55 protein-coding genes and 1 pseudogene (1 of these 56 only partly in view) are annotated in these 54,988 nt (G+C 64.6%); 27 read left to right on the top strand and 29 right to left on the bottom strand.

The annotated features are described in order from the left end of the window. Window positions 1–917, bottom strand: the beginning of a protein-coding gene (locus I4X03_RS08310; protein WP_223467755.1) for a bifunctional diguanylate cyclase/phosphodiesterase. The gene continues 2,212 nt to the left of window position 1, outside the view; only the first 917 of its 3,129 coding nucleotides appear in the window; it begins with the start codon at window positions 915–917; its stop codon lies off the left edge, out of view. A gap of 234 nt (window positions 918–1,151) precedes the next feature. Here I4X03_RS08310 and I4X03_RS08305 point away from each other — a divergent pair, with 234 nt between their 5' ends. Then, complete coding sequence (locus tag I4X03_RS08305) at window positions 1,152–1,658, top strand: DUF1993 domain-containing protein (protein WP_223467754.1); 507 nt, start codon at window positions 1,152–1,154, stop codon at window positions 1,656–1,658. Window positions 1,659–1,712: 54 nt separating this feature from the next. Here I4X03_RS08305 and I4X03_RS08300 read toward each other — a convergent pair whose 3' ends face one another. Together I4X03_RS08300 and I4X03_RS08295 are read right to left on the bottom strand one after the other, a co-directional pair. Then, a complete protein-coding gene (locus I4X03_RS08300; RefSeq protein ID WP_223467753.1) occupies window positions 1,713–1,937 on the bottom strand; it encodes a DUF1289 domain-containing protein in 225 nt (74 codons plus the stop codon). After that, complete coding sequence (locus I4X03_RS08295; protein WP_223467752.1) at window positions 1,918–2,487, bottom strand: DUF1415 domain-containing protein; 570 nt, start codon at window positions 2,485–2,487, stop codon at window positions 1,918–1,920. The genes I4X03_RS08300 and I4X03_RS08295 overlap by 20 nt, the downstream gene beginning before the upstream one ends. A 428-nt stretch (window positions 2,488–2,915) precedes the next feature. On the opposite strand from I4X03_RS08295, the gene I4X03_RS08290 reads away from it, so the two are divergent. Beyond that, the gene (locus tag I4X03_RS08290; RefSeq protein WP_223467751.1) at window positions 2,916–4,244 is read left to right on the top strand and encodes a transglycosylase SLT domain-containing protein; all 1,329 of its coding nucleotides are present in this window, start codon (window positions 2,916–2,918) and stop codon (window positions 4,242–4,244) included. Window positions 4,245–4,650: 406 nt separating this feature from the next. After that, a complete protein-coding gene (locus tag I4X03_RS08285; protein ID WP_223467750.1) occupies window positions 4,651–6,030 on the top strand; it encodes a DEAD/DEAH box helicase in 1,380 nt (459 codons plus the stop codon). Between the two features lie 60 nt (window positions 6,031–6,090). Here the strand turns inward: I4X03_RS08285 and senA are convergent, their stop codons facing one another. Further along, on the bottom strand, window positions 6,091–7,287 hold the full coding sequence (gene senA, locus I4X03_RS08280; RefSeq protein WP_223467749.1) for a selenoneine synthase SenA: 1,197 nt from the start codon (window positions 7,285–7,287) through the stop codon (window positions 6,091–6,093). 36 nt (window positions 7,288–7,323) lie between these two features. Here senA and senB point away from each other — a divergent pair, with 36 nt between their 5' ends. Further along, window positions 7,324–8,307, top strand: a complete 984-nt coding sequence (gene senB, locus I4X03_RS08275) for a selenoneine biosynthesis selenosugar synthase SenB (protein WP_223467748.1) — start codon at window positions 7,324–7,326, stop codon at window positions 8,305–8,307. Window positions 8,308–8,320: 13 nt separating this feature from the next. Continuing rightward, the gene (gene selD, locus I4X03_RS08270) at window positions 8,321–9,379 is read left to right on the top strand and encodes a selenide, water dikinase SelD (RefSeq protein WP_223467747.1); all 1,059 of its coding nucleotides are present in this window, start codon (window positions 8,321–8,323) and stop codon (window positions 9,377–9,379) included. A gap of 4 nt (window positions 9,380–9,383) precedes the next feature. Here selD and I4X03_RS08265 read toward each other — a convergent pair whose 3' ends face one another. Beyond that, window positions 9,384–10,034: a DUF1906 domain-containing protein gene (locus I4X03_RS08265; protein WP_223467746.1), complete on the bottom strand. Its 651-nt coding sequence runs from the start codon at window positions 10,032–10,034 to the stop codon at window positions 9,384–9,386. A gap of 315 nt (window positions 10,035–10,349) precedes the next feature. Between I4X03_RS08265 and I4X03_RS08260 the strand changes: the two genes are divergently transcribed. Then, a complete protein-coding gene (locus I4X03_RS08260; protein WP_223467745.1) occupies window positions 10,350–10,709 on the top strand; it encodes a DUF1428 domain-containing protein in 360 nt (119 codons plus the stop codon). Window position 10,710: 1 nt separating this feature from the next. Here I4X03_RS08260 and I4X03_RS08255 read toward each other — a convergent pair whose 3' ends face one another. Genes I4X03_RS08255 through egtD form a run of 3 tightly spaced genes read right to left on the bottom strand, consistent with a single transcriptional unit; the run spans window position 10,711 to window position 13,758 of the window. Next, window positions 10,711–11,640: a YihY/virulence factor BrkB family protein gene (locus tag I4X03_RS08255; protein WP_223467744.1), complete on the bottom strand. Its 930-nt coding sequence runs from the start codon at window positions 11,638–11,640 to the stop codon at window positions 10,711–10,713. Beyond that, window positions 11,637–12,815 carry an ergothioneine biosynthesis protein EgtB gene (gene egtB, locus I4X03_RS08250; RefSeq protein WP_223467743.1) on the bottom strand — a complete coding sequence of 393 codons (1,179 nt, stop codon included), beginning with the start codon at window positions 12,813–12,815 and terminating at the stop codon, window positions 11,637–11,639. The genes I4X03_RS08255 and egtB overlap by 4 nt, the downstream gene beginning before the upstream one ends. After that, a complete protein-coding gene (egtD, locus tag I4X03_RS08245) occupies window positions 12,793–13,758 on the bottom strand; it encodes an L-histidine N(alpha)-methyltransferase (RefSeq protein WP_223467742.1) in 966 nt (321 codons plus the stop codon). Before egtD ends, egtB begins: the two co-directional genes overlap by 23 nt. Window positions 13,759–13,922: 164 nt before the next feature. On the opposite strand from egtD, the gene I4X03_RS08240 reads away from it, so the two are divergent. From I4X03_RS08240 to I4X03_RS08215, 6 genes are all read left to right on the top strand, one after another. Further along, complete coding sequence (locus I4X03_RS08240; protein WP_370660500.1) at window positions 13,923–14,774, top strand: putative selenate ABC transporter substrate-binding protein; 852 nt, start codon at window positions 13,923–13,925, stop codon at window positions 14,772–14,774. A 10-nt stretch (window positions 14,775–14,784) separates the two neighbouring features. Continuing rightward, complete coding sequence (locus I4X03_RS08235; RefSeq protein ID WP_223467740.1) at window positions 14,785–15,597, top strand: phosphonate ABC transporter ATP-binding protein; 813 nt, start codon at window positions 14,785–14,787, stop codon at window positions 15,595–15,597. 5 nt (window positions 15,598–15,602) lie between these two features. After that, window positions 15,603–16,433, top strand: a complete 831-nt coding sequence (locus I4X03_RS08230) for a PhnE/PtxC family ABC transporter permease (RefSeq protein WP_223467739.1) — start codon at window positions 15,603–15,605, stop codon at window positions 16,431–16,433. Next, window positions 16,430–17,221 carry a phosphonate ABC transporter, permease protein PhnE gene (gene phnE, locus I4X03_RS08225; RefSeq protein ID WP_223467738.1) on the top strand — a complete coding sequence of 264 codons (792 nt, stop codon included), beginning with the start codon at window positions 16,430–16,432 and terminating at the stop codon, window positions 17,219–17,221. The genes I4X03_RS08230 and phnE overlap by 4 nt, the downstream gene beginning before the upstream one ends. A gap of 6 nt (window positions 17,222–17,227) precedes the next feature. Beyond that, window positions 17,228–17,884, top strand: coding sequence for an ABC transporter ATP-binding protein (locus tag I4X03_RS08220; RefSeq protein ID WP_223467737.1), 657 nt, complete (start codon window positions 17,228–17,230; stop codon window positions 17,882–17,884). 166 nt (window positions 17,885–18,050) lie between these two features. Next, entirely contained in the window at window positions 18,051–18,338 is a 288-nt protein-coding gene (locus I4X03_RS08215; protein WP_223467736.1) for a hypothetical protein, read from the top strand. Between the two features lie 44 nt (window positions 18,339–18,382). Here the strand turns inward: I4X03_RS08215 and I4X03_RS08210 are convergent, their stop codons facing one another. From I4X03_RS08210 to I4X03_RS08195, 4 genes are all read right to left on the bottom strand, one after another. Next, window positions 18,383–19,084 carry a hypothetical protein gene (locus tag I4X03_RS08210; RefSeq protein ID WP_223467735.1) on the bottom strand — a complete coding sequence of 234 codons (702 nt, stop codon included), beginning with the start codon at window positions 19,082–19,084 and terminating at the stop codon, window positions 18,383–18,385. 226 nt (window positions 19,085–19,310) lie between these two features. Further along, window positions 19,311–20,765 carry a Ppx/GppA phosphatase family protein gene (locus tag I4X03_RS08205; protein ID WP_223467734.1) on the bottom strand — a complete coding sequence of 485 codons (1,455 nt, stop codon included), beginning with the start codon at window positions 20,763–20,765 and terminating at the stop codon, window positions 19,311–19,313. Window positions 20,766–20,857: 92 nt separating this feature from the next. Continuing rightward, a complete protein-coding gene (locus I4X03_RS08200; RefSeq protein WP_223467733.1) occupies window positions 20,858–22,042 on the bottom strand; it encodes a GGDEF domain-containing protein in 1,185 nt (394 codons plus the stop codon). Window positions 22,043–22,056: 14 nt separating this feature from the next. Beyond that, window positions 22,057–22,332: a hypothetical protein gene (locus I4X03_RS08195; RefSeq protein ID WP_223467732.1), complete on the bottom strand. Its 276-nt coding sequence runs from the start codon at window positions 22,330–22,332 to the stop codon at window positions 22,057–22,059. Between the two features lie 501 nt (window positions 22,333–22,833). On the opposite strand from I4X03_RS08195, the pseudogene I4X03_RS08190 reads away from it, so the two are divergent. Together I4X03_RS08190 and I4X03_RS08185 are read left to right on the top strand one after the other, a co-directional pair. Then, window positions 22,834–24,192 (top strand): annotated as a pseudogene (locus I4X03_RS08190) (putative bifunctional diguanylate cyclase/phosphodiesterase); the annotation flags it as partial. A 132-nt stretch (window positions 24,193–24,324) separates the two neighbouring features. Further along, the gene (locus I4X03_RS08185) at window positions 24,325–24,528 is read left to right on the top strand and encodes a hypothetical protein (RefSeq protein ID WP_223467731.1); all 204 of its coding nucleotides are present in this window, start codon (window positions 24,325–24,327) and stop codon (window positions 24,526–24,528) included. Between the two features lie 84 nt (window positions 24,529–24,612). On the opposite strand, the gene I4X03_RS08180 is transcribed toward I4X03_RS08185, so the two are convergent. Both I4X03_RS08180 and I4X03_RS08175 read right to left on the bottom strand, forming a co-directional pair. Further along, window positions 24,613–24,978 (bottom strand): helix-turn-helix domain-containing protein, encoded by a 366-nt coding sequence (locus tag I4X03_RS08180; protein WP_223467730.1) that lies wholly within the window; start codon window positions 24,976–24,978, stop codon window positions 24,613–24,615. 80 nt (window positions 24,979–25,058) lie between these two features. Beyond that, window positions 25,059–25,196 (bottom strand): hypothetical protein, encoded by a 138-nt coding sequence (locus tag I4X03_RS08175; RefSeq protein ID WP_223467729.1) that lies wholly within the window; start codon window positions 25,194–25,196, stop codon window positions 25,059–25,061. A gap of 197 nt (window positions 25,197–25,393) precedes the next feature. On the opposite strand from I4X03_RS08175, the gene I4X03_RS08170 reads away from it, so the two are divergent. After that, the gene (locus I4X03_RS08170) at window positions 25,394–25,591 is read left to right on the top strand and encodes a hypothetical protein (protein ID WP_223467728.1); all 198 of its coding nucleotides are present in this window, start codon (window positions 25,394–25,396) and stop codon (window positions 25,589–25,591) included. Here the strand turns inward: I4X03_RS08170 and I4X03_RS08165 are convergent. Continuing rightward, window positions 25,578–25,730, bottom strand: a complete 153-nt coding sequence (locus I4X03_RS08165; RefSeq protein WP_223467727.1) for a hypothetical protein — start codon at window positions 25,728–25,730, stop codon at window positions 25,578–25,580. The genes I4X03_RS08170 and I4X03_RS08165 overlap by 14 nt on opposite strands. A gap of 147 nt (window positions 25,731–25,877) precedes the next feature. On the opposite strand from I4X03_RS08165, the gene I4X03_RS08160 reads away from it, so the two are divergent. Next, window positions 25,878–26,561, top strand: a complete 684-nt coding sequence (locus I4X03_RS08160; RefSeq protein ID WP_223467726.1) for an SOS response-associated peptidase family protein — start codon at window positions 25,878–25,880, stop codon at window positions 26,559–26,561. Here the strand turns inward: I4X03_RS08160 and I4X03_RS08155 are convergent, their stop codons facing one another. After that, entirely contained in the window at window positions 26,562–26,747 is a 186-nt protein-coding gene (locus tag I4X03_RS08155) for a hypothetical protein (RefSeq protein ID WP_223467725.1), read from the bottom strand. Window positions 26,748–26,885: 138 nt separating this feature from the next. Here I4X03_RS08155 and I4X03_RS08150 point away from each other — a divergent pair, with 138 nt between their 5' ends. From I4X03_RS08150 to I4X03_RS08125, 5 genes are all read left to right on the top strand, one after another. Beyond that, on the top strand, window positions 26,886–27,791 hold the full coding sequence (locus tag I4X03_RS08150) for an alpha/beta hydrolase (RefSeq protein ID WP_223467724.1): 906 nt from the start codon (window positions 26,886–26,888) through the stop codon (window positions 27,789–27,791). Window positions 27,792–28,004: 213 nt separating this feature from the next. After that, window positions 28,005–28,514, top strand: a complete 510-nt coding sequence (locus tag I4X03_RS08145) for a chemotaxis protein CheW (protein WP_223467723.1) — start codon at window positions 28,005–28,007, stop codon at window positions 28,512–28,514. 35 nt (window positions 28,515–28,549) lie between these two features. After that, window positions 28,550–30,301 carry a methyl-accepting chemotaxis protein gene (locus I4X03_RS23190; RefSeq protein ID WP_307735349.1) on the top strand — a complete coding sequence of 584 codons (1,752 nt, stop codon included), beginning with the start codon at window positions 28,550–28,552 and terminating at the stop codon, window positions 30,299–30,301. 97 nt (window positions 30,302–30,398) lie between these two features. Continuing rightward, window positions 30,399–31,382, top strand: a complete 984-nt coding sequence (locus I4X03_RS08130; protein ID WP_223467722.1) for a L,D-transpeptidase family protein — start codon at window positions 30,399–30,401, stop codon at window positions 31,380–31,382. 23 nt (window positions 31,383–31,405) lie between these two features. Further along, window positions 31,406–32,146 (top strand): M23 family metallopeptidase, encoded by a 741-nt coding sequence (locus I4X03_RS08125; protein ID WP_223467721.1) that lies wholly within the window; start codon window positions 31,406–31,408, stop codon window positions 32,144–32,146. Here I4X03_RS08125 and I4X03_RS08120 read toward each other — a convergent pair. The 4 genes from I4X03_RS08120 to I4X03_RS08105 form a co-directional block, all read right to left on the bottom strand. Further along, the gene (locus I4X03_RS08120) at window positions 32,130–33,902 is read right to left on the bottom strand and encodes a M4 family metallopeptidase (RefSeq protein ID WP_223467720.1); all 1,773 of its coding nucleotides are present in this window, start codon (window positions 33,900–33,902) and stop codon (window positions 32,130–32,132) included. The genes I4X03_RS08125 and I4X03_RS08120 overlap by 17 nt on opposite strands. A gap of 170 nt (window positions 33,903–34,072) precedes the next feature. Then, window positions 34,073–35,305 (bottom strand): sensor histidine kinase, encoded by a 1,233-nt coding sequence (locus I4X03_RS23305; protein WP_223467719.1) that lies wholly within the window; start codon window positions 35,303–35,305, stop codon window positions 34,073–34,075. Then, entirely contained in the window at window positions 35,302–36,858 is a 1,557-nt protein-coding gene (locus I4X03_RS08110; RefSeq protein ID WP_223467718.1) for an ATPase domain-containing protein, read from the bottom strand. The genes I4X03_RS23305 and I4X03_RS08110 overlap by 4 nt, the downstream gene beginning before the upstream one ends. A 123-nt stretch (window positions 36,859–36,981) precedes the next feature. After that, window positions 36,982–39,108, bottom strand: coding sequence for a TonB-dependent receptor (locus I4X03_RS08105; protein WP_223467717.1), 2,127 nt, complete (start codon window positions 39,106–39,108; stop codon window positions 36,982–36,984). 149 nt (window positions 39,109–39,257) lie between these two features. Between I4X03_RS08105 and I4X03_RS08100 the strand changes: the two genes are divergently transcribed. After that, window positions 39,258–40,451: a PepSY-associated TM helix domain-containing protein gene (locus tag I4X03_RS08100; protein WP_223467716.1), complete on the top strand. Its 1,194-nt coding sequence runs from the start codon at window positions 39,258–39,260 to the stop codon at window positions 40,449–40,451. Window positions 40,452–40,493: 42 nt separating this feature from the next. On the opposite strand, the gene I4X03_RS08095 is transcribed toward I4X03_RS08100, so the two are convergent. From I4X03_RS08095 to I4X03_RS08080, 4 genes are all read right to left on the bottom strand, one after another. Next, window positions 40,494–42,266 carry a DUF885 domain-containing protein gene (locus I4X03_RS08095; RefSeq protein ID WP_223467715.1) on the bottom strand — a complete coding sequence of 591 codons (1,773 nt, stop codon included), beginning with the start codon at window positions 42,264–42,266 and terminating at the stop codon, window positions 40,494–40,496. A gap of 274 nt (window positions 42,267–42,540) precedes the next feature. Further along, the gene (locus I4X03_RS08090) at window positions 42,541–42,960 is read right to left on the bottom strand and encodes a hypothetical protein (RefSeq protein WP_223467714.1); all 420 of its coding nucleotides are present in this window, start codon (window positions 42,958–42,960) and stop codon (window positions 42,541–42,543) included. A 98-nt stretch (window positions 42,961–43,058) separates the two neighbouring features. Further along, entirely contained in the window at window positions 43,059–44,081 is a 1,023-nt protein-coding gene (locus I4X03_RS08085) for a cytochrome d ubiquinol oxidase subunit II (protein WP_223467713.1), read from the bottom strand. A 9-nt stretch (window positions 44,082–44,090) separates the two neighbouring features. Then, entirely contained in the window at window positions 44,091–45,461 is a 1,371-nt protein-coding gene (locus tag I4X03_RS08080) for a cytochrome ubiquinol oxidase subunit I (protein ID WP_223467712.1), read from the bottom strand. A 129-nt stretch (window positions 45,462–45,590) separates the two neighbouring features. Here I4X03_RS08080 and I4X03_RS08075 point away from each other — a divergent pair, with 129 nt between their 5' ends. From I4X03_RS08075 to I4X03_RS08065, 3 genes are read left to right on the top strand one after another with little or no spacing between them, the layout of a single operon-like run. Continuing rightward, window positions 45,591–46,103 carry a hypothetical protein gene (locus tag I4X03_RS08075; RefSeq protein ID WP_223467711.1) on the top strand — a complete coding sequence of 171 codons (513 nt, stop codon included), beginning with the start codon at window positions 45,591–45,593 and terminating at the stop codon, window positions 46,101–46,103. After that, window positions 46,070–46,852 carry a sensor histidine kinase gene (locus I4X03_RS08070; protein WP_223467710.1) on the top strand — a complete coding sequence of 261 codons (783 nt, stop codon included), beginning with the start codon at window positions 46,070–46,072 and terminating at the stop codon, window positions 46,850–46,852. The genes I4X03_RS08075 and I4X03_RS08070 overlap by 34 nt, the downstream gene beginning before the upstream one ends. Beyond that, window positions 46,849–47,388, top strand: coding sequence for a response regulator transcription factor (locus tag I4X03_RS08065; protein ID WP_223467709.1), 540 nt, complete (start codon window positions 46,849–46,851; stop codon window positions 47,386–47,388). Before I4X03_RS08070 ends, I4X03_RS08065 begins: the two co-directional genes overlap by 4 nt. A gap of 14 nt (window positions 47,389–47,402) precedes the next feature. Here I4X03_RS08065 and I4X03_RS08060 read toward each other — a convergent pair whose 3' ends face one another. Continuing rightward, the gene (locus I4X03_RS08060; RefSeq protein WP_223467708.1) at window positions 47,403–48,320 is read right to left on the bottom strand and encodes a LysR family transcriptional regulator; all 918 of its coding nucleotides are present in this window, start codon (window positions 48,318–48,320) and stop codon (window positions 47,403–47,405) included. Window positions 48,321–48,449: 129 nt separating this feature from the next. Here I4X03_RS08060 and I4X03_RS08055 point away from each other — a divergent pair, with 129 nt between their 5' ends. Further along, window positions 48,450–48,845 (top strand): RidA family protein, encoded by a 396-nt coding sequence (locus tag I4X03_RS08055; RefSeq protein WP_223467707.1) that lies wholly within the window; start codon window positions 48,450–48,452, stop codon window positions 48,843–48,845. 33 nt (window positions 48,846–48,878) lie between these two features. Here the strand turns inward: I4X03_RS08055 and I4X03_RS08050 are convergent, their stop codons facing one another. Continuing rightward, window positions 48,879–49,343, bottom strand: coding sequence for a cache domain-containing protein (locus tag I4X03_RS08050; protein ID WP_223467706.1), 465 nt, complete (start codon window positions 49,341–49,343; stop codon window positions 48,879–48,881). A 203-nt stretch (window positions 49,344–49,546) separates the two neighbouring features. Beyond that, window positions 49,547–51,532, bottom strand: coding sequence for an OPT family oligopeptide transporter (locus I4X03_RS08045; RefSeq protein WP_223467705.1), 1,986 nt, complete (start codon window positions 51,530–51,532; stop codon window positions 49,547–49,549). Between the two features lie 272 nt (window positions 51,533–51,804). On the opposite strand from I4X03_RS08045, the gene I4X03_RS08040 reads away from it, so the two are divergent. Continuing rightward, entirely contained in the window at window positions 51,805–53,541 is a 1,737-nt protein-coding gene (locus I4X03_RS08040; RefSeq protein WP_223467704.1) for a GGDEF domain-containing phosphodiesterase, read from the top strand. A gap of 24 nt (window positions 53,542–53,565) precedes the next feature. Here the strand turns inward: I4X03_RS08040 and I4X03_RS08035 are convergent, their stop codons facing one another. Both I4X03_RS08035 and I4X03_RS08030 read right to left on the bottom strand, forming a co-directional pair. Next, window positions 53,566–54,099: a FlgO family outer membrane protein gene (locus I4X03_RS08035; RefSeq protein ID WP_223467703.1), complete on the bottom strand. Its 534-nt coding sequence runs from the start codon at window positions 54,097–54,099 to the stop codon at window positions 53,566–53,568. A gap of 2 nt (window positions 54,100–54,101) precedes the next feature. Continuing rightward, on the bottom strand, window positions 54,102–54,776 hold the full coding sequence (locus I4X03_RS08030) for a hypothetical protein (protein ID WP_223467702.1): 675 nt from the start codon (window positions 54,774–54,776) through the stop codon (window positions 54,102–54,104). Between the last annotated feature and the right edge of the window lie 212 nt (window positions 54,777–54,988).

The following is a 54,988-nucleotide window of genomic DNA, read 5'->3' as shown; positions in this document are numbered from 1 at the left end:
TCGCGCACCGCGCCGTATTGGAGGCGGCGGTGCTCGGGCGAGACCAGGTCGGTCCAGGCGTCGGTGGTGGCGCGCATGAACTGCGATGCCGGGTAGCCGGAGATATCCTCGATGGCGTCGCTGACGAAGTCGATCGCGCCGCCGCGGCGCGCGCGGAACACCGCGCCGGGAACCTGGGTGACGATGGTGCGGAAACGCTCTTCGCGGCGGCCGATGTCTTCAAACAGGTGCTTGATCGCGATCCGCATCTGCTCCATCTGGCTGCCCAGGCGGCCGAGTTCGTCGTTGCCGTCGAGGTCGAGGCGGGTTTCGAAGTCGCCGCGCGACAAGCGGTCGGAGAACCCCATCAGCTTGCGCATCGGGACAATCAGTCGGCGGTTCAGGAACAGGATAATGAGCAGGAGGGAGATGGCGATCTGGCCGAACAGCACCAGCGCGTATTTCGATTGCTTTGAACGCAGGTCCTGCTGGCTGCGGGCGTCGTCCATCGCGACCAGGATGCGGCCGATGCGCTCGCCGCGCACCATGATGTCGCGTTCGGCCTTGAAGACGTTGCCGACCGGGCGATTGGGCGACGTCACGTCCATGAACTGGGTGTCGGCCTGGCCGATCACCCGCACCTGCAGCACCGATGGGTCGCGCATGACGGAATCGACCAGCGAATGGGCCGACTCGGCGTTCATGTTCCAGAGCGACTCCTGCATGCCGAGCGCAAGAATGTCGGCGTTGCGCTGGAGCGATTCGCTCAGGGCGGTCCCGGCCGACTTCTGTTCCTGCACGCCGATCAGCAGGTAGCTGCCGATAATCGCGGGGAACACCAGTCCGCCGATCACAACCAGTAGCAAGGCGCCGTAGATCGATCGTCCGTACAAAATACCCAGCTTGGCGCGCAGTTGGCGATAGGGCGTGCTATGCATGCAGTGGCAATACCATATGTGCTATCCCCGGAAAGGCCGAGACCTGATCGCTCAATTGATTACAGAAACGAATTACTCTATGGCAAGTCCGATGCCGGCGTCAAGGCATGGCGGGTATTTGCGCGGGCCATGTTCAAAAAGTTGACAAACCGTGATCGGATGACAACAAGCGGCCCCCAGCACGAACGCCGGCAAGTTGTTATTATCGCTGCATCTTTCAACCAGGACCATACCATGAGCTTTTCAATGTACGAGGCCTCCGTGCCAGTTTTCACCCAGATCCTCAACAGCCTGTCCGCCATCATCGACAAGGCCGAAGCCCACGCCAGCGAAAAAAACATCGACCCTGCCGCCCTTCTGCAGGCGCGGCTGTACCCGGACATGTTCCCTTTCCTGCGCCAGGTCCAGGTAGCGACCGACTTCGCCAAGGGCTGTTCGGCCCGTCTGGCCGGCGCCGAAGTGCCGCGTTATGACGACACCGAAACCAGTTTCGCCGACCTGCGCGAGCGCATCGCCCGCACCGTCGCCTTCATCGGCGGCCTGCCGCGCGACGCCATTGAAGCGAGCGCCCAGCGCGACATCGTCACCGGCAGCGGCGCCAAGGTGCGCGAGTTCAAGGGCCAGGACTACCTCGTCCATTACGCGATGGCGCACTTCTACTTCCACGCCACCACCGCCTACGCCCTGCTGCGCCACAACGGCGTTGAAGTCGGCAAGAAGGACTTCATCGGAAGCTATTAATCAGTAGTAATGATCCGGCATCGGGGACAGATCCCGATGCCGGCATGTTTCACGTTATTTGTTGCGCCGCGGGTAGCCCTGCGACAGGATGCGCTTCCAGACCTGTTCTTTCTCTGCAGGCGCCATCGAGACCCAGTGCGCCACTTCGACCACCGAGCGCCCGCAGCCGCGGCAAATCTCGTCGAACGTCGTCGAACAGACCGCCACGCACGGCGTGTCCGGCCGCTCGGGCAGCTTGTCTTCTTCCGTCATCGCGTCCTTATTTTGCTGGGCCGACATTGAGCGCGTCCCAGCCGTCATGACCGAGCTTTTCCATCGTTTCAATGTTCTTGTCGAAGATCTCGCTGGCTTCCGGGAACGCCTCCACCGCGCGCTCGATGCTGTCTTCACGCAGCAAGTGCAAAATCGGGTAAGGCGCGCGGTTGGTGTAGTTGCTGATGTCGTTGATGTCGGTCTCGGCGAACTGATATTCCGGATGGAAACTGGCAACCTGGATTTCGCCGTCAAGCTGCATGTCTTCGACTGCGGCATCGGCCACGTCGAGAAATTCGTTGTAGTCGGCAAAGTCGTTCAGCACGAACGGATGGATCAGCAGCGTCGTGTCGATCTCTTCCGCCGGCGTGTCTGAAAGCAATTGCAGCTCGTTCATCAACGTTTCAAGCAGCACCTCGACGGTGGTGGCATTCGAGACCACGTAACGCACCTGCTTCTTGACGTGGACAGCCTTGGCGAACGGGCACAGGTTCAGGCCGATGACCGCCTGTTCCAGCCAGCGCTCGGTGGCCGCGATGATCTGGTCGTCGTCGGCGTTGATGTTCTGGGTACTCATGGAATGCTTTCAACTAAAAAAGAATGCTCGCGCAAAACCAGATTGTACGCACTCTTTGCGTCTCATCATAGTTTCTGACCCGCGCGGGCGTAGCGTCAAGGCCATGGTTTCACGGGTCGCGCGAAATATCTTTATGGCAACATCGGTGGCAAGCGCGGCGGCGCCCCAAACGACGGATGAGCGATCGCTCCCGCAGCGCGAACTTGAACATACCCCCAGGGGGTACCCATCATGTCGCCGCAATTTGCACGATGATAAATTGATATTTTTTTCGCATACCCCCGTTTATCATTTGATAACTCATCGGAAAAAAATTTGCGGAATATTTGCCTGCGGCAATGCCGATTCGCTTGACGTCGGGGCATTGTCCTACGTACACTCGGCCTTGTTCATGTCAGTCCGATTCTTGGACGCAACAATGGAAAGCTATGAAAACAACTACCCGTCCTACCATCGCACTGGCAGCACTGCTTGTCTTCCTGGCTCCCATCACCCAAGCGGGCGCTGATTTCGCCTCCTCCGCACCGGCGGCGGCAGTGGCCAAGCCCCTCGTTGCGCCTTACGCCCCGCTCAAGGTTGAAGAATTCAAGGAAACGGACGTCTGGGGCCGCATCCGCACCGGCTACGCCATTCCTGACATCGACAATTCCCTCGTCGGCAACCATACCAAGTGGTACAGCACGCGCCCGGATTACCTGGCGCGGGTGTCGACCCGCGCATCGCGCTATATGTTCCACGTCGTCCAGGAACTGGAAAAGCGCGGCATGCCGACCGAACTGGCTTTGCTGCCAATCATCGAATCGGCATTCAACCCGCAAGCCTATTCCAGCGCTGACGCTGCCGGCATGTGGCAGTTCGTGCCTGGCACCGGCCGCGACTACGACCTGAAGCAAAACATGTTCAAGGACGAGCGACGCGGCGTGCTGGCCTCGACCGACGCCGCCCTCTCCTACCTGCAGAAGCTGTACGTGATGTTCGGCGACTGGCAACTCGCCCTTGCCGCCTATAACTGGGGCGAAGGCAACGTCCAGCGCGCCATCAAGAAGAACCAGGCGCTCGGCAAACCAACCGACTTCGAGAGCCTGGCGGCCCACATGCCTGCGGAAACGCGCAACTATGTGCCGAAGCTGCAGGCCGTCAAGAATATCGTCAGCAACCCGGCCCAGTACGGCGTGTCGCTGCCGGTGATCGACAACCAGCCTTACTTTACCGTCATCGACAAGACCAGCGACATCGACCTCGCCGTTGCTGCCCAGCTGGCCGAACTGTCGATGGACGAGTTCAAGGCGCTCAATCCGCAGTTCAACCGCCCGGTCATCACCGGCGGCGAACGGACCAAGATTTTGCTCCCGAAAGAAAACGCCGAGAAATTCCACGTGAACCTGGCGCAATGGGGCGAAGCCTTGTCGAGCTGGACCACGCACCGGATCACCGGCGCCAGGGAAAGCATCAACAGCCTGGCATCGCGCTTTGGCACCACCCCGGAAGTGATTCGCCAAGCCAATAATATCCCGGCGCGTACCGTGTTGAAGGCCGGTTCGACCATCCTGGTGCCGCGCACCTCGGCCACCATCCATACCGACATCGCCGATCACGTTATCGACAACGCGGTCATGGCGTTTGAAGCAGAGCGCAGCGCCAAGAAGCGCGGCGGCAAGAAAATGACCAACTCGCAGAAGGTCAAGGCCAAGGTCGCATCGATCAAGAGCCGCATGAGCCGCACGTCGGCCAAGTCGCGCGCCCCAAAGCGCCGCTAATCGACTCCCGCCACAGGGCGCGGCCCCGCATCGATGGTGCGGGCCGCGCCCTTTGACTTTTCGCCAGCCCCGCGCACGGATCTGCATATTCCGTGCAAACACAGTGAAAGTACTGTATAGTTCGATTTGTGCGCTGCAATACGTTTCTCGCAAATTAGCTTAGCGATGGCAATACGCAGTTACAAAGAAGTAAAACTAGCAGCTTCGCAAGCCTAGGCATGTCCACCGGACAGCCTCAATAAAGCCCTCCCGCCTTGTGTGTCGCACCTGACACCGTCCCGGCGCAAAGCTTTTGTGCCGAAATTTCTTTTCATCTCAGAGTTATTTCGTTTGTTGGTTGGCGTTGCTATTTTGCGCTCGAAGGCATGTGCCCGAGCGCTGATCTATACCGAAAGAAAAGAAAACAATGAGTTTTGAAGCATTAGGCCTCCACGCGTCTATCGTAAAAGCAGCAACCGATGCCGGCTACACCACGCCGACCCCTGTACAAGAGCAAGCGATTCCTGCGGGTATCGCGGGCCGTGACCTGCTGGTGTCCTCGCAGACCGGTTCGGGCAAGACCGCGGCATTCATGCTGCCAGCCCTGCACAAGCTCGCTCTCGCCGAGCAAGCGCCTGTCGCCCCGCGCGGCGCCCCTGGCGAGCGTCCACGTTTCAAGGCAGCACAGCCGAAGATGCTGGTGCTGACCCCAACCCGCGAACTGGCACTGCAAGTGACCAGCGCGACCGAAAAATACGGTACCCAGATCCGCCGCATCCGCGCCGTCTCGATCCTGGGCGGCATGCCTTACCCTAAGCAGATGCAACTGCTGGCCAAGAATCCAGAGATCCTCGTGGCGACCCCAGGCCGCCTGATCGATCACATGGAATCGGGCAAGATCGACTTCTCGCAACTGGAAATCCTGGTGCTGGACGAAGCTGACCGCATGCTGGACATGGGCTTCATCGACGACATCGAGAAGATCATCGCTGCAACGCCAGCTGGCCGCCAGACGATGCTGTTCTCGGCAACCCTGGACGGCATGGTCGGCAATATGGCGCGCCGCATCACCAAAGATCCGATGGTCATCCAGATCACCAGTTCGTCGAGCAAGCACGAGAACATCGTGCAGCGCGTCCACTTCGTCGACGACCTGTCGCACAAAAACCGCCTGCTGGACCACCTGCTGCGCGACGAGACGCTCGACCAGGCAGTTGTCTTCACCGCCACCAAGCGTGACGCCGACACCATCGCCGACCGCCTGAACATCGCCGGTTTCTCGGCCGCCGCGCTGCATGGCGACATGCACCAGGGCGCCCGTAACCGCACGCTCGACGGCCTGCGCCGCGGCAATGTAAAGGTACTGGTCGCGACCGACGTGGCAGCACGCGGCATCGACGTCCCGACCATCACGCACGTGTTCAACTACGACTTGCCGAAGTTCCCTGAGGACTACGTTCACCGCATCGGCCGCACCGGCCGCGCCGGCCGCAACGGCCTGGCGATCTCGCTGGTGAACCACGCCGAAGGCATGAACGTCAAGCGTATCGAGCGCTTCACCAAGCAGCTGATCCCGGTCAACGTCATCGAAGGTTTCGAGCCAAAGCGCACCGCTTCGGCGCCACGTTCGGCGGCACGTCCAGGCACCTGGAAACCGGGCGACAACCGCACCGGCGCCAAGCCAGGCCAGCGCACCTTCAGCAAGCCAGGCGCACCGCGCCGCGAAGGCGCCCCTGCGGGCGGCGGCTACAAGGGTTCGAACCCACGCTCGGCCGACGGCGCACGCCGCACCTACGGCGACCGTTAATCGTTCAGGCGCTTACATGAAAAGCGGCTACCTCGGTAGCCGCTTTTTTTACGCCCTCGTTCAGAATGCGCAGGTGCGGAACCCGGCGAAGATGTCATCGCGCTGCGGCAGATAGAAGTTTCTGAAGCGCGCCGAGCCAAACCGCGACGGCGTCGCAAACGACGCGCCGCGCAGCACCTGGTGCGTCATGAACCACGGCGCCGAATACTCGCGGTACGGGCCCGGTGCGAATCCCGGATACGGCTCGAACGGCGACGCCGTCCATTCCCACAGCTGGCCCCAGGTGAAGCCCGGCTGCCCGGACACCGCTGCGTACTCCCATTCCGCCTCGGTCGGCAGGCGCCGCTCCGCCCACATGCAGTAAGCCTGCGCCTCGAACAGCGTCACATGGCGCACCGCCTCATGCGGATCGAGCGTCTGCAGCCGGCCAAACCGGCTGGCCAGCCAGCGCCCGCCGTCGCGCTGCCAGTAGCGCGGGGCCGACCGCTCCTGCCCCATCAGCCACGCCTGCCCGGCCTGGCTCCAGTAGCCGGCGCGCTGGTAGCCGCCGTCGGCGATGAACTCCGCGTACTGCTCATTGGTGACCAGCGCCGCATCGATCGCAAACGGCGGCACGTAGCACGGGTGCGCCAGCTTCTCGTTGTCGAACACAAAGCCGTTCTCCTGCGCGCCGCCCAGCTGGATCGTGGCGCCGGGATAGGCGATTTCGCGCGGCGCCACGGCCCCGCCGATGTCCTTCATCAGCTCCGGCGGCGCCGCCACGCCGAGCTGCTGCAGCGCGTGCAGCAGCGCTTCGCCGTGCATGTCTTCATGCGCCAGCACCAGCCGGTACGGGTACAGCGCCTGGTCCACGCTGGCTTCGCGCGAAAGCTTGTCGAGCACCCGGTCGAGCACTTCGTTGCAGTAGGTCTTGAGCGAGCCGGTGTTGGGCAGGTCGAGCGTCCAGCGGCTGCGGTGCGCCACCGTGTTGGAGTCGAACCAGTCGTCGCCGCGCGTGAGCAGCGAGTGGCCGGCGGCGTCGGCCGGATGGCTGGACGCGGCCTGGCGCAGCACAAACCACTCGGCGAACCACGCGGTATGGCCGAGCTCCCACAGCGGCGGGTTGATGGTGGCGATGTGCGGCACCCGGGCCGGTACGCCGTAACCGGCATGGGCCAGGCAATCGAACAGGCGCAGCGTATAATTTCTGGCAGACTGCAGCGCTTCTGACAATTGTTGGGGCCTGGCCTGCCTGAACGATGCGGTGATTGGGTTCATGGCAGGATTGTAACGACTTTTGAAGGAGCGGACCCGGTGCAACGCGTAACCATCGTCAGCCCGGCCTTGGCCGAGGCAAATAACGGCAACTGGCAGACCGCCATGCGCTGGGCGCACTTCCTCACGCCCGCCTACGACGTCAACATCAGCGCGTCGTGGTCACCCGTCACCGGCTCGGCCCCCGACCTGCTGATCGCGCTGCACGCGCGCCGCTCGGCCGCCGCGCTGGCCGCCTTTGCCGAACAACACCCCGACCGGCCGCGCGTGCTGGTGTTGACCGGCACCGACCTGTACCGCGACATCCACGACGACCCCGCCGCCCAGGCCTCGCTGGCGCACGCCGATGTGCTGGTGCTGCTGCAGGAAGCCGGCATTGCCGTGCTGCCGCCGCGCTACCGCGCCAAGGCGCGCCTGATCTGGCAGTCGGCGCCAGCGCTGCCGCATGTGCCGCACGCGGCCGGCATCGATGAATTCACGTTCGCCATGATCGGCCACCTGCGTCCTGAAAAAGACCCGCTGACCTTCATGCGCGCGGCCCGGCTGGTGGCGCATGACAGCGCCCGCTTCATCCATATCGGCGGCGCGCTCGACGAGCAGCTCGGCGCCGCCGCCGGGGACACCGCAGAAGCCGACCCGCGCTACCAGTGGATGGGCAACCTGGCCCATCCGGCGGCGCGCATGGCGCTGGCGTGCAGCGACGCGCTGGTGATCGCGTCGGTGATGGAAGGCGGCGCCAACGTCATCATCGAGGCCGTCACCAGCGGCGTGCCGGTGCTGGCCAGCGACATCGACGGCAACCGCGGCATGCTGGGGGCCGGCTACCAAGGCTACTTCCCGCTCGGCGACGCCCCCGCGCTGGCCGCATTGATGGCGCGCTGCATCGACGACCCGGCTTTCCTCGAGCGGCTGCAAGCGCAGTGCGGCGCGCGCGCCGCGCTGTTTGCGCCGCAAGCCGAGCAAGCAGCCGTGCGCGACATGGTGGATAATCTGCTCATCGCACGGCACGCCGGCACCCACTGATATCGGAACCTCCATGAGCACAGCACCAGAGCAAACCATCAAACTCACCTCGTTCTCGCATGGCGGCGGCTGCGGCTGCAAGATCGCGCCGGGCGTGCTGTCCGAGATCCTGAAGAATTCGACCGGCTTCCCGGTGCCGAAAGAACTGCTGGTCGGCATCGAGACCGCCGACGATGCCGCGGTCTACAAGCTCAATGACGAACAGGCGCTGATCGCCACCACCGACTTCTTCATGCCGATCGTCGACGACCCGTTCGACTTCGGCCGGATTGCCGCCACCAACGCCATCTCCGACGTCTACGCCATGGGCGGCACGCCGATCATGGCGCTCGCGCTGGTCGGCATGCCGGTCAACAAGCTGCCGATCGAGACGATCGGCCAGATCATCCGCGGCGGCGAGTCGATCTGCGCCGAAGCGGGCATTCCGATCGCCGGCGGCCACACCATCGATTCGGTCGAGCCGATCTACGGCCTGGTCGTCCTCGGGCTGGTGCATCCGTCGAAGGTCAAGCGCAATGCCGATGCCAGGGCCGGCGATGTGCTCATCCTGGGCAAGCCGCTCGGCGTCGGCGTGCTGTCGGCGGCGCTGAAAAAAGATGCGCTCGATGCCGACGGCTATGCCGCCATGATCGAGAACACGACAAAGCTGAACAAGCCCGGCAAGGCCCTGGCCGACATGCCCGGCGTGCATGCGATGACCGATATCACCGGCTTCGGCCTGCTCGGCCACCTGCTGGAACTGGCGCGCGGCGCCAAGCTTGAAGCACAGCTCGACATGGCCAGCATTCCGCTGCTGCCGGGCGTCGAACAGCTGGCGCGCGATGGCTTCTTCACCGGCGCCTCCGGCCGCAACTGGGACGCCTACGGCAGCGATGTCACGCTGTTCGAGGGCATCGCCGCGGCCCAGCAAGCCTTGCTGACCGATCCGCAGACCTCCGGCGGCCTGCTGGTATCGGTCGACCCGGCCATCGCCGACGAGGTGCTGGCGCTGTTCGCGCGCGAAGGCTTCGCGCATGCGGCCGTGGTCGGCCGGATGGCGGCCGGCGCGCCACGGGTTTGCGTGAGCGCCTGAGCGCTTAAAAGCCGCTGAGCCGGAACAGCCCGTGCGGCCGGTCCGGATTGCTCGCATCCGGGTCATAACTCAGTTGCAACCCTGTGCCGGCAGCCCGCACGGGCAGTTTCTGGATCAGGTTGTAGCGCGCCCCGTCGGCATACGCCGTCGACCCGGCGAAGCTGGCCGACTGCGACAGCCAGCCCAGGCTCGCCAGCTGCCGGTCGATCAGCGTCTCGCAGCACAGTCCCGATCCATACACACCGACGCCATACGGCGACAGGCCGTCGGCCGCGGCCGCGAAGGCCATCTTGATGCCGGCGAAATAGTCGCCCACCGGGCCTTCCAGGTCGGCTTCGGTGGCGTCGTAGTCGACCGCGAAATAGATCGCCGAGCCGGCCGGCTGGCCGATCGTCGCCCGCGCCATGTTGAACGCCGCCGCGCCATCGGCCACGCCTTGGGCGCGGCTGAAAAAGCTGGCGTGGGTCGCGGCCGTCTCCCACACCGCGCCGATCAGCAGGCCGGCGGCCGACAAGGCGCGCGCCTCGCCCAGCGACAGGTTCTTGGCGGCGTTGTGGCTGTAGTAGCGCATCGCGAAGTCATAGCCCTGCGAGCGCAGCGCGCTGGCGTGGCGGGTCAGCTCGGCGGCTGTGTCGAGTCCTTTGAGGGCGGGCATAACGTACTCCTTCACATGAACGATTGGGGCGGCAGCAAGCGCCTGACAGCGGCGCGCGCGGCACCCAGGACCGAGCGAACGGCTAGCAGGCAGGCGATCAGGATCGCGATCCGGACTGAGGTGAGATTCATTTCAGGCATCCTTTTTTTATCGGTGGCGTCGGCAGCTGGCGACGAAAAATCGCTCCGCCGCATCGACTAATGTGCCACCGGGATACATTCATGCAATTGATAAAAAACAAGGCCTGTGACGCGCCGTGCGCGCCGCGCGCGGCGTACTATTGTCAGCTCATCCAACCCCAAAGAGGAGAATGTCATGGCGTACGTCGATGGTTTCGTGGTGGCAGTAAAGAAGCAGGATGTGGAGCGCTACAAGGAGATGTCCACCACCTGCGGCAAGATCTGGCGCGAGCTGGGCGCGCTTGAATTTCGCGAGTGCATGGGCGACGACGTCAAGCCCGGCAAGTTGACGTCCTTTCCGCAAAGCGTGATGCTCGAAGAAGGCGAAGTGGTGTTCTTTTCGTGGATTGTCTACCCATCGCGCGCCAGCCGCGACGAGATCAACGACAAGGTCATGAAGGATCCGCGCATGGCGCAGTGGATGAAGCCGGAGAACATGCCCTTTGACGGCAAGCGCATGATCTACGGCGGCTTCGAGATGGTGGTCGACGTATAAATCAGGCCGGGCGCGTGGTCATCGGCTGCGGCTCGCCGTGCTGCTTGCGCCCTACCCGCTCGTACTCCGATATCACCTGGGCGCCCAGCAGCAGCAAGGCGGCGCCGATCTCAAGGGTCAGCATGACGACGATCGCGGTCGTCATCGATCCATACACGATGTTCACTTGCGACAGCGTCGAGAAGTACCACACCAGCACATGGCGCGCCGCTTCCCACAGCAGTGCCGCGGTCACGGCGCCGACCAGCGCATGCGACAGCGACAGGCGGCCGACCGGCATCACCAGGTAGATCGACGTCAGCACCAGAATCTCGCCGAACAGGCCCAGCAGATACAGCAGCACGCCCGACACGCCGTTCAGCGACCAGTGGTAACCGAGAAAGTTGATCTCTTCCTCGCCCATCACCTGCAAGGTGCCGGCCACCAGCGTCACCAGCATCACGCCGACGCCGAGCGCCAGGATGTAGCAGTAAGGCAAGATGGCCGAGACAAAGAAGTGGCGCCGCCGGATCGCCACGCGGTGGATGAAGATCACGCTCATCGCGTTCTCCAGTACCGTGAACGCGAGCGAACTGAAAAACAGCATCGTCACCAGCAGCACGCCGGTGATCAGGCCGCGCTCGTTGAGGAAGTTCGACACCTCCTGCACGATCGCGCTCGACTGGCCCGGCAGCAGCCACTCGAGGTAGCGGTGCAAGGTCGCCAGCAGCTCGATCGGGTCCATGAAGTGCGACAGCGCCACCACCACCAGCATCAGGAACGGCACGATCGACAGCAGCGCGTAATACGCCACCGCGCCGGCCAGCAGCAGGCCCTGGTTGGCGCGGAAGCCCTTGAGCACCTGGATCGTGAATGCGAGCGGGTGCGCCAGGATGTAGGCGTTGGCGCGCCGGTTGAGGATCTGGATCGGTGCCAGTCGCTTGAAGGTCATCGCGCGAGCCTGATGCCGCTGAACTGCCAGCGCGCCCCGGCCGGGAAGAAGTTGCGGTAGCTGGCGCGCGCGTGCCCGTCGGGCGTGGCGCACGAGGAGCCGCGCAGGACATACTGGTTGATCATGAATTTTCCGTTGTATTCGCCGATGGCGCCGGGTTGTGGCGCAAAGCCGGGGTAAGGTGCGTAGCTGCTGCTGGTCCACTGCCAGCGATGGCCGTACAGCTGGAGCAGGCCGCCGGGGTTGGACGCCGCCACTTCCCACTCCGCTTCGGTGGGCAGGCGCGCCCCGGCCCAGCGCGCGTAGGCGTCGGCTTCGTACAGCGATACGTGCGCCAGCGGCGCGGACAGGTCGAGCGGCTGGGCGCCGTGCAGCGTGAACTCGCGGTCGTCGTCCAGCCAGTACAGCGGACGCTCCAGCTGGCCGGCGCGGACCATGTCCCAGCCCTCCGACAGCCAGAGCGCGGCATCGCGGTAGCCGCCCGCTTCGATGAAGGCGAGATAGTCGCCATTGGTCACCAGCCGGCTGGCCAGTTCGAACGGCGCCACGAACACGCGGTGGCGCGGCAGCTCGTTATCGAAGCAGAAGCCGTCGCCCGCATGGCCGATGTCGGCCAGGCCGCCCTCGAAGGCGCACCATTCCAGCGCTGGCGCCAGCGGCACGGCCGCCGGTACGGTGTCCAGATAGGCCGGGTACAGGGGGTTTTGCGCCAGCAGGTGCTTGACATCGGTGAGGATCAGCTCCTGGTGCTGCTGCTCGTGCTGCAGGCCGAGCGTGACCAGCGCCGCCAGCGCGGCGTCGCCGGCGCGCTGATCGAGCAGGCGCAGCATGCGCGCGTCGACGTCGGCGCGGTAATCGCGCACCGCGTCCATGCCCGGCCGGGTCAGCAGCCCGCGCTGCGCGCGCGGATGCTTGGCGCCGATGCCGTTGTAGTACGAATTGAACAGCACCCGGAAGGCCGCGTGGAACGGCTGGAAATCGGCTTCATGGGGTTCCAGGATGAAGGTCTCGAAGAACCAGGTGGTGTGCGCGAGGTGCCATTTGACCGGGCTGGCGTCGGCCATCGACTGCGCGGTGCAGTCCTCGCTGGAGAGCGGCTCGGCCAGTGCCAGCGACGCCAGGCGGACGTCGGCGAAGCGGCGCCGCAGCAGGTCAGGCGTCAATGGCGCGCGCATGGATGACGGCAAACCACTCGTCGGGATCGGTCCAGCTGTGCAGCGCCTGGAAGCCGGCCTGTTCAAGGAGGCCGATGACCCCGCTCTTGCGGTACTTGTAGCTGTTTTCGGTGTGGATGCACTCGCCGCGCGCGAAGCTGCGCGCAGCGCCCGGCCAGCTGACCTGCATGTCGCGCTGCGCCTCGAGGTGCATCTCGATGCGGCTGTCGTCACGGTTGAAAAAGGCCTTGTGGCGCCAGCCGCGCACGTCGAAGTCGGCGCCCAGCAGCAGGTTGACGTGGCGCAGCACGTTCAGGTTGAAGGCGCCGGTGACGCCGAGCGCGTCGTCGTAGGCATCGGACAGAACTTGTTCATCCTTGATCAGGTCGACCCCGATCAGCAGCCCGCCGTCGCGGTCGCACTGGGCGCGCGCGCGGCGCAGGAAGGCCAGCGCCTGATCCGGCGTGAAGTTGCCGATCGATGAGCCGGGATAGAAGAACAGCCGGCGCGCCGGGCTGACGTCGGCCGGAAGATCGAGGCGGGACGAGAAATCCTGCCCCAGCGCCGTCATCTCGATGTGCGGGAAACGCTGGCGCAGGCTCAGCAGCGATTGCTGCAGGAAATCCCACGAGATGTCGATCGCCACGTACTGGTCCGGGTGCAACAGGGGAAACAGGCTGGCCGCCTTGGCGCAATTGCCGGCGCCCAGGTCGATCAAGGTCGCCCCGGGGCCGATGGCGCGCGCGATATCGGCACCGTATCGGGCGAAGATGGCAGCTTCAGTGCGGGTCGGGTAATATTCGGGCAATTCGCAGATGGCTTCAAACAGCCGCGAGCCGAGCGCGTCATACAGGAACTTCGGCGAAATGACTGCCTCGGCCGCCAGCAAGCCTGTGCTCAGCTCGGCCTGGATGCTTGTCGCGGAAACAGAGCGGCGTGTGTCTGTCTGGCATTGTGTCAGCATGGAATTCACGGTCTGGCCGTTGCGGTTGTGTTGATTTTGTTATCATAGCTGAATATTCATTTTTTTCGCGCTCGCTGGCGTCCTCCACGCGGCGTGTCACTGTCGTCTTTCCTACCTGAAAGCCCTTCATGACCCAACTCTCCACCTTTCGCAGCTTGAAAACCATGCTTGCCGCCGGCTTCGCGATCGCCTTCGCTATCTCGACCGCGCCTGCCGCCGCCCAGGCCGTGGCCGGCACGCTGCGCGTGTCCGCAATCCCGGACGAGGCGCCAACCGAACTGCAGCGCAAGTTCAAGCCGCTCGGCGAGTACCTGTCGAAGGCGACTGGCCTGAAAGTGGTATTCACGCCGGTGACCGACTATGCGGCATCGGTCGAAGGGCTGGTCAACAACAAGCTCGACATGGTCTGGTTCGGCGGCTTCACCTTCGTGCAGGCGCATGCCCGCAGCGGCGGCAAGGTCACCCCGCTGGTGCAGCGCGCCGAAGACGAGAAATTCCGCTCGGTGTTCATCACCGCGTCGAACGACATCAAGCAACTGGCCGACCTGAAAGGCAAGACCTTCAGCTTCGGTTCCGAGTCCTCGACCTCGGGTCACCTGATGCCGCGCTCGTACCTGCTGGCGGCAAAGGTCAATCCCGACACCGACATGAAGCGCATCGCGTTCTCGGGCGCGCATGACGCCACCGTGGCCGCTGTAGCCGGCGGCAAGGTCGATGCGGGCGCGCTGAATATCTCGGTATGGGAAAAGCTGGTCGCCGAACGCAAGGTCGACCCGGCCGCGGTGCGCGTGTTCTACACCACCCCCACCTATTACGATTACAACTGGACGGTCCGCAGCGACATGCCGGCTGAGCTGAAGAAGAAGATCACCGATGCCTTCCTGGCGCTGGACCCGGCGACCGCCGAAGGCAAGGAAATTCTGGCGCTGCAGCGCGCCACCCGGTTCGTGCCGACAAACCCGGCCAACTATGCCACCATCGAAGCGGCCGCGCGCAACGCCGGCCTGCTGAAGTAACAGGCGCGCCATGACCTTCAGGCTGGACAAACTGACAGTGCGGCACCTGGCGCCCGGCGCGCCGGTGGCGCTGCACGAGATCAGCCTGGATGTCGCGCAGGGTGAGCAGCTTGCCATCATCGGGCCTTCCGGCGCCGGCAAGACCACCCTGCTCTCCACGCTCGCCGTCGCGCACCGCCCTGCGCGCGGCGGCTTGTCCGTATTCGACCAGGACCCATGGGCGCTGCCCGAAGACCGCCGCCATGGCCTGCGCGCCAGCCTGTTCCTGGCGCCGCAAACGCCGCCGCTGCCGCCGCGCCAGCGCGTGGTGACCGCCGTGCTGGCCGCGCGCCTGCCGCGCTGGAGCCTGTGGCAGGCGCTGGTCTCGCTGGTGCGCCCGCGCGATCCGGACGCCGCCTTCGACGCGCTCGAGCGCTTCGGCCTCGGCGACAAGCTGTATGCGCGGGTCGACCGGCTGTCCGGCGGCGAACGCCAGCGCTGCGCCCTGGCGCGCCTGCTGCTGTCCGATGCCCAGGCCTTTCTGGTCGACGAACCGCTGTCGGCGCTCGACCCGGCGCTGTCGCAAGTGACCCTGGCCACGCTGCAGCAGGAAGCCACCGCGCGCAACGCGACGCTGGTGTGCAGCCTGCACCAGGTCGACGCTGCGCTGGCCAGCTTCCCGCGCATCGTCGGCCTGCGCGATGGCCGCGTCGTGTTCGACGCGGCCCGCGAACGGGTCACCCCCGAGATGATCGCCGCCCTGTACCGCAACGAGCAGCTCGAAGCGGCCACCCCGCAGCTGCACGAAACGCCGGAACGTCTCGCGGTCGGCGCCTGCTTCTAGAGCGCATGGGGCCAGCGACCACCCGCCATCCAGATCCGGCCTGGCGCTCGCGCGTCGTGGCTACCCTCGCCTGCGTCGCCCTGCTGTGGCCGATGCTGGTGTACTCCGAATTCAAGCCGTGGACCTTGTTCGAGGCGCAAAGCCTGGCCGCCGCGTGGCAGTTCGGCTCGAGCTTCCTGACGCCGGCGCGCGACCCCGAGTTCCTGGCGATGGTGCTGCGCGAAACCTGGCAGACGGTGGCGATCGCCACTGCCGGCCTGACCCTGGCGCTGCTGGCGGCGATTCCGGCCACCCTGGTGGTGACCGAGATCCTGTCGATCTCGCGCCTGGGCACCGGCCGCATGCGGCGCTCGTCGCGCCTGCTGCGCCAGGCCGTGCGCTGGCTGCTGGTACTGCTGCGCAGCGTGCCCGAACTGGTGTGGGCGCTGCTGTTCGTGCGCCTGGTCGGCCTCGGCCCGACCGCCGGGGTGCTGGCGATCGCGCTGACCTACAGCGGCATGCTGGGCAAGGTGTACGCCGAGATTCTCGAATCGGCCGACGCCCGCGCCACCGACGCGCTGCTGGCCGGCGGCGCGGCGCGCCTGCCGGCGCTGTTCTACGGCGCGATTCCCGAATCGGCCTCCGAACTGGTGTCGTACACCGTGTACCGCTGGGAGTGCGCGATCCGCGGCTCGGCGGTGATGGGCTTCGTGGGCGCCGGCGGCCTTGGCCAGCGCATGGATGAATCGATGCGCATGATGGCCGGCGGCGAAGTGGCGACCATGCTGATCGTGTTCGTGCTGCTGGTCGGCTGCGCCGACGTGGTGTCGAAAATGATGCGCAGGAGGCTCGCATGAGGCGCGCGCTGCCGGCCGCGCCGCGGCGCTCGCGGTCGACCATGCTGCTGATGCTCGGCCTGGCCGCGCTGGTGGCGGCCAGCTTCGCCACCTTGCCGCTGGAGTGGGCCGCGCTGTTCTCGGCCGACGCGCTGCGCAGCAGCGGCGAATTCCTGGCCGGCTTCGCGCCGCCCGAAACCGCGCTGCCGTTCCTGCAGAAGACCCTGGCCGCCACCCTCGAGACCTTGTCGATGTCGGCGCTCGGCACCCTGCTCGCAGTCATCGGCGGCATGGCGCTGGCGATGCCGGCCGCCGGCCGCTTCGGCAAGGTGCTGCGGGTGCCGGCGCGCGGCGTGCTCAATGTGCTGCGCTCGATTCCCGAGCTGGTGTGGGCGTCGCTGCTGCTGGTGGCCGCCGGCCTCGGTCCCTTCGCCGGCACGCTGGCGCTGGCGGCGCACACCTCGGGCGTGCTCGGGCGGCTGTTTGCCGACGTGATCGAAAACGCCGAGCCGCATCCCGAACGCAGCCTGCGCGCCAACGGCGCCACCGCCGGCGCGGCCTTCCTGTATTCGACCCTGCCGCAGGCGCTGCCGCAGATGCTGTCGTACACCCTGTACCGCTGGGAGAACAACATCCGCGCCGCGGCCGTGCTGGGCGTGGTCGGCGCCGGCGGCCTTGGCCAGATGCTGAAGTACCACCTGTCGCTGTTCCAGATGGAGCAGGCCGCCACCGTGATCATCGCGATGCTGGTGCTGGTCGCGCTGGTCGATGCGGCCAGCTTCGCGCTGCGCCGCGCCCTCACCCGCTAGGCTTCCATGCTCGAGCTGATCAACATCTGCAAGACCTACAACCAGCGCCCGGTGCTGGCCGCGCTGTCGCACCGGTTCGCGCCCGGCGAATTCGTCGCCATCATGGGCGAATCGGGGGTCGGCAAGTCGACGCTGCTGAACCTGATCGCGGGGCTCGATACGCCCGACAGCGGCGAGGTCGTGGTCGACGGCGCCCCGATCTCGGCGCTCGGCGACGATGCCGCCACCCGGCTGCGGCGCAGCCGCATGGGCTTTGTATTCCAGGCGTTCCACGTGCTGCCGCACCTGACCTTGCAGCAGAACGTGGCGCTGCCGCTGCTGCTCAACGGCCAGGACGCCGGCGCCGCGCTGGCGATGCTCGACAAGGTGGGACTGACAGGGCGCGGCGGCGATTTCCCGCGCCAGCTGTCCGGCGGCGAACTGCAGCGGGTGGCGATTGCCCGCGCGCTGGTGCACCGGCCTGCGCTGGTGCTGGCCGACGAGCCGACCGGCAATCTCGATCCGGAAACGGCGGCAGGCATCCTCGACCTGCTGCGCGCCGAGATCAAGGCCAGCGGCGCCGCCGCGATCATGGTCACCCATTCCCACGCGGCCGCTGAAAAAGCCGACAAGACCTTCGTCCTGTCACGCTCAGGATTGACATTAACGCCACATGGGCGCTAAATAAATCCGGTTCCGGGTTTAATTTGTCAACAATGCTCCGCATATATTCTTAACGTAGTATCATTATTCTGACCCGATCTGCATTTTCCCTGAGCAAAAATCGTAGCGATCGGCAACGTTAAGCGGTAGTCGACAAATCCTGTCAATGTAAAATTGGAGGGGTACGATGAACGTACGGCAGAGAAAACTGGAAATGATCGAGGCGATGAACCGCGCCCGGGCACTGGAACCGTCGAGTTTTGTTCCCAACAAGCTGCTCGACACCTTGATCCAGAAGCTGAACCTCAAGAATGATGCCGAGCTGTGCCGTGTGCTGGAAGTGCAGCCGCCGATCATCAGCAAGATCCGCCATCGCAAGCTGGCCGTCGGCGCGACCATCCTGCTGCGCATGCACGAAAAATCGGACCTGAGCATCAAGGAACTGAAAGACCTGTCGAACGCCTCGATGCACTAGCATCGCGGCGCGAACCGCTGGCGCCAGCCGGTCCGCGCGTCGCGTCAGCTGCTCTTGGGCCGCCCGGTCTTCAGTTGCGGCAGGCTCGCCAGCACGCTTTTGAGCGTCGCCACATCGATCTGGCTGATCAAGGCCACACCCACCCGCAGCAATTCGCTCTTCTTGATTTCGAAGCCGGCCTTCAGGCAGGCCTTCTTCACCAGCGCCAGCACGGCGTATTCTTCTTCCGGCATCGTGAAACTATCGCGCACCAGCTTAGGCTTGCGGGTTTTCTCGCGCTCGCCCGCTGCCGATCCCGCTCCCGCTTTCGGGCTCGCCTTTGGCATGGCCTTGGCCGACGGTTTGGCGGGCGCTTTCGGCGCCTTGGCTACTTTAGGCGCAGGCTTTGGCGTCGCCTCGAGCGGGGCTTTTGGCGCGGCAGCCCTGGCGGCGGCCTTCGCGCCGGTCTTGGCGGCTGGCTTTGCCGCCGCTGCCGGCGGCGCCGCTTTTGCGGCTGGCTTGGCGGCCGCTTTTGGCGCCGCCTTAGCGGCCGGCTTGGCGGCCGGCTTCGCCGCCACCTTGGCAGCAGCTTTGGCCGGCGCCTTTGGCGCGGGCTTCAGCGCAGCCTTGGGCGCGGCCTTGAGCGGCGCCTTGGCGGCCGGCTTTGCCGGCTCCTTCGGCAGCGGGCGCGCGGCGGCCTTGTGCGCTACCGCGGGAATGGCGTCGACCGCATGTCCGTTGGTCTTTTCAGGGGCTGTCTTGCTCATTGGTTCTCCGTCGCTTAATAGTTAAAACAATATATACGATTTATGCGGTTTCCGGAAGGCGGCGGCCGGGCATGGCCGCGCGCGCCCGCCGAGCCGGGCATTTCACCTGTTCAACATACGCCAAAGCGGGCGGCGCGGGGTGTGTGGGATGGCGAGACTTGACATGCATCATTAATTTGAGCACGCGATGTCGATCTTGCGAGACAGTCTGCCGGAAACAGTATTGCTAGATTGGCTTGACCGACAGGTCGATTCCGGCCTCGTCCCACCATTCCTGCTCCTTGTTGATCCAGTAGCTGATGGTGGGATGCTCGTCGAGCAGGTCGCGGCGCGCTTCGATATCGATCCGGTTCTTCATGCGCAGGCGCAGCTGGCCGGGCGCCAGCTCGATGCGCGCGTGCATCAGCAAGATGGCAAAGCGCAGCGCCAGCACCGCCTTGGCGAAGTCGGCGTCGGCCAGCGCCCCGCCCAGCTTGCGCAGGTTGCCCTTCTGGGCCAGGATCAGGCGGCTCATGGTCTTCTGCTCGCCCGCCGTGAAACCCGGCAGGTCGGCGTTTTCAACCATGTAGGCGGCGTGCTTGTGGGCGCCGGTCTGCGACACCACCATGCCCACTTCGTGCATCCACGCGCTCCAGTACAGCAGGCGCACCAGGCTGTCGTCGGCCGGTTTGAGCTGGGCATACAGCATCGCCGCGGCATCGGCCACCCGGGCGGCGCGCTCCTCGTCGACATGGAAACGGGAAGCCAGCATGCGCACCGACTCGTCGCGGCGGTCGCGCTGCGTCGAGCGCAGGTACAGGTCCCACATCACGCCCATGCGCAGGCCCGCTTCCACCGGCACCAGTTCGGCGATGCCCAGTTCGGCCATCAGGCCGATCAGGATCGCCAGCCCGCCGATGATGGTGCCGGCGCGGTCGGCGCGCAGGCCCGGCATGTCGATGCGCGACACGTTGCCGAATTCGATGAAGCGTTTTTTCAGGGCCTCTAGCCCGGCCGGGGTCAGCTTGCCGTCGGCCAGGCCGTTTTTGGCGATGACGTCGGCGATGGTGCGGACGGTGCCCGACGAGCCATAGGCCTGGCCCCAGTGCTGAGGATGGTAGGGCGGCGCGCCATCCTCGAAGTGGCTGCGCGCCGACAGGATGGCCTGCTCGAACGAGCCAGCGTCGATGCGCCCGCCGGCAAAGAACGACAGGCTTTGCTTGACGGTGCCGACGCTGAACGACTCGACGCGCTCGATATCGAGGCCGCGCCCGAGTATCAGCTCGGTGGAGCCGCCGCCGATGTCGACCACCAGGCGGCGCTCCTTGGGCGCGGCCAGCGAACTGGCCACGCCCATGTAGATCAGGCGCCCTTCTTCTTCGCCCGAGATGATCTCGATCGGGTAGCCGATCGCTTTCTCGAGTTCGGGCAGGAAGGCCTGGCCGTTGCGCGCGACCCGCATGGCGGAGGTGGCGACCACCCGTACCGCATCGAAGCGGTAGGCGGCCAGCGCGACCCGGAAGTTGACCAGGCAGGCCAGCGCCGCCTGCTTGGCCGCTTCGGTCAGGTCGCCGTGCGCGTCGAGGCCCGCCGCCAGCCGGATCGGCTCGCGCACGCTCTTCAGGACACGAATGGTTTCACCGTCATGCCGCCCGATCGACAGGCGAAAACTGTTGGAACCCAAATCAACGGCAGCGTACATGCGAGCCTCTGTTTCGCTTATTGTCATCATGGGACCCTGGCCGGAAAAATCGTAACACGATAGCCCGGCTATGTGACGCCCTCATGACGCCCTCACGCGGTTGGCGCAACCCAGGCTTCCGGCGCGACCGGCGTCACCGCCTGCACCACCTTGTTGCGGCCGCCCTGCTTGGCCGCGCGCAGCGCCTCGTCGGCGCGCTGGAACAGGCTGACCGTGGTGTCCTCGGGGCGGATGGTGGTGACGCCGAAGCTGGCCGTCATCTTGATCATTGCGCGCTCGGTCTTGACCGGGGTCGACTCGATCGCGCGGCGGATCCGCTCGGACACCAGCAGCGCGTCCAGCAGGTCGGTACGCGGCAGCAGCAGCGCGAATTCCACCCCGGCCATGCGGCCCAGGATGTCGCTGTCGCGCAGCTGGCGCTTGCAGGTGTCGACCATCGCGCGCAGCACCACGTCGCCGGCCGGGTGGCCGTAGCCGTCGTTGATGCGCTTGAACTGGTCGAGGTCGAGCACGACGACGGCGGTGGGCAGGCCCGGACGGCGCGCCAGCGCCATCCACGGCGCCAGCAGGCCGAAGAAGCCGCGCCGGTTCGGCACGTCGGTCAGCGCGTCGGTGGTCTCGAGCCGCTCGAGCTCCTGCTGCAGCTGCTCGCGCGAGAGCAGCAGGTAGCCGAACGCGGTCAGCAGCATCAGCAGCACGAAGGCCCCCGACGACAGCGCCTGCACCAGCGTGTTGCTGATCCAACCCCAGCCTCCCGGCATGGTCAGCACCAGGATGCCGCGCGCGGCCACCAGCAGCGACAGCAGCGCCAGGGTGACCACCAGGAAGCGGCGCAGCATGCTGCCGCCGCGCCAGCCCAGCGCCAGCGCGGCCGCGCCGAGCAGGTAGAAGCCGCCGAGGATCAGCGAACTGGCGACCACGCGCAGGCCGATCGGGTCGAGCCAGTAACAGGCCAGGAAGGCGGCGATGGACACGCCAAGCAGCGGGTAGGCGAAGCGGCGCCAGCGCGGGCGCCCCGCCACTTCCCACAGGCTGCCCGCTTCCAGCGCGACGCCGGCAAACAGCAGGCCATAGCCGATCGGGATCGAGATCAGGTCGGGGGCGACGCCGCTGCCGCGGAAGTACAGCAGCAACCAGCCGGCCGCCTGGCACTGGCGCGAGATCGCCCAGGTCGACAGCGATGGCGCCTTGGCGCCGCCGAATTCAAAGAAGAACAGTGCCGCGCACAGGGCCAGGTTGCCCAGTGCGAGCACGAACACCATCGTGGTGATATCCATGCCGGGCGCCGGGATCAGATTTCGTGTTCGACGTTGGTGCTGCCGTCGCCGATCTTGCTGGCCCAGGCTTTGACGAAGTAATCGCGTTCGGCGTCGGTCGGCGCCAGGTTCCAGAACACGATCAGCGAACCCTTGTGGTCGTGCAGCTGGGTGAACTTCTCGACGAAGGCGCTGTTGCCGTCCGCGTCGGCCAGCGCCATGACATAGCCGTAGACGCGCGTCAGCCGTTCAATGCGGTCCGGTTCGGTCGAACTGTTGGTCGCGGTAATAGTAGGGTGATCTAAGAACATGGCGTCTCCGGGTGGCTGCAGTGAAGCTTATCAGAAACCAATGCTTATCAACAAGGTATCTTGGCCCGCGCCGACGTGCGCCGGTGTTGCTTTCTTTGGAGTAAATTGAAGTAAATACCCAACAATAATATTTGCGGGTGGCACTCTTTTCGTGACACACTGGCGCACACGATTTCACACCCCGGACGCCCAGCGTTTCGAATTGCAAGCTAGGAACAGGATTTGCCGCATCGCCGCCCGCCATTTTTGTTGACCACCGCTGCGGCCCTGGGTATCGCCAGCCCCCCTGCATCCGCGGCGCTGCCGCTGGTCGCCGCCGGCCTGCCCGACGTCGGCCAGGTCGCGCTGATCGTGCTGGCGTTCGCCGCCGCGCTGGCCGTCGGTGCGGCGCTGGCGATCGGCCTGCTGGCCAAGCGCGCCAGCGGCTTGCAGGCGCTGCTTGACCAGCGCGACGAGGAACTGGCGCGCGCCAACCGCTGCATCGCCGACGACGCCGTGGCGCGTTCGGCCAGCGAACAGCGCATCCACCATATCGCCCAGCACGACGTGCTGACCGGGCTGCCAAGCCGCAGCCTGCTGCAGGACCGCCTTGGCTTGGCCATCAGCGATTCCGAACGCAGCGGCCATCCGCTGTGGGTCATGCTGATCGACCTCGACCGCTTTAAGTACGTCAACGACAGCATGGGCCACAAGGCCGGCGACGTGCTGCTGATGACGATCGCCGCGCGCCTGCGCTCTGCAATCAATGACAATGACACCGTGGCGCGGCTGTCGGGCGACGAATTTGTCGTCATCATGAGCCAGCAAGGCGGCCAGCGCCTGGGCCCGATGCTGGTGCAGCAATTGATGGATTCGGTGGCCCAGCCGGTGTTACTGGGAACCAAGGAATACTCGGTCACCTGCAGCATCGGCGTGGCGGTGTTCCCGAGCGCCGGCGCGCTGGCCGACAGCCTGATCGAGCACGCCGACATCGCGATGTACAGCGCCAAGAAGCTCGGCCGCAACAACTTCCAGTTCTATACGCCGGCGATGAACGACGAGGCGCAGGAACGGGTGCGCATCGAAAGCGCGCTGCGCAAGGCGCTCGAACGCGATGAATTCGTGCTGCACTACCAGCCGCAGGTCGACCTGGCCAGCGGCAAGATCATCGGCATGGAGGCGCTGATCCGCTGGCAGCATCCCGAACTGGGGATGGTGCCGCCGATGCGCTTCATCAGCGTGGCCGAAGACACCGGCCTGATCGTGCCGATCGGCGCCTGGGTAATGCGCACCGCCTGCCTGCAGAACCGCGCCTGGCATGACGCCGGCCTGGGTCCGCTGCGGGTCGCGGTCAACCTGTCGGCGCGCCAGTTCGCCTCCAGCGACCTGCTCGACAATATCAGCGCGGTGCTGGACGAAAGCGGGCTCGACCCGCATTGCCTGGAAATCGAGCTGACCGAGAGCCTGTTCATGAGCGACGTCACCCTCGCCGTCGAGCTGCTGCACAACATGAAGGCGCTCGGCGTGAACCTGTCGATCGACGACTTCGGCACCGGCTACTCGAGCTTGTCGTACCTTTCGCGCTTCCCGATCGATGTGCTGAAGATCGACCGCTCGTTCGTCACCAATATCACGCGCGATGCCAACGACGCCGCGCTGGTCGCCTCGATCATCAACCTGGCGCATAACCTGAAGCTGGCGGTGATCGCCGAAGGCGTCGAAACCGAAGAACAGCTCGACTACCTGCGGCGCCATGGCTGCGACGAAATGCAGGGTTATTACATCAGCCGCCCCCTCCCCGCCGACCAATTTGAACGGTTTTTGCGCCAGCACAATCATGTGGCGGACGACCCGGTTTTGCTCATCGCTGGCACAGACTAAAATAATTCGGGAAAGTCGTTTATTTTAGTTAATTTTGTTGTGGTCACAACGACATCGTTTGCGTACAATCACGCATTGTCACGAATGGCATATGCCAGAGTGCAATCGCGAGCACGACTAAAACGGAACAACATGAGCTCAGAGATGAACAGTAACGGGGCCGGGAACCAGGGCAGCGCGCATATCCGGACAGATTTTCGCACCCGCGACGTGGTTAACCAGGCAGTAGCGGCAATACCCTCGCTGGGGCTTCAGCAGGCGGCAGAGTTTCTGTCGGCGATGAATGTTCCGCCCGAGGTCGCGATACGCGCGCTGGCCTACCCGGCCAAGCGCTAAGCCGGCAGCAGGAAAAAAGACGCCGGGACCGGCTCCTTTGCGGAGCAGGTCCCGGCGTCTTTTTTTGTCGGCGAACGTGTCGCGTCAGCTCGCCTGCGAATCGATGTCGGCCAACGACTCGCGGCCCTTGTCGGTCAGGCTGAAGCCGCCCTCGGCGCGCGCGGCGATATGCGACTTCTTGCCGAGGAACAGCTGGACATCGGCCTCGACCGGCGCAGCCGGATCGGCAGCCAGCGCGCGCAGCGTTTGCACGCAGCGGCGCAGGAACAGCACCTCGTGGCCTTTGTCGGTCAGCTGGACCGGGCCATTGCGCTCGTACTTGATCAGCTTGATGCCCGACAAGCGCTTGGCGTTGCGGCCGACGCAGGCGTTGACCCGGTCGTGCGATGCGCCGCGGCGGATAAATTCCAGTGCGTCGTATTCGTCGGTCGTCAGTTTTTCATTCTTCATTGCAGCAGTTCCAAGTAAGCCAGGCGGCCCACATGGTAACCGCGCAGCCGCCCCGCGGCAAGCCGAAACGCTGCGCCAGCCTAACGCCAGGCCATCAGCGCCAGCACCGCCAGCCCGATCCCGGCGCAGGCGCCCAGCATCAGGGCGGCGCGCCAGCGCGCCGATTCCAGCAGCGACGTGCGTCCGAGGTGAATCTTGTTGTGTAATGAATTGCCCATCATTCTCTCCCTCAGCAGCATCAAACTAACGATAATTCATTATAGAAATCGCCCACCGGCCCGGCATGTGACGGCAAACACAAAAGGCAACATTTATATCCCGAAAGCAACAGTCTTCCGGCGCACCGTACTGCGCGCCCGCCACGCGGCGGCGCTGCTACGATGGCTTTAAATACAACAGGTGCAATGGAGCCAACATGACCGCAACGACACCCCAACACGACCCGCGCATCGCCCCGCCAATGACCGATGAGGCCGACATCGGCAGTGGCGAGAAGCCGCCCGGGCACGCTGAAACCGAGGAAATGATCCGCCAGATTCCGCCGCTGCCGCCCTCGGGCGAAGGCGGCGACCAGGGCGCTGTGCGCAAGGACCCGGACCTCAGGCAGCCTTGATCGGCGGTTCAGGCAAGGTCGGCTCCTCGACCGGCGCGTTGACCGGGGCCGGTACATCGTCCGGCACCGGCACTGGCGCCGGATCCGGCACATCCGGATCAGGGGTTGAATGCGCATAGCGTGCGAAAGTCTTACTCATAGTCTACCTTTCAACAGAAGAAGAATCGTAGCAAAGCCCCAGGTCCGGGGTCTTATCGAAAATCAAGTTTTCACGTACCGGGAAACCTGCATGGTTTTCGGGTATCGTTTCGCCTGACGATGTATATATATTGCAAAGGGAAACCGCATGTGCGGACGCCTCGACCAGAGCCACAGCGCCACCGAATACTTCGCCGCCATGCACTGGCCGCAACAGGCTGCGGCGATCGCCAGCCAGGCCGCACCCAGCTACAACGCCTCGCCCGGCACCTACCGGCCTTTGATGCGCATGATTGACGACCAGCTGGTCATCGACGACTGGTTCTGGGGTTACCGCGCCGCCTGGGCGCTCGGCAAGGTGCCGATCGCGATCAATGCGCGCATCGAGAAAATCTCCAACCGCTACTGGTCGCCGCTGGTGAGGACCGGACGGGCGATCGTCCCGGCCGATGGCTGGTATGAATGGACGGGAGAAAAAGGCAACAAGCAACCCTGGCATATCCACCGCAAGACGCGCGAACCGGTGTTCATGGCGGCCATTGCCGCGCGCGGGCCGTGCAAGGAAAACGCCTGCGAAGCCGGCTTTGTGATCGTCACCGCGGATGCCCAGGGCGGCATGGTCGACGTGCATGACCGGCGCCCGGTCGTGCTGTCGGCGGACGACGCCAAACTCTGGCTCGATCCGGCCCTGTCGGCCGAGGCGGCCGAACAGCTGGTGCGCTCGGTGGCCCTTGGGCCGGATGAGTTCGAGTGGCATGCGGTAAGCCGCGACGTCGGGCGATCGACCAACGAGGGACCGCACCTGGCGGCCCAGCTCGACCTGCCCTTGTGATTAGCTGTGCTTTTGCTTTTGCTTGGCGCCGCCGCCGGCGCCTTCGTCCTGGCCGGCCTTTTCGCGGCTCATGTGGTCATGGCTGCTTTTCTCGGTGTTCACGCCAGCGCGCTTTTTCGCTGCCTCTTCCTCGGACTCATGCGACGATTGCTGGTTCTGGGTACCGGTCGATTTGTTCTGGGTCATGATGCGCTCCTTGTGGTGAGTGGCAAAAATGTCACCTTAGCATGGAAGATCTGAACCGTCGGTACGGCCTTTTCAATCGTGCGCGGGCGGGCGAATCTCGGTATAGTTCAGCAACTTTCAACAACCGGAACCCGCCCGATGACCGACCGCCTTAGCGCCCTGCTCCCTGCCCTGCTGATCTCCAGCGCCGCCGTTGCCGCGCCGATGACCCTGGACGACTACCTCAAGCTGTCGGGCCCGGCGCCGACGGCGCGCATCGCCTACGGCAGCGCGCCATCGCAATTTGCCGAACTATTCAGGCCGCAGGGCAAGGGACCGTTCCCGGTGGTGGTGCTGGTGCACGGCGGATGCTGGACCATCAAGTTCGGCGGCATCGAGCAGATGCGCAACGTGGCCGGCGCGCTGGCGGCCGAAGGGATCGCCGTATGGAACGTCGAATACCGCCGCTCCGATGAACCAGGCGGCGGCTATCCGGGCACTTACCAGGACATCAACGCGGCGCTCGACAAACTGGGCATGGAAGCGGCCAGCTACCAGCTCGACACCAGCCGCATCGTCGCCATGGGGCATTCGGCCGGCGGCCAGCTGGTGCAGTGGATCGCCGGGCGCAGCAAAGTTCCCGCGTCGAGTCCGCTGTTCCATCCAAATCCGCTGCCGGTGCGCGAAATCATCAGCCTGGGCGGCCTGGCCGACCTGCGCGGCGAGAAGGACCTGATCAAGGCCAGCTGCGGGCGCGACACCGCCGAACTGGCCGGCCTGCCCAGCGCCGCCCGGCCCGATGTGTTTGTCGACACCAACGCTGCTGAGCTGATGCCGAACGGCAGCCACACGCTGTTGGTCACGGGCGAGCGCGATACGATTTCGCCGCCGCGCGTGGCGTTCGCGTACGCGTCGCGCGCGCGCGACGCCGGCGACAGCGCCGAGGTGCTGATCCTGCCGGGCGCCAGCCATTACGACGAGGTTGCGGCGACATCGCCCTCATGGCGATTGATCTTGCCATCGATCCGCGCCGCGCTGGGTCTGGCGCCGCTAGCTGGACAATAATGACGCTTGTTGTTGCAACGCAACGAACTTCATGTAATTTCCGCACAGTAACCAAATGAATTGTTCGTTGTTGATGCCAGCGCGCGTACAGTAGGGACGCGCGCTTCCCCTTCCCCGCAGCGCTGTAACACCCGAACAACTCTTCAAGCGCGCCCCCGCCCCACTCCCGCAGCGGCTCTTGAGTTCCATCCCCAACTCGACTCAAGGTCTGCCATGTTGCATACAACTGCGGCTGCGCCCACTGGCGCGCGTGCGCCCGCCGGGCACGACATCGTCACCGAATTTCTCGCCTTTAGCATGGGCGAGGAAGAATACGGACTCGACATCCTGAAAGTGCAGGAAATCCGCGGCTACGAAGCGGTGACGCATATCGCCAACGCGCCCGACTTCTTCAAGGGCGTGATCAACCTGCGCGGCGTGATCGTGCCGGTGGTCGACATGCGCATCATGCTCACGCTCGGCACGCCCACCTACGACGCCTTTACGATCGTCATCGTGCTCAATATCGGCGGCAAGGTCGTCGGCATGGTGGTCGATGGGGTGTCCGACGTGATCTCGCTGTCCCACAACGACATCCGCCCGGCCCCGGAAGTGGGCGGCGCAGTCGATACCGGCTACCTGATTGGCCTGGGCACCCTTGCCGAGCGCATGGTGATCCTGGTCGACATCGACAAGCTGATGGCCAGCCCCGGCGTTGGCATCGCAGGCGTGCTCGCGTCCTGACCTTTTTTCGACTCAATTCCTTCCCGGAGAACGCCATGTTCGATAACCTTAAAGTACAAACCCGCCTGCTGGGCGGCTTCCTGATCGTCGCTCTGCTCGGCGCCATCGTTGCCGCCGTCGGCATCTTCAACATGGGCGCAATGAACGCGCAGGCCGAGAACGCCTATAACAACGACTTGCTGGGCCTGGCGCACTCGAAGGAAGCCAACATCAACCTGATCTACGTCGGGCGCTCGATGCGCAACGTGCTGCTGGCACCAGATCTTGAGGATAAGAAAAGCCACGTCGCCCTGCTGGAAAAGGCGCGCGCCACCATGACCGACGAACTGAACTCCGCGCGCCCGCTCTACGTCACCCCGGCGGGCAAAGCCCTGTTTGCCGAGATCGACCGCGCGATGGCCGACTATAACGAAGGCGTGACCGAGGCGACGACCCGCGCGCAAGCGGCCGCCACGCCGGAGCAGATCGCCGAGGTGGCCGCCTTCATCCAGGGTCCGCTGACCGTCAAATCCCGCGTCGTCGATGACAAGCTGACCGCGCTGGGCGCCCAAAAGGCCGCCGCCGCGCGAGCGTCGAGGGAACAGGCCAGCGCCGTGTATGGCGACAGCCGCGCGCTGATGTTCGGTCTCGCCCTTGGCGGACTGGGCCTGAGCATTGGCCTCGGCGTCTGGATGACGCGCAGCCTGACCCGCCAGCTCGGCGGCGAGCCCGCCTATGCGGCAACTGCGGCCAGCACCATCGCCGCTGGCGACCTGTCGGTCGCGATCGATACCCGCAGCGGCGACACCTCCAGCCTGCTGTACGCGATGGAAACCATGCGCCGCAGCCTGACCGCTATCGTCAGCGACGTGCGCAATGGCACCGACACCATCGCCACCGCCTCCAACCAGATCGCCGCCGGCAACATGGACTTGTCGTCGCGAACCGAAGAGCAAGCCAGCTCGCTGGAAGAAACCGCCTCCTCGATGGAAGAGCTGACCAGCACCGTCAAGCAGAACGCCGACAATGCCCGCCAGGCCAACGCGCTGGCCGGCTCGGCCTCGGCGGTGGCGATCCGCGGCGGCACCGTGGTGTCGGACGTGGTGGTCACGATGGCCGCGATCAACGATTCCTCGCGCAAGATCGTCGACATCATCGGCGTCATCGACGGCATCGCGTTCCAGACCAACATCCTGGCGCTGAATGCCGCGGTGGAAGCGGCGCGGGCTGGCGAGCAGGGCCGCGGTTTCGCGGTCGTCGCCAGCGAGGTGCGCAACCTGGCGCAGCGCTCGGCCGCCGCGGCCAAGGAAATCAAGGAGCTGATCAACGACTCGGTCGAGAAAGTCGACGCCGGCGGCAAGCTGGTCGACCAGGCCGGCGCGACCATGACGGAAATCGTCGCGTCGATCACCCGCGTGACCGACATCATGTCGGAGATCTCGGCGGCCAGCGGCGAGCAGACCGCGGGCATCGAACAGATCAACGAGGCGATCACCCAGATGGACCAGGTAACCCAGCAGAACGCGGCACTGGTCGAGGAAGCGGCGGCGGCAGCGGCATCGCTGCAGGAACAGGCCAGCCAGCTGGCGTCGGTGGTCAGCGTGTTCAAGGTCGGCGGCGCGCAACCGCAGGCGGCCAAGGCTCCGGCGCGCAAGGCAGCGCCGGCCGCCAAGCCGGCTGCCTCGCGTGCGGCGGCGCCAGCGCTGAACGCGCCGGCGGCCCGCCCGCGCGCCCCCGCCAGCAAGCCCGCGGCAGCCCCTCAGCGTGAAGCCGTCGCGGCCGGCGCCGGCGACTGGGAAGAGTTCTAAATGCAGGACTCAGGGTGTAGGTACGGTACCGCACAGACCCTGATGTCCTAGCAGCACTACTCTTGACTCATCGCATCATATTGAGTTCGGGAGTCCCATGAAAAAATTCGCACAACTATCCCTTGCGGTCGCCATCGCGACCGCATTGTCCACCTCTTACGCCGCCCCCGCAGCGCCCGCTCCCGGCCTGACGGTCGAGTCGGTCAACGCGGCCGGCAAGCTGGTCAACCAGGCCAAGCAGCCAGGCGCGGTGATGCTGCGCGCCCAGATCCTGCTTGAGCGCGCGCGGTTCTCGCCGGGCGAAATCGATGCCGCCTACGGCTCCAACATGCGCCGCGCGCTGGCCGGCTACCAGAAGGCCAACGGCTTGCAGCCGAGCGGCATGATCGATACCAAGACCTGGGATGCGCTGAACGCCGATAAGGCCCCGGCCCTGACCGAGTACACGATCACCGAGGCCGACGTCGCCGGTCCTTTCCAGGAAATTCCTGAAGACATGGCCGACAAAGCCAAGCTGCCGGCGCTTGGCTTCGCCAGTGCCGCCGAAGCGTTGGGCGAAAAATTCCACGCCAGTCCGGCGCTGCTGGCGCGCCTCAACCCGGGAAAGGAATTCCGCGCGGGCGAACAGATCACGGTGCCGAATGTCACGGGCATGGCGCCATTGCCGAAGGCAGGCAAGGTCGTGGTCGACAAGACCGACAGCACCCTCAGCCTGTTCGACACCGCCGGCAAACTGATCGCCCAGTACCCGGTCTCGACCGGCACCGACAACGACCCGCTGCCGATCGGCACCTGGAAGGTGAACGGCGTGTCCAAGAATCCCGTCTACCACTACAACCCGAAGCTGTTCTGGGATGCCGAGCCGGGCGAGAAGAAAGCCAAGATCCAGCCGGGCCCGAACAACCCGGTGGGCGTGGCCTGGATCGACCTGTCGAAGGAGCACTACGGCATCCATGGCACGCCGGTTCCTCGCACCATCGGCAAGACCCAGTCGCACGGCTGCATCCGCATGACCAACTGGAGCGTCGCGGCACTGGGCGAATCGGTCGGTGCGGGCACGGTCGTCGAACTGCAAGAATAATAACAACCTGAGGAGTGACGGCAATGAAGTGGATCCTGACATTTATCGGTGGCACCTTGCTTGGCGTGATCGCCCTGTTCATCTACCTGCGCAAGGTGGGCACCGAAGCGCCGCCGCCGGTTGTCGTCCCTCCCGCGGTGACCGCGCCGGCAGCGCCGTTGCCGCCACCGGCCGCAGCCTTGCCGGCCGCGCCAGAGGTGCCGACCGACCTCAATGAAGCGGACCTGCCGATCCGGCCGGCCGCATCGGCAGTGCCGGCCATTGCCAGCGTCGACGGCGTGGGCGCCAGCGCGGCCGTCAAGCTGATGATCCCGGTCGACGGCATCAAGCCGTCCGACATTTCGGACAACTACAACCAGCCGCGCGGCACCGACCGCACGCACGAGGCGCTCGACATCATGGCGCCCAAGGGCACCAAGGTGTTCGCGACGGCCGATGGCAAAGTGGCCAAGCTGTTCAACAGCAAGCAAGGCGGCCTGACGGTCTACCAGTTCGATCCGACCGAGACCTATGCGTACTACTATGCGCACCTGGACCGCTACGCCGATGGCATCAAGGAAGGCGATGTGCTCAAGCGCGGCGACCTGGTCGGCTATGTCGGCGTGACCGGCAATTCCGATCCGAACGGCCCGCACCTGCACTTCGCGGTGTTCGAACTGACGCCGGAAAAGCAATGGTGGAAGGGAACCCCGGTCAACCCTTACCCGCTGATGGGCGACCAGGCTTCCGCAGCCACGGCGACGCCAGCTACGGCTGTTCGCTAACGTCCGGTCCGACATTGATGGCGGCATAGGCGCGCTGCACCGCGGTCGCCTCCTTGCTGTCCATGCCATACAGTTCCTGCGCCGCCGCCAGCATCTTGTTGCGCGCGTCGGCGTAGTTGGTCACCGCGGTGAACTTGGTGGTCAGCGCCTTGAACCAGATGCGGTACGCCTTGTCGTTGCCGATCCCGCTCATGCCGAGCGGCTCCCTGGTCAGGTATTTGCTGTAGTGCTCGCTGGCCTTGTCGGCGTTCGAGCCCTGCGACAGGAAGAAGAACATCCGGTTGTTCGGGCCGCTGCTGTAGTGGACATCGATCCGCTTCAGCGTGCTGCTCCAGGCATCCGGACTGCTGCGATCCTTGCTTGGTTTGAACATCCAGCGCAGCGGCGTGTTGGTCTTGCTGATTTCCGTTCCCAGCATCCAGTCGTTGCCTTGCGCCGGGATCTGCGCGCCGCTGCCGCCCGCGCGCGCATACGCTTCCACCATTTCGCCGGCGATGTCCGAGGCTGATTCGTTCAGCCCGCCCGACTCGGCGAAATACAGCAGGTTCGCGGTGGCGGCGGTGACGCCGTGCCCCATCTCATGGCCCACCACGTCGATCGAGCCAAGGTTGTTGAAGCTCGAACCGTCGCCGATGAACATGCACTTGCAGGTGTCGCTGTAATAGGCATTGTCGTAGGCAGTGTTGACGTGCACGGCGATGTAGGTGGCGTTGTTCTGGCCATCGAGCGATTGCCAGCCCAGCGTGTTCTTCAGCATGTCGTAGGTGTTCATCAAGCCCCACATGGCGTTGACGGCCGCGGTCTGGCCATTCGCGCCGGTGGTGCTGCCGCCCTCGACGAACTGCTTGCCGTCGCCCCAGGTATTGCTCCAGTGCGCGTACAGCTCGCCGGCCGAGGTGCCGTGGTTGGCGTTGGTGACCGCCAGCCCGCCGTGCAGCCCGCCCTTGCCGCGCAGCGGGTCGATCATCTTGTAGGTGTCGCCCTGCTGGGTGGTCGACAGCGGCACCACGCCGTTGTACTGGCTGTTGCCCACGCCGGTCGCCTTGGTTTGCAGCATGCTCCACTGGTTGATGATGCGGCCATCGCGCGCGCTCACCACCGTGTCGTGATAGAACGGCTGGTTGCCGACCACCATGCGGGTGCGCACCAGCCAGGCCAGCTCATACCCTGCCACCACGTCCTCGACGTCAAAGGCATTGAGTTCGGCTTCCGGCTTGCTCAGCGCGGCCGGCACGCGCTCGGTCTTGACGATCGGGTACACGATCAGCTCGGCCGTCGGCGCCACCAGCGGCTTTCCCTTGGGCGCCGTCGACTTCACCGCAAGCGCGATCGCGGCCTGCGAGGCGACCACCGGCTTGACACTGAAATTGGCGGTCACCGCGCCAAGCTTGTTGGCCGGCCCGCGGCCGAGGTACAGGCGGCGGTCGGAGACCGATTCGTTGAGGATCTGCCCGGCCGCATTGACCAGCACCACCGATTCCGAGCCGAACACCCGCACACCCTTGTAGGTGTGGCTGGCGCGCGCCACCGTCGTGCCTTCCACGCCGGGATGCTGGCTGGTGACGACATAGCCGTGGTCGGCGTCGAGTCCCTGCATGCTGCGGTGCGCCGCCAGCTTGGCGACCAGCGACAGCGCCGACTGGGCGTCGATGGCCACCGGGGCGCTCATCATCGCCGGGGCCGCGAATGCCGGGGTCGCGCCACTTACGGCCAGCGCGCAGATCGCGGCCGCCACCTGGGTCATGTTGATTGTCATCTCGCTCTCCAATTGTCAGCTGGCCGCGCACACGCGCTGGGCTCTCTGGCAGTGTGGCGGAGACAGGATCGTCGGATTTGCCCGGTCGCAAAAGCCGAGCAGGCCCATCCGCGCGGCGACTTGCGCGCGCACAACGAATTACAAAGGAGGAAAAACGCCGATGCGCAGGATCATGCCGCGCCGAGCGGCAAGCGGATCGAGAAGGTGGCGCCGTGGCCGAGGCCGGCGCTGGTGACGGTGATGGTGCCGCCATGCAGTTCGACGATGTGCCTGGCGATGTACAAGCCCAGGCCGAGCCCGGAGTCGTTGCCCTGCTTTTGCAGGTTGAACGCGCCAAACACATGCTCGAGGTCGTGCGCTTCGATGCCCTGCCCCGAATCGATGACTTCGATCACCACGTGGCGCGCCTCCTGGCGCACCTTCAACACGATGCGTCCTCCCTCCGGGGTGAACTTGACGGCGTTGAGCAGCAGGTTCCACACCACTTGCTGGAGGCGCTGGGGGTCGGCCTCGATGAGCACGCGCGCGGCGTAATCGGCGGGCGTCACCTGCAGGGTGATCTGCTTGTCGTGGGCATTGATTTCGACGGTCGACACGGCGTCGTGCAGCACCTGGCCGAGCGACACCGGCTGGCGCTCGATCGACATCTGGCCGGTCAGCGTGCGCGAGGCGTCGATCAGGTCGTTGACCATCAGGCTTTCCTGCGCCACGTGCTTGCGCATGATGCCGATGCTGCTCTTGGCCGCTTCGGGCAGGTCCGGCATGGTGCGCTGCATCAGCTCGAGGCGCAGCGACAGCGCCGCCAGCGGGGTGCGCATTTCATGCGACACGGTGGCCAGGAATTGTTCGCGCGCGCGGTTGACCCGATTGAGTTCGGCAATCGCCTCGCGATGGCGGTCGGTCGAATCGACCAGCGTGCGCAGCAAGGACGTCAGCACCGCCATGCGGGCATCCGAGACGGGGGATTCGAGCCGCACCTCGCCCCATAAGGCGTGCCCGAGCAGGCCGACCTGGCGCGCGATGCGGTCGCAGGCCATCGGCGAGCTGAAGTCGCGGAAGCTCCAGCCGTACACGATCACGCCGTAAGTTTTGCCGAACCGGGTCAGCGGCATCGCGCTGATGCGCAAGGCGTCGCAGAAGGTGGTGGCGACCGCGGCGCCGTGGTCGAGCACCTGGATTGCCAGTTCCTGTTCCAGCAAGGCGCCGGGGCCGCCATCGCGCCACAGGTTCGAGCTTGCCAGCAGCGCCGCGGTGCGCGACGAATGCAGTGGCCCGGTCTGGCGCCTGGCGTGGTTGTCGTAGGCCGACACCACCAGGCCGGAGGCCTGCGCAAACTGGCGTAGCGGGGCCGACCAGTCTTCCCAGTCAACCACCGTGTCGCCGTTTGCGTGGACGCTGATCACGACGAAGGTTCTACCGGAAACTCGGCCGAATCAGGCAGTTCCTTTCCATGCGCCACCGCCACTTCGATGCTCGGACTGGTGCGCGACGGCGACCGCGACAGCAAGCCGTAGTAGGACGAGAACGGCAGTTGCGGCACGGTGCCGGCCTCGTCGGCGGTCTCCTCGTCCACCAGCAGCAGGCCGCCCTCGCCGATCAGGTACTCGCGCGTGACCTGGTGGATGCGGCTGCCGCGCACTTTCGGAATCGCGATCGCGCGCCGCAGCTGGGTCGAAATTTCCACATAGTTCAGCAAGATGATGTTGTCGACCAGGTGCGAGCCCTTGAGCTCTTCGCTGATCTGCGAAATGCCCAGCAGTTCGGGGCTTTCGTAGTTGAACAGGATCGTCGCCAGGCGGTCCTTGAAGAAGGTCGCCAGCGCGTACAGGTAGTCGGCCACCTCTTCGCGGCTGGTCATCTCGTAGACGGCGACCGAATCGAACACCACGCAGTCGATGCCATGCTGCTCGACCAGCTTGATGATGCGGTCGAAGTGCACGTCCAGTTCCAGCTCGAGCGGCGACTCGTAATGCACGAACAGGTCGCCTGCCTCGACATGGCCTTCGATGTCGAAGCCGAGCGACTTGGCGTTGCGCATCAGCTGGCGCGGGTGTTCGTCCAGGCTCACCAGCAGGGCCTTGTGGCCCGCCTTGATGGCCGAGGTCAGGAACTGCACGCCGAACACGGTCTTGCCGGTGCCCGAGATGCCGGTGACCATGGTCACCGAGCCTTCGTAGATGCCGCCGTCCATCATGGCGTCGATGGTCTTGGAACCGGTCGACAGGCGCTTGCTGGAGGTCGGCTGGTCGTCGGAGGTGACCGGGCGCGATTGCGCACGCCGGTACACGTGGATGCCGACATCTTTTTCGATGCGCATGGTGTGGCTGCCGCCGATGAATTCCTGGCCGCGCGACTTGAGCACGGTCAGGCGGCGGTGCACGCGGCGCTGCTTTTCTTCGCGGGTCAGCGAGACGATGGTGTCGAACACGAAGCGTTCGTGCGGGTAGACGCCGCCGATGCCCTCGTCCTGCTCGGCGGTGACCATGGTGGTCACGCCGAGCCGGGTCAGGCCTTCGATCAGCAGGTGAACGTCTTCGCGGAACGGAATGTCATGCACTTCGGCGTACAAGCGGATCGGCGTCAGGCCGTCGATCAGCAGGCGCTTGGCGCCGAGTTCCTGCAGCACGCTGGTCAGCACGCCGTCGCTGGAGCGGAACTCGTTGAGCAACACGGCCGGACTGGTCTGGATGATCTTGATCTTGCCCGCGTCGATCAGGTCCTGCATCGGCCAGTTGAAACCGGCGGCGTCGCGCAACAGTTTCTGCGGCTCGAGCTCGAACGAGATGATCGCGCCAGGCTCGTTGTACAAGGCCGCGCCCGCATGGATGAAGCCCAGTCCCAGCGTGGTTTTGCCGGACCCCGGCGCACCTTCGACAAGCAAATTATTATTCCGCGGCACGCCGCCCAGCAATACCTCGTCAAGGCCAATAATGCCCGTCTTTACCAACGTTTCCACAGTTGCCTCTCATACACAAACATGTTTTTGACAGCGGGCGCCCGCGCCCGGCCGATGAGAAAACAGTGTAACAGTGTTACTTCCTATGTGCGGCACGTTACATTGCTAATAATAAATCATTACTTAGAATGTACGGCTGATATTGACTGCCAGCGTGCGCCCGCGGCCCGCGTAGGTGTTGCCCGGATCGGTGGCCGCCGCCGACTGGGAATAATAGCCTACATATTGCTTGTCCAATAAATTCTCGATGCTGACACCAACCTTCCCCAGCCGGGTGTCCCAGCTGGCCGCCGCGTCGACCAGCGTGTAGCCGTTGAAGTGCTCTTCCAGGCGGCTGGTGCCGACCATGCGGCCGATATTGATGTCGCGGTCGAACAGGTGGCTTGCCTGCAAGCGCAGGCGCGAGGCCGGCATCCACTTCCAGTTGGCGCCCAGCACCGCCTTGTCGGGCCCCTGCGAGCGCGCGCCCAGCGAAATATCCAGCGGCGCGCCCTGGGTCGCGGCGGTCTTGCCGTCCGTTTTGGCGTAGCTGCCGAACGCCGACACGGCGCGGGTCGGGCGCCATTCGCCGCTCACTTCCCAGCCCTTGACGGTGGTCGGCACGCGCTCCACCAGGCCGACTCCGGCCGCGGTAATCCGGATCACGCTGCCCAGCTTCGAGCGCGAGTCGTAGCGCGAGATGCCGAACTGGCCGCGGGCGCCGCGCCAGTTGACGCCGATTTCGTTGTTGCGGGTGACGATGGGCTGCAGGCTGATCAGGCTCGACACCGATTGTCCCGGCGTGTTGACGCCGCGCAGCACCAGGCCCGCGTCCGGCAGGCCGAAGCCCTCGGAACTGGCAGCGAAAGCCGACCATTGCGGCGCCCAGCGCCACACCGCGCCGATATTCTTGACCGACTTCGAGAACTCGGCCGAACCGCCTTCGACCGTGCGGCTGCCATAGGCTGCCAGCGTGGTGTAGGTGTCGACGTCGAGTTCGGCGATCTCGTGGCGCACGCCGCCGCGCACCGTGACCGCGCCGAATTCATACTCCAGCTGGGCAAACGGCGCGGTCGAGTTGAACTTCAGCAGCGGCACCCAGGTGCGGTCGGTGATGGCCAGGCGCTGCTCGGTATCGTCGCGCAAGAAATCGACGCCGACGGTGGCCTCGAGGCCCGCAACCAGGGTATCGGGACGCACATAGGTGATGCGCGCGCCGCGCTTGTCGGCGAGGATCTGCGACTGGTCCCACAAGGTGCCGTTCGGCGCGATGCGCGCATCCTGGAACGTGGCCACGCGGGTGGCGCCGTACAGCGAAGCGAACTGGTGGCCGAACAGCTGGGCGCTGAACATGCCGCCGGCCAGGTCGGCGTGGCGGTAATCCAGGCTGGCACTGCGCACCTTGTTGCGCGGCGCCTCGCCGACCGGGGCGCCCGGCAGCGAACTGGTCGGTACACCCTCGGCGACGCTGCCCGGATCGTTCTTGTAGTCGCCGTCGCCTTCCAGGTTGAAGCGGTTCAGCGACAGTTGCAGGCGCTGGTCGCCGAAGGTTTTGCCGACCTTGACGAACAGGTCGTCGCCGTGGGTGTCGAGGGTATCGCCCTGGACGGTGTCGATGCCGAGGCGGCGGCCATTGCCGTCGTAGCTCATGCCGCGGCGCTGCACTGCGGCGTAGCCGAGGAAATCGACATCGCCGGACTTGTGGCTGATCGAATAGCCGGTCTTCCAGTCGAGGTTATCGGAGCGGAACTGGGTCGACGCACGCAGGTTGACGCCGTGGGTGGTGCCGCTGGTGCGCGGCGACTTGGTGATGTAGTTGATGATGCCGCCGGTGGCGCCCATGCCCTGCACCGCCGAGGCGCCGTTGATGACTTCGATGCGCTCGATGATGTAGCTGTCGGCGAAATAGCCTTCGCGCATGCCGGCGCGCAGCGGATTCGACTGGGGAATACCATCGAGCAGGATCAGCGGCTGGCGGCCGCGCAGCGATTCGCCCGTCGAACTCATCTTCTGGCGGCTGGGCGCGTAGCCTGGGATGTAGGTCGACAGCGCCTGCGACGGATCGTCGGCGATCAGGTACTGGGTCGCCAGTTCCTGCTGGCCGATGACGGCGATCGCGCCGGGGATCTTGTCGACCGCTTTCTCGCCGCGGGTGGCCGTGACGACGACTTCGGCCATCTGGCCCTCCCCGGTAGCCACGGCCTGCTGGGCCAACGCGCTGGCGGACATGGTGAGGCAGGCGGCGGCAACCGCGCGGGAAAGAGGCTTCATGGAACGCATGCGAAAAATCCTTGGTGAATGAACGGCTTTTGCTGTTGAGCAATGTACAATGCGAATGATAACGATTCTTATTTGAAGAATCAAGCGTATCGAGAATTATTCTCATTTATACTGGCGTCCTCACTCCTGATTTCCCGCTCATGAAACATTGGATTCGCACCGTCCACCTGTGGACCGGCCTCACCTTCGGCGCCATCCTGGTCGTACTGGGACTGACCGGCTCGCTGCTGAGCTGGATACACGAACTCGACAGCATACTCAATCCCGGCTTGCTGCACGTTGCGCCGCCGCCACCGCTGCGTGCCGGCGAACCGTTGCGGGTCGATGGCGCGCTGGTGCAGGCGGTCACCGGCGTGCTGGCCGCCAATCCGGGTTACGGCCGCCCGAGCATGCTGGAACTGCCGGAACGCGCCGGCGATGTGTTCGTCGCGTGGTACCGCCCCGCCCCGGCCCCTGATGGCGCGCCATGGACGCAGGCAGTCACGCGCCAGGTGATGGTCGACCCGGCCAGCCTGGCCGTGACGGGCGAGCGCAACTGGGGCCAAGCCGGGTTGTCGCGCCCGCTATTGATGCCGACCCTGTTCCACATTCACCGCTACCTGGTGGCCGGCGAGGCCGGCAAGATCGTCATCGCGGCCACCGGCGTGTCGCTGCTGCTGATGACCCTGACCGGCATCGTGCTGTGGTGGCCGCGCATGGCAGGCGCGGCGATCTGGAAGGCGGTCACGGTACGCCACGGCGGCTCCTGGCCACGCTTCAGTTTCCAGCTGCACCGCGCCGGCGGTTTCTTCGCCGCCCCGATGCTGCTGGCGACCGCGTTCTCAGGGGTCTATTTCAACATGCCCGATTGGGTCACGCCGGCCATCAAGGCGGTATCGACCGTCACGCCAAACGGCAAGCTGGCCAACCAAAGCGCGGCCACAGGCGCTGTGGCGGTGGCCGATGCGGTAACGGCCGCGCAAGCGGCCTTCCCGTCGGGGCGCGTGTCGCGCCTGTCGTTTCCGGCCAAGCCCAACCAGCCGTTCGAGGTGCGCATGCGCCAGCCTGGCGAACTGCGCATGGGTCCGGGTGCGACCCGCATCAGCATCGATTCCGGCAATGGCGCGGTGCTGCGGGTAATCGATCCGCTGCGGGCCAGGAGTGGGGATAAATTCATCAGCTGGCTGTTCCCGCTGCATACCGGGGAAGCGTTCGGGACCGCGGGACGGGTGTTCATCAGCCTGTTCGGACTGGTGCCGCTGGCGTTCTTCGTTACCGGACTGGTGGTATGGCTAAAGCTGCGCAAGCCGGTGAAGGCGCCGCGCCGCAAGCAGGCTGCGGCGGTCGCAGCCTGAAGCGCGCTGCCCGGCGCGGCTGGTCGCGCCGCGCCGGCTGAATCACTTGCTTTGTGACGGCACGAATTCCTGCATGACTGCCTTGCGCAGCAATTGCGGCGGCACCAGGCCCTGGGCCAGCACGAAGTCGTTGAACGCCTTGCGGTTGAACTTCTTGCGCAAGGCCACTTCGGCAGCCTGGCGGGTTTCCATCAGCCGCTGGTAGCCGTAGAAGTACGAAGTGGCCTGCCCTGGCGAGCGGAAGGTGTAACGCTGCATTTCCTGCGTTGCCATGCCTTCGGACATACCCACTTCATCCATCAGGAAGCCTTTCACGCCTTCAGGCGAGATTTCGCCGAGGTTGACCATCGGGTCGAGGAAGGCGCGGGCCGCGCGCAGCATGCGCGCCTGCAGCGCGAACAGCTGGCCGTCGAGCGGCTCGTACGGCTGCATCTCGGCTTCGGCATACAGCGCCCAGCCTTCGACATTGACGCTGTTGAACGCGAACACCGCGCGCGCGGTCGACACGCCGGTCTCGATCATCTTGGCAAACTGCAGCTCATGGCCGGGACGCGCTTCGTGCGCGGTGATCGACCACGTGCCGGCCTGGTGGGTAAAGTCATCGAAGGCCAGCGACTTGCCGTTGGCATCAGGCGCCATGCCGGTGGTCAGCACGAACTCGCCGTACTCGCCGGTGTTGCCGATCAGGCGTGGCGGATTCATGTGCGGCGCCGGGCTGCGTGCGTTTTCCGCCGGGCTGGCCAGGCGGATCAGCGCCTTGCGGCTCGGCATGGTCACGATGTCCTGCTTGCGCACCGCGTCTTCGATCTGCGCCAGGCGCTCGGCGTACAGCGGCATCACCTGTCCGGCCGGGATCTGCTCCTTCTTCAACTCCAGCATCACGGCGCGGTAATCCGGGTCCGGCAGCTTGCGCTCCTGCGCGATCAAGCCAGCGGTGATGTTCATCTGGTTGCGGATCTCGGCAAACGAGGTCAGCGCCTTGGCGATCAGCTCTTGCGGCGGAATATCCACCCCGAACTGCTTGAGGTTGTTGGCGTACACCTCGGGCGGCAGGCGATGGTCGGCGCGCGCGCGCGGCAGGATGGTGGTTTTCACGTGCGCGTTGTACGCGGTCAGCTGTTTCTCCAGCGCGGCGAAGGTTGGCTCCCATCCCTTCAGGTCGCTCTTGGCAAGCAGGTCCTTCATGCCGGCGATCAGGGTCGGGCTGTTGTTGATGGCTTGTTCTACTTCACCCTTGTACGGACCGAGCAGGTTCTTGTTGGCTTTCAGGCGTTCCTGCAGGCGCTCGCTGGCCAGGTCGGTGGCCGGGCGATGGCCCTTGGCCAGGCCGGCATATTTTTCCAGGCGGACCAGCAAGGTCTTCTGCCGTTCCTTTGGAATGCGCGGATCGAGGGTCGAGCGGACCACGCCGAAAATCGTCTGGGTCAGGTCGTTGAACGGCATGAAGTACTTGCGCTCCAGGCGGCTCGATGTCATCTGGTCGCGGGCGCTGCCGATCAGGATTTCCAGGTCCTGCTTCACTTTCGGATCGGTCTCGGCCTTGAGGCGCTTCTCCAGTTCCGCGATCGCGGCGCGCAAGTCCTTGTTGGTTGGCTCGTACAGGTCGCGCGACAGGTCGGTGATCTGCTCGTCGAATCCATCCACGCCCAGCGCGCTCGCACCTTCCGGCGAATACTTCGCCACCACGTTCAGCAGCAGCTTGGCGTTGGCATTGCTCTTGGTGACCCATGGCTGTTCGGCGGCGGCCGGAACCGACAGCAGGGCCAGCGCCAGGCCGCTGACCAGAGCGCGGACGGTGAAATTCGATGTCGACATTGAATACCTTTTCAGTGTGTGGGGAGCGAGGCTTGTGACTGCCGGGGAGTATAGAAGCAATCTTTATGACTCGGCAAGCTCGGCGGTATATGCATGCCGGCCGCGGGAATGCAGACTGCAGCCGGGTGCCGACCGGGGTCGGGCGGTTCCAGCATCCCTGGGACGGGTGCCCGCCTTGCGCGGGCACGACGTGACGGCGGCCACGCCGCTGTCCACATGTCACGGCGACAGAGCGAAAAAAAACCGGCTTGCGCCGGTTTTCTGTTGCAACAACTTAGTTCCGAACCGGATCGTTGGGACGACGATCGTCGCGGTTGCGCACGCCGTCATTGTCACGGTCGCGGTCATCGCGGTTGCGGATCCCGTCGCGGTCCAGGTCACGCTGGCCGGCGCGCCAGCCGCCACGGTTGAATTCCCAGCCGTTCGGGCCCTCGCGCCACTCGGCGCGCTGGTAAGACTGGCCGCGGCGAACCTTTTCAAAGTGGCCTTTTACCCAGGTGTATTGACGTCCGGTCCAGTTCCAGTAGCCTGGCGCCCACTCGTAACCGCGGCGCGCGGCGGGAACCCTTTCCTGACGGGCGGCGGGCGGCGCAACGCGCACGATGACCACTTCGCCCTTCGCCATGGCAGGTGGCGCCACGGACACGGTGCTCAGTACAAGTGCGGCGGCGGCTGACAAGAGAACGTTTTTCATGAGAGTTCCTTTCGGTTGTTATGTGTTCAATATACCGATTTCAACCGTCCGCACGATTCATTGAGAGAAACACTTACACAAGTAACACCTTGCCGGTTTCAGGCATAGCTCAGCGGCTGTGCCTTGCCCCAGAAAACCCGGTACGAATACACGGTGTAACCAATGATGGTCGGCAGGACGACCACGACACCGATCAGGATGATCTGCAGCGACTCCGGCGCGCTGGCCGCCTGCCAGATGGTCATCCGGTCGACCAGCAGGTAGGGGAACAGGCTGTATGCCAGGCCGTTAAACGCCAGCAGGAAGATGCCGACAGTGGCGGCGAACGGGATCCAGCAAAATGCATGGTGATCGGCGGCCAGCAGCGCCGGCAGCTTGCGCAGGATCAGATAGGTCAGGACGAACAGCGCCGCCGTGACCGCTGGAATCGGCGCGAGCAGCAATATCTCCGGGAACGAAAACCATTTATCGAAGATCTGCTGGCTCACCAGCGGCGTCGCCACCGACACCGCGGCCACGCCCATCGCGCACAGCAGCATGCTGCCGCGCGCCCAGGCAATTGCCCTCAGCTGCAAATCGCCTTCGGCCTTCATGATCAGCCAGCTGGCGCCCAGCAGCGCGTAGCCGGCCAGCAGCGCAAGTCCGGTGAACGCCGCAAACGCCAGCTGCGCCGGACCGTACTGGAAACCGACGATGTAGAGCCCGATCATCACGCCCTGGGCGAAGGTGGCCAGCACCGAGCCGCCATAGAACGCCATGTTCCAGGCGTGCTTGTGGCCGTCCCGCGCCTTGACCCGGAAGTCGAACGCGACGCCGCGCAGGATCAGGCCGACCAGCATCAGCGCGACCGGCAGGTACAGTTCGCCGAGGATGATGCCGTGCGCCATCGGAAACGCGACCAGCAGGATGCCCACGCCGAGCACGAGCCAGGTTTCGTTGGCATCCCAGAACGGGCCGATGGAGGCGATCATGGTGTCTTTATCATGGTCGCTGGCGCGCCGCAGCAGGATGCCGACGCCAAGGTCGAAGCCGTCGAGGATCACGTAGGCCATCATCGCGACGCCCATCAGCGCGAGGAACACTAGCGGCAGCCAGCCGGCGGGTTGGGACAGGTCAGGCATGGGGGGCTCCTAGAATTTCACCAGTTGTGATTGCGGCGCAGGCAAACCGGGCGCGGGATAAACCGGCTGCGCCCCCTTCCCCGCCCCGGCCTTGCGCGCCAGGTGGAACAGCACCGTGACATAGGCCACGATCAGCGCGGCATACAGCGTCAGGTACATCGCCAGCGTGCTGGCGATCATCGGCGCAGGTACCGCGGACGCCGCCTGCGCGGTGGTCAGAACGCCATACACCAGGTACGGCTGGCGGCCGATCTCGGTGACGTACCAGCCGGCCACGGTGGCGACCCAGCCGGAAAAGCTCATGGCGATCAGCGTGCGCGCGATCCAGGGCTGGATATCGCCGCCGCGCCGCAGCTGCCATGCGGCGAACCACGACGTGGCCAGCATCAGCATGCCGACCCCGACCATCACCCGGAATGCCCAGAATACCGGCGCCACCGGGGGATGCTTGCCATCGAACGCATTGACGCCCTGCAGCTCGCCGTCAAGCTCATGGGTCAGGATCAGGCTGGCCACCCTGGGGATGGCGAGCTCGTAGCGATTGGCGCGCTCGGCCGCATCGGGCAGGGCGAACAGCAGCAGCGGCGCGCCGCGTTCGGTGTCCCAGATCCCTTCCATGGCGGCGATCTTGGCCGGCTGGTGCTTGAGCGTGTTCAGGCCATGCATGTCGCCCACCAGGATCTGCACCGGGATCAGCAAGGCCGCCAGCACGACGCCGGTCTTGAGCGCCGCCATGGTCGAGGCGGTGCGGTCGTGGCGCAGCCAGCGGTACGCCGAGATGCCGGCGACCAGGAACGCCACCGTCAGGCCGGAGGCGATCAGCATGTGGGTCAGGCGGTAAGGCATCGAAGGATTGAAGATGATCGCCACCCAATCGGTCGCATGGGCCTGGCCATTGATCATTTCAAAGCCGGCCGGGGTATGCATCCACGAATTGAGCGCGATGATCCAGAACGCCGACAAGGTGGTGCCGCCCGCCACCAGGCAGGTCGCCAGCGTATGCACCCGGTTCGATACCCGCTGCGCGCCGAACAGCATAATGCCGAGGAAGGTCGCTTCGAGGAAGAATGCGGTCAATACTTCATAGGCCAGCAGCGGACCGGCGATATTACCGACCGTTTCCATGAATCCGGGCCAGTTGGTGCCGAACTGGAAACTCATCGTAATGCCGGACACCACGCCCAGCGCGAATGTCAGCGCAAAGATCTTCACCCAGAACTGGTAGGCCTCGGCCCATTTGATGTCGCCGGTCTTGTTATGCCGGAGTTTGAAGAACAGCAGGACCCATCCGAGGGCAATCGAAATTGTCGGAAACAGGATATGGAAGGTGATATTGGCCGCAAACTGAATGCGGGCAAGCATGAGAGGGTCATCCATCATAGGCTCCGTGTGATTCCGTTCAGGTGTTATCCAGTGTTGCAGCAATCATAGGGACTTACGCGCGCGCGGGGAATGCGTCATAACGTCGCACCCCGCAACTGCCCGGGCGCGCGACGTTATAATCAAAGCATGATTTTTTCCCCTGCCCCCAACGCCCTGCCGCAACACGAAATCCTGCGCCGGCTGATGTGGATGCGTATCATTGCGGTCACCGGCCAGTTCAGCGCCGTGGCAACTGCAAGGTGGTGGCTCGGGATCGACCTGCCGCTGGCGCCGATGTTGACGGTGATTTTGATGCTGGCCGCCTTCAACGCGTGGACCTGGTGGACCTTGCGGACCCGGCGCCTGGCCGGGCATGGCACGCTGTTTACCCAGCTCTTCGTCGACTTGCTGGCGGTATCGAGCCTGTTATTTTTCTCGGGCGGCGCGACCAACCCGTTCGTCTCGGTGTACCTCCCCGCGCTGGCCGTCGCGGCGGCGATCCTGCCATGGGGCTATACGCTGCTGCTCGCCATCTTCGCGCTGGCCGGTTATTCGATCATGATGAACGTGTATGTGCCGCTCCAGATCTTTCCCGCCGAACGGGCGTCGTCCTACCACCTGCTGGGATGTGGGCCAACTTCGCGCTCTCGGCCGCCCTGATCACATGGTTCGTCGGCCGCATGTCGAGCACCCTGCGCGACCGCGACGCCCAGCTGGCGCGGGCGCGCGAACAGCAACTGCGGAACGATCGCATCGTTGCACTGGGCACCCAGGCTGCCAGCGCGGCGCACGAGATCGGCACGCCGCTGGCGACCATTGCGGTGATCGCGGGCGAGCTGCGGCACGAAATGGACAGGGATCCGAGCCTGGTGGCCTTCCGCGACGACATCGCCGCCATCGAGACGCAGATCGCGGCCTGCAAGACATCGCTCGACCGGCTCGGCAAGCACGCCAGCGCCGATGCCGGGCCGAACGCCAGCGCGCTGCAAGTCGATGCCTGGCTGGCACGGTTCATCGAAGGCTGGCGCCTGCGCCATCCGGCCGCGCGGCTCGACCTTGCCATCCCGCGCAGCGGCGCTGTCATTGCCAATACCAGCGCTGTCGGCCAGATACTGCTGACCCTGCTCGACAATGCCGCGCGCGCCGCCGCGCCAGGCGACACCGGCATCGCCGTGTCGCTCGCCGTGGACGTCGGCTTCGCCACCATCGAGGTGCGCGACCGTGGCCCGGGCATCAGCGCGGAACTGTTAAAGCGCCTCGGCCACGACCAGGTCGCCAGCCAGAATGGCGGCCAGGGAATGGGCCTGATGCTGGCGTTTGCGACCGCGCGGCAAATCGGCGCCACGCTACGCCTGTCGTCACCCGCAGCCGGCGGCACGCTGGCGGCACTGTCGGTTCCGCTGGCATGAAGCCCACCTTCCTAATCCTCGACGACGACAAGGTGTTCTCCGCGACACTGGCCAGGTCGCTGACGCGGCGCGGGTTCGACACCACGGTCGCGCACACCGGCGAGCAGGCGCTCCAGGCGGCGGCGGCAACGGCCTTCGACTTCGTGACGATCGACCTGCATCTGGAAAAGGATTCGGGGCTGCAGTGGATTGTGCCGCTGCGCAAGGCGCTGCCAAGCGCCAGCATGCTGGTGTTGACGGGCTACGCGAGTATCGCCACCACGGTACAGGCAATCAAGCTGGGGGCGGACGATTACCTGGCCAAGCCGGCGAATGTCGATTCGATCCTGTCGGCCCTGCAGGGCAGCGCGCCAGGCGAGCCGCTCGCCGACACGGCAGCTCCGGCAGTGCCGCTGTCGGTCGACCGCCTGGAATGGGAACACATCCAGCGCGTGCTTGCCGAACATGAAGGCAATATTTCATCGACCGCGCGCGCGCTGAACATGTATCGCCGCACCTTGCAGCGCAAGCTGGCGAAGAAACCCACGTCACGCTAAGCGCCGGCGCGCCGCTACCGGGATGACTGGACCGGGCCGTGCTGCGCCATCAGTTCCACGATCCAGTCGATGAACACGCGCAGCTTCTTGCTGACATGGCGATTCGGCGGGAACGCCACATACATCGGCATCGGATCGATATGCCAGCCGCCGAACAGCGGCTGCAGCGCGCCGCTGGCGAGATGCGGCTTGGCCATGTACTCGGGCAGCCACAGCACGCCTAGCCCGGCCAGGCCGCCGGCCAGGTAAGCATTGCCGTCGTCGATCACCAGCACATGCCGGCCCTGTATCTTGACGCTCTCGCCGCCTTTGCGCATCGCGTACGGAAAGTGGCCGTTGCCCGACCAGCGGTACTTGACGATGCGATGGCGCGCATCCTGCAGCTCGGCGGGGTGGACCGGGGTGCCAACCCGCTCCAGATACAGCGGCGCGGCATAGACGCCCAACTGCAGGTCGCCGACGTGGCGCGCCACCAGCGACTGATCGGTGATTTCGCCTCCGCGCACCACGCAATCGACATTCTCGCCAATCAGGTCGACCTTGCGGTCGCTGGCGCCGAGGTCGAACTGGATATCGGGGTAGCGGGCGTGAAATTGCGGCAGCGCCGGCACCAGGATCATCGTCGCGAACGGGCTCGGCACATCGACCCTTAGCTGGCCCCGGGGCGCCGCCGATGCGTTCGGCAGGCTGGTCTCGGCATCGTCGAGCTCCGCCAGCACCCGCACGATGCGTTCGTAATAGACCGCGCCATCTTCGGTGACGTTGACCTTGCGGGTGGTGCGGTTAAGCAGCTTCAGGCGCAAACGCGCCTCCAGCTGTTGCACCAGCTGCGTCACTGTCGTACGGCTCATGTGGAGCGTCTCGGCCGCTTTTGTGAAACTGCCCGCCTCGACCACTCGAACGAATGCCTTCATCGCGTCAAACCTGTCCACTGACTGCTCCAATATCCCGATTGTTTGGATTATACAAACAGTTCTGATCGATATTGCCTGTTTATCCGCGTGCCAGCGCGCCTTAGAGTTCGGTGTGCACCGGATGGTGTAGTTAATCAGGAGATGGAAATGACAGTTCGCGACGTAGTATCCCCAGCGGGGCGCCATGCGCTCTATGAACAGCACGGCTATTCGCCGGCGGTTCGCTCGAATGGCTTGTTGTTTGTATCCGGCCAGGTAGGCAGCCGCGAAGACGGCTCGCCCGAACCCGACCTGGAAGCGCAGGTACGGCTGGCCTTCAGGAACCTGACCGAGGTCCTGAAGGCTGCGCACTGCAGCTTCGCCGACGTTGTCGACGTGACGGTGTTCATTGTCGACCCCGAAACGCGGCTCGAAAAGGTCTGGGCCCTGGTGCGGCAGGAGTTCTGGGGCCAAGCGCCCTACCCGACAGCGACCGTGGTCGGCGTGACATGGCTGGCCGGATTCCAGTTCGAGATCAAGGTGATCGCCAAGATCCCGGACTAAAACCGGGCGAGCCGGGCCGGGCGCCGCCGTTACTTATTTGTAGATGCCCGAGCCGACCAGCATGTCGTCGACACGCTCGACGTAGCCGGCTTTCGGCTCGACCACTTTGGTCACGGGATTAGGCCACTTGAATTCGACCCAGCCGCTGCCAGCAGCGGACTTGGCGGTCTCGACCATGTTCTTGATCATCGGCTTGCCGTCGCCATCCTTGAGGTCGATGAGGTTCTTGCCGACCATGCGCGGATTGTTGCCGTGCGCCAGAGCCACGCCATTCAGGTCGTAGACATAGATATACAAATCGCGATCGTGGAAGTCTTTGTTGGCTGGATCGGAAATCGCCGCAAATGCTTTTTCCTTGCCTGCGCTTTTGATCAAGGCCGCTGCTTGTTTGACCATCGCGACTGCTTCATCCTTGCTGCCCTTATCTGCTGCGAACGACAGGGACGGCAATACCAGTATCGACAATGACAAAGCAGCGATGGTTTTCGCGAGTTTCATGCAATTCTCCAGGCAAGTTCGCCGATTGCCACACGGCAACGGATCACCTTCATCATAGCCCTGTCGGCTTGCGAAAAACCATTGCGTTGCTGGCTAGCAACGCGAAACGGCGAATAAATAAGCGATGCCCCGGCCACCGGCGGCCCCCTCTGTCCCGGCGCAGGCAGGGCGGCTCAGCTTGCGCCCGCCGCCCTGCCGACCGTTCAGACGGCCTCGACTCGGCGGGCGCTTTTCGCCGCCCAGCGATACAGGCTGCTGACGATGGCGCCGCCAACGAACAAGGCGATCAGCATCCGCACCTCTTCGCTCAAGCCGGTGGTAATTGCCAACGGTTCGCCAACTCCCGAAGCAACGATCAGGCCGGCGAGCGCGACGTTGAACAAGCTTTCGCCGACGATGAAGCCGGACATGATCAGCACCGCCATGCGCTTGGCCGATTCGCCCCACGTGGCATGACTGACCGCGCGTTCGAACATCCAACCGGCAACAGCGCCGACCACCACTGGCGCCGTGACCGCGCTCGGCAGGTAGATCGCCAGGCCGACACCCAATGGCGGCAGACTGTAACGTTTCTTGCTGACGGACCTGACGACGAAGTTGACCACCACCAGGGCCAGCCCCAGCAACGCGCCGTACATGACCAGGTTCCATGGAAGATCATTGCCGATCACGCCCTTGGCCAGGGTGGAGATCAGGGTTGCCTGTGGCGCGGCAAGCGGATTATCCGAGATCGCTTGCAGGTTCGGCGCGCCGGCAAAACCATTGGCGCGATTAAGCAACTCAAGCACCGGCGGAATGACAGCCGAACCGGCGCCCACACCGATCAGCAGCGCGACCTGCTGCTTCCACGGCGTCGCGCCGACCAGCTGGCCGGTCTTCAAGTCCTGCAGGTTGTCGTTGCCGATCACCGCCACCGCCAACACCACGGTCGTGACGAACAGGGCGAACGCCACCAGCGCATGGGCCACTTCCGGCCCCATCACGTGCTTGCCGACCATGCCCACGCTGAGCGAGGCGCCCAGGATGGTCAGGATGGCGATGCCCGATACCGGCGAATTCGACGAGCCGATCAGGCCAGCCATGTAGCCGCAGACTGCCGCCGCGAAAATGCCCGCGACCAGGATGTACCCGACACCGACCGCGACCAGCGAAAAGGACAGGCTCTCCAGCACGCCGCCCTGCAGGAAGGTGGCCAGCAGCCAGCCCGCCGGCACCATCATGATCAGGGTGACCAGGCCGACGATGAAGATCGGCAGATCCTGTTCCTTGCGGTCGATGACCGCGCCTTCGACCTTGGCTGCGCGCGACGCTTCGAGCGCCGAGCGCAGGCCGCCCATGACCGGCTTGGCCAGGCCGGCCAGCGTCACGATTGCCGCCGCGCCGATGGCGCCGGCGCCGATGATCCGGACCTTGGAACTCCAGATGCTGTTGGCGTGGTCGGCCGCCGACAGCGCGGCCGACGGCTCCATTGCGGTCAGTACCGGCACCAGGATGCCCCAGGCGATGACCAGGCCAGCCAGCATCGCCATGCCGACGGTAATGCCCATCAGGTGTCCGGCGCCTAGCAGCGCCAGCGAACTGGCGGCGCCGATGCCGGTGGCGCCCTGTCCGACCTTGAAGTGGACCGCGACTTCGGCTGCCAGCAGTTTGGCGCTGGCAGCGGCCGCGAACAGCGCCGAGGCCAGGCTGCCCCAGACCACCGCCATCAGGCCGGCCTTGCCTTCGGCCGCGCCACTGCGCGAGGACGTGCCGACCTTCAGCACTTCCGCGGCGGCGACGCCTTCCGGGTACGGCAGGTCGGACTGCGACACCAGCGCGCGCCGCAGCGGCACCGTGTACATCACGCCGAGCACGCCACCGATGGCGCAGGCGCCGAAGGTCGGCCAGAACGGCACATTGGCCCACCAGCCGATCATCAACAGGCCAGGCAGGACGAAGATTACCGACGCCAGCGTCCCCGCCGCGGAGGCGATGGTCTGGACGATATTGTTTTCCTGGATGGTGGCGTCGCGGAAGGCGGACAACAGCGCCATCGAAATGACAGCCGCCGGAATCGAGGTGGCGAAGGTGAGGCCCACTTTCAGGCCCAGATAGACCTGGGCCGCGGTAAAGATCAGGGTGATGACAATGCCGAGCAAAATGCCCCGGACAGTGATTTCTTTCGGTCCCGCTTGCGCCAATATGGTCATCCGCACTCCTGTTGAAAAGATAGGTATTTGAAAAAGTCACCGATCTTAACTGGCTAATGCAAAATTCCCAAGCGCCATGTCACAGATGCAAGGCCGGCGATGGATGCGAACTGTGGCTTGAGAAACCGTAAGTACCAACACCCGCGCATTTTGTACGGGTATCATCGATACAGCTGATTTACGTTAACGTTAGCGAGGTCGCCTTGAACCTACCCATCGCATCCGAGTTCAACCGCCAGCCTGGGCGTCTACCCGGCGATGCAGCGCTCTCCATGGACGATCACCGGTTGCGGCGCCTGACGTCGCTGGCGATCCACAGCCTGCAGGCCGACATCGGGGGCATCAGCATTCTCCAGGCCGACCGGATCTGGCTGCCGTCGCATGTCGGACTGGTGACCAATATCATCGAAACGTCGGCCTCGTTCTGCGCCCTGGCGATCGAGGCAGACCAGCGCTGGTTCGAAATTCCTGACGCGCGCCAGAGCGAGCGTTACGCGGTCAATCCACTGGTCCAGCTGTGCAACTTTCGCCATTACGCGGCCGTGCCCCTGACATTGGGATCGGCGCCGGTGCATGGCACCTTGTGGGTAATGAGACTGCGTCCCGGGGAAATGACCGCGGCACAGCGCGAGGCACTGGCCGATCTGGCCGACCTGGCCACCGAAGCGCTGGAGGTAAGGTACTTCGACGAAGTTACCGGCATGTGCAATCAAACGTTTTTCGAGCATCAGCTGCAGAGCCTGATCAACGCCGGCTTGTCGCAGGTGACCGTCGGCTACGTCAATATCCGCTCATTCACGCCGCTGCGGACCGCGTTGGGCGAGCAAGTGGCCCAGACGCTGGTGCGCATCCTCGGCGCGCGGCTTGTCGCCTGGGCCGGCGCCGGCGCCTTGGTAAGCCATCTGGGCGGAGACCGCTTCGGGTTCGCATTACTGACGCCCGACGCCGACGTTGACGCAAGAATCGATGCCGTCGTCGAACTGTTGCAGCGGCCCGTGGAACTGCCGGGAAACCGCCAATACTGGCCCAAGGTGCAGGTCGGAATTCGGACCGCAGCGCCAGCCGACGGGTCCGCCGCGGAACTGCTCAGGAACGCCGGCAGCGCTACCGTGGTCAATCGCGGGTGGGACATCCGCCGTTACAACGAGGCGCATGTCGACGAAGCGATTCTGCTGTCCGAACTATGCGACGTCATACTGGGCAAGCCAGAACATGGCGCGCTTGAAGTGCATTACCAGGCACAAGTCGATATCGCCAGCAGCGCCTTGATTGGATGGGAAGCGCTGGTGCGCTGGCGCCATCCGAAGCATGGGCTGTTAGTTCCGGGGGTATTCATACCGATGGCCGAGAAAGCCGGCCAGATCGCCGCGCTCGACCTGTTGGTGCTGCGCCAGGTCTGCCACGACTTGCGCGAATGGCTCGACAGCGGCGTGATGGTGACGCCGGTCGCGCTCAATTTTTCTCGCAGCACGCTGTTTGAAACCAACTTCGCCGGCTCGGTCGCCTCGATCATGGACCTGCACGACATTCCCGGCGAATACCTTGAATGCGAGATCACGGAGACGCAATGCGCTGACGTGGCTGCGCTGGCCAGCATGCTTGGGCATTTGAGGGCGCTGAATTGGCGCATTGCCATCGATGATTTCGGGACCGGCCACGCCAACCTGGAAACCGTCCGCCAGGTACCTTGCGACCGCATCAAGATCGACCGCCAGTTCGTCCAGGGCGTCAGCAGCAGCCCGGTACTCTCCGGGCTGATGCGCACATTAGGCGAGATCGCCAGGCTGTTCAACCTTGAACTGGTATGCGAAGGCGTGGAAGACGCCAATGACGTACGCTGGCTGTCTGAGCAGGCATTGCCACTGATCCAGGGATGGTACTTCGGCAAAGCGATACCGTCGGCAAGCGTGATGGATTTGCTGCTTCAATGGCCTGCAGGGTTTCAGGCGGCAGGCATCGACAAGCTGCGCGATCAACTGGTGGAAGGTTCGATCGCGGCTCCTGCCTGAATCAGCCTGGCGCTGGCCGTGCGATCAGGGCTGCGACAGCATTGAGCGCACAACGCGATCCTTCTTCAGCACGAAGTCGTAACCCGCCAAGACAAAATTGTTGGTCGGCTCAATCACCTTCAGGTTAACGAAAACGAATTCATTACTGTCTGCATAGGAGCCAACCACGATTGCCTGCGCGCGATGCGCCATTGCGACCTCGCCAATTTCGCGCGTCAGCATCAGCTCGCCCGTATTGCGTTTCAGGTAGACGTTATTCCTCAGCTTCATTTCCACCATTTTCACACCGCCATGTACCAACCGTGTTGTCATCTGCTCCGACAGCAGGCGGCCAAGCGTCGAACTCTGATCGAGCGCATCGATGTTGACGATGGTTGCCATCAGCAATGGCTTGTCCTGGGCCAGCTTGCCGCTCAACTGCGCCAGCAAGGCGTCGCCCGCCTTGTAGCTGACGTTCATGATTGCATCGGGGGAACCGAGCGAAGGGTCCTTGATGGCGCAGCCGCCCAACAGCAGGGGCAATGCCAGCACGGCGATGGCGAGTCGATGTTTGTTCATGTTCAGCCTCCCTGGACCATGAAGGTCTTGGTCGTGGCCTGGCCGTCTGCCGCGCCGTACAGGTTGCGGTCGCTGTCGGTCACGTAATAGACCGAGGTCGAACGGGCGATATAGCGCTGTGCATCGGAAACCGACACGGTCACGATGATCTCGGTCTTCGGGGTCGGCCCTGGCGCAAACTGCGAATGGAACCAGGAATATGCGTCGTACCCGGCGATGGCCACAGTTGCCAGCCACGGATTGGTATGGTCGATTCCGGTGATCACCCAGGCGCCGGCCGCGATGGCGCTGCGCTCGCCGCTGAATTTGTATTGCGGACGGTGACGAGAAAATTCGACGACCTGGGTATCGATGTCGATCGTCAGCGCGCCACCGGCATGTTTCGACACCAGCTGCCCGTCCTGCACAAGCGCGGTGATCAACTGCCCGCGGACTGCCTGGTTGAAAGCGCTAGCCTGCCCCGGCGCGACGTACAGGCTGCGGCTCGGCGTGCCTTTGAGCGTCGGCAGGAGCGTCTTCTCGATATGCGAAGTAATCGCCATCCAGTGCGCCGCCGCCTGCGCCTTCGCCTGGTTCGATGTCGGGTAATTGGTAGCCAGAGGCACCGGCGAATACGGCGTGGCGCAGCCCGCCATCAACAATGCGCCCAACAATGCGATACCGCTTCGAATAGCCATCTCTTCCTCGTTCGTGTTCGTCAAAAACGCTCGGTCGACGCCGGGCGCAGCATGGCCGATTTTACCAGATTATTTCCTATAGGAAACGAAATCCAGTGCACTTGGGCAGCCGCCGTCAAGGTACGCGAAGCGAACGCAGAAGTTGACCTTCCCGTCGTCGCGGCGCATCATGCTCCTTGCAAAGATTTCCGGGTGGTCATGAGCCACCTTTT

Source organism: Massilia soli, assembly GCF_016809835.1.
Classification (GTDB): domain Bacteria; phylum Pseudomonadota; class Gammaproteobacteria; order Burkholderiales; family Burkholderiaceae_D; genus Telluria_A; species Telluria_A soli.
This window is presented reverse-complemented; position numbering and strand designations above follow the sequence as displayed.

What these genes read in the sequence shown, in the direction of transcription:
- I4X03_RS08305 (WP_223467754.1), top strand. Translation starts at nt 1,152, where the DNA reads ATGAGCTTTTCAATGTACGAGGCCTCCGTGCCAGTTTTCACCCAGATC.
- I4X03_RS08300 (WP_223467753.1), bottom strand. Translation starts at nt 1,937, where the DNA reads ATGTCGGCCCAGCAAAATAAGGACGCGATGACGGAAGAAGACAAGCTG.
- I4X03_RS08295 (WP_223467752.1), bottom strand. Translation starts at nt 2,487, where the DNA reads ATGAGTACCCAGAACATCAACGCCGACGACGACCAGATCATCGCGGCC.
- I4X03_RS08290 (WP_223467751.1), top strand. Translation starts at nt 2,916, where the DNA reads ATGAAAACAACTACCCGTCCTACCATCGCACTGGCAGCACTGCTTGTC.
- I4X03_RS08285 (WP_223467750.1), top strand. Translation starts at nt 4,651, where the DNA reads ATGAGTTTTGAAGCATTAGGCCTCCACGCGTCTATCGTAAAAGCAGCA.
- senA (WP_223467749.1), bottom strand. Translation starts at nt 7,287, where the DNA reads ATGAACCCAATCACCGCATCGTTCAGGCAGGCCAGGCCCCAACAATTG.
- selD (WP_223467747.1), top strand. Translation starts at nt 8,321, where the DNA reads ATGAGCACAGCACCAGAGCAAACCATCAAACTCACCTCGTTCTCGCAT.
- I4X03_RS08265 (WP_223467746.1), bottom strand. Translation starts at nt 10,034, where the DNA reads ATGCCCGCCCTCAAAGGACTCGACACAGCCGCCGAGCTGACCCGCCAC.
- I4X03_RS08260 (WP_223467745.1), top strand. Translation starts at nt 10,350, where the DNA reads ATGGCGTACGTCGATGGTTTCGTGGTGGCAGTAAAGAAGCAGGATGTG.
- I4X03_RS08255 (WP_223467744.1), bottom strand. Translation starts at nt 11,640, where the DNA reads ATGACCTTCAAGCGACTGGCACCGATCCAGATCCTCAACCGGCGCGCC.
- egtB (WP_223467743.1), bottom strand. Translation starts at nt 12,815, where the DNA reads ATGCGCGCGCCATTGACGCCTGACCTGCTGCGGCGCCGCTTCGCCGAC.
- egtD (WP_223467742.1), bottom strand. Translation starts at nt 13,758, where the DNA reads ATGCTGACACAATGCCAGACAGACACACGCCGCTCTGTTTCCGCGACA.
- I4X03_RS08240 (WP_370660500.1), top strand. Translation starts at nt 13,923, where the DNA reads ATGCTTGCCGCCGGCTTCGCGATCGCCTTCGCTATCTCGACCGCGCCT.
- I4X03_RS08235 (WP_223467740.1), top strand. Translation starts at nt 14,785, where the DNA reads ATGACCTTCAGGCTGGACAAACTGACAGTGCGGCACCTGGCGCCCGGC.
- I4X03_RS08230 (WP_223467739.1), top strand. Translation starts at nt 15,603, where the DNA reads ATGGGGCCAGCGACCACCCGCCATCCAGATCCGGCCTGGCGCTCGCGC.
- phnE (WP_223467738.1), top strand. Translation starts at nt 16,430, where the DNA reads ATGAGGCGCGCGCTGCCGGCCGCGCCGCGGCGCTCGCGGTCGACCATG.
- I4X03_RS08220 (WP_223467737.1), top strand. Translation starts at nt 17,228, where the DNA reads ATGCTCGAGCTGATCAACATCTGCAAGACCTACAACCAGCGCCCGGTG.
- I4X03_RS08215 (WP_223467736.1), top strand. Translation starts at nt 18,051, where the DNA reads ATGAACGTACGGCAGAGAAAACTGGAAATGATCGAGGCGATGAACCGC.
- I4X03_RS08210 (WP_223467735.1), bottom strand. Translation starts at nt 19,084, where the DNA reads ATGAGCAAGACAGCCCCTGAAAAGACCAACGGACATGCGGTCGACGCC.
- I4X03_RS08205 (WP_223467734.1), bottom strand. Translation starts at nt 20,765, where the DNA reads ATGTACGCTGCCGTTGATTTGGGTTCCAACAGTTTTCGCCTGTCGATC.
- I4X03_RS08200 (WP_223467733.1), bottom strand. Translation starts at nt 22,042, where the DNA reads ATGGATATCACCACGATGGTGTTCGTGCTCGCACTGGGCAACCTGGCC.
- I4X03_RS08195 (WP_223467732.1), bottom strand. Translation starts at nt 22,332, where the DNA reads ATGTTCTTAGATCACCCTACTATTACCGCGACCAACAGTTCGACCGAA.
- I4X03_RS08185 (WP_223467731.1), top strand. Translation starts at nt 24,325, where the DNA reads ATGAGCTCAGAGATGAACAGTAACGGGGCCGGGAACCAGGGCAGCGCG.
- I4X03_RS08180 (WP_223467730.1), bottom strand. Translation starts at nt 24,978, where the DNA reads ATGAAGAATGAAAAACTGACGACCGACGAATACGACGCACTGGAATTT.
- I4X03_RS08175 (WP_223467729.1), bottom strand. Translation starts at nt 25,196, where the DNA reads ATGGGCAATTCATTACACAACAAGATTCACCTCGGACGCACGTCGCTG.
- I4X03_RS08170 (WP_223467728.1), top strand. Translation starts at nt 25,394, where the DNA reads ATGACCGCAACGACACCCCAACACGACCCGCGCATCGCCCCGCCAATG.
- I4X03_RS08165 (WP_223467727.1), bottom strand. Translation starts at nt 25,730, where the DNA reads ATGAGTAAGACTTTCGCACGCTATGCGCATTCAACCCCTGATCCGGAT.
- I4X03_RS08160 (WP_223467726.1), top strand. Translation starts at nt 25,878, where the DNA reads ATGTGCGGACGCCTCGACCAGAGCCACAGCGCCACCGAATACTTCGCC.
- I4X03_RS08155 (WP_223467725.1), bottom strand. Translation starts at nt 26,747, where the DNA reads ATGACCCAGAACAAATCGACCGGTACCCAGAACCAGCAATCGTCGCAT.
- I4X03_RS08150 (WP_223467724.1), top strand. Translation starts at nt 26,886, where the DNA reads ATGACCGACCGCCTTAGCGCCCTGCTCCCTGCCCTGCTGATCTCCAGC.
- I4X03_RS08145 (WP_223467723.1), top strand. Translation starts at nt 28,005, where the DNA reads ATGTTGCATACAACTGCGGCTGCGCCCACTGGCGCGCGTGCGCCCGCC.
- I4X03_RS23190 (WP_307735349.1), top strand. Translation starts at nt 28,550, where the DNA reads ATGTTCGATAACCTTAAAGTACAAACCCGCCTGCTGGGCGGCTTCCTG.
- I4X03_RS08130 (WP_223467722.1), top strand. Translation starts at nt 30,399, where the DNA reads ATGAAAAAATTCGCACAACTATCCCTTGCGGTCGCCATCGCGACCGCA.
- I4X03_RS08125 (WP_223467721.1), top strand. Translation starts at nt 31,406, where the DNA reads ATGAAGTGGATCCTGACATTTATCGGTGGCACCTTGCTTGGCGTGATC.
- I4X03_RS08120 (WP_223467720.1), bottom strand. Translation starts at nt 33,902, where the DNA reads ATGACAATCAACATGACCCAGGTGGCGGCCGCGATCTGCGCGCTGGCC.
- I4X03_RS08105 (WP_223467717.1), bottom strand. Translation starts at nt 39,108, where the DNA reads ATGAAGCCTCTTTCCCGCGCGGTTGCCGCCGCCTGCCTCACCATGTCC.
- I4X03_RS08100 (WP_223467716.1), top strand. Translation starts at nt 39,258, where the DNA reads ATGAAACATTGGATTCGCACCGTCCACCTGTGGACCGGCCTCACCTTC.
- I4X03_RS08095 (WP_223467715.1), bottom strand. Translation starts at nt 42,266, where the DNA reads ATGTCGACATCGAATTTCACCGTCCGCGCTCTGGTCAGCGGCCTGGCG.
- I4X03_RS08090 (WP_223467714.1), bottom strand. Translation starts at nt 42,960, where the DNA reads ATGAAAAACGTTCTCTTGTCAGCCGCCGCCGCACTTGTACTGAGCACC.
- I4X03_RS08085 (WP_223467713.1), bottom strand. Translation starts at nt 44,081, where the DNA reads ATGCCTGACCTGTCCCAACCCGCCGGCTGGCTGCCGCTAGTGTTCCTC.
- I4X03_RS08080 (WP_223467712.1), bottom strand. Translation starts at nt 45,461, where the DNA reads ATGATGGATGACCCTCTCATGCTTGCCCGCATTCAGTTTGCGGCCAAT.
- I4X03_RS08075 (WP_223467711.1), top strand. Translation starts at nt 45,591, where the DNA reads ATGATTTTTTCCCCTGCCCCCAACGCCCTGCCGCAACACGAAATCCTG.
- I4X03_RS08070 (WP_223467710.1), top strand. Translation starts at nt 46,070, where the DNA reads ATGTGGGCCAACTTCGCGCTCTCGGCCGCCCTGATCACATGGTTCGTC.
- I4X03_RS08065 (WP_223467709.1), top strand. Translation starts at nt 46,849, where the DNA reads ATGAAGCCCACCTTCCTAATCCTCGACGACGACAAGGTGTTCTCCGCG.
- I4X03_RS08055 (WP_223467707.1), top strand. Translation starts at nt 48,450, where the DNA reads ATGACAGTTCGCGACGTAGTATCCCCAGCGGGGCGCCATGCGCTCTAT.
- I4X03_RS08050 (WP_223467706.1), bottom strand. Translation starts at nt 49,343, where the DNA reads ATGAAACTCGCGAAAACCATCGCTGCTTTGTCATTGTCGATACTGGTA.
- I4X03_RS08045 (WP_223467705.1), bottom strand. Translation starts at nt 51,532, where the DNA reads ATGACCATATTGGCGCAAGCGGGACCGAAAGAAATCACTGTCCGGGGC.
- I4X03_RS08040 (WP_223467704.1), top strand. Translation starts at nt 51,805, where the DNA reads ATGGACGATCACCGGTTGCGGCGCCTGACGTCGCTGGCGATCCACAGC.
- I4X03_RS08035 (WP_223467703.1), bottom strand. Translation starts at nt 54,099, where the DNA reads ATGAACAAACATCGACTCGCCATCGCCGTGCTGGCATTGCCCCTGCTG.
- I4X03_RS08030 (WP_223467702.1), bottom strand. Translation starts at nt 54,776, where the DNA reads ATGGCTATTCGAAGCGGTATCGCATTGTTGGGCGCATTGTTGATGGCG.